At 59.7% G+C, this 56,844-nt stretch carries 54 protein-coding genes, 1 tRNA gene and 2 pseudogenes (1 of these 57 cut by a window edge); 24 read left to right on the top strand and 33 right to left on the bottom strand.

Features of this window, described 5'->3' with window-relative positions; genetic code table 11:
- The 3 genes in view from ACZ6YA_RS02065 to ACZ6YA_RS02055 are tightly spaced (each overlapping or abutting the next) and all read right to left on the bottom strand, a layout consistent with a single transcriptional unit that may run on beyond the window.
- On the bottom strand, window positions 1–1,150 hold the 5' portion of the coding sequence (locus ACZ6YA_RS02065; protein ID WP_465895096.1) for an efflux transporter outer membrane subunit. The gene continues 266 nt to the left of window position 1, outside the view; only the first 1,150 of its 1,416 coding nucleotides appear in the window; the start codon lies at window positions 1,148–1,150; the stop codon falls past the left edge of the window.
- The gene (locus tag ACZ6YA_RS02060; protein WP_465895095.1) at window positions 1,134–2,300 is read right to left on the bottom strand and encodes an efflux RND transporter periplasmic adaptor subunit; all 1,167 of its coding nucleotides are present in this window, start codon (window positions 2,298–2,300) and stop codon (window positions 1,134–1,136) included. Before ACZ6YA_RS02060 ends, ACZ6YA_RS02065 begins: the two co-directional genes overlap by 17 nt.
- Complete coding sequence (locus ACZ6YA_RS02055; RefSeq protein ID WP_465895094.1) at window positions 2,293–5,490, bottom strand: efflux RND transporter permease subunit; 3,198 nt, start codon at window positions 5,488–5,490, stop codon at window positions 2,293–2,295. The genes ACZ6YA_RS02060 and ACZ6YA_RS02055 overlap by 8 nt, the downstream gene beginning before the upstream one ends.
- A 182-nt stretch (window positions 5,491–5,672) precedes the next feature.
- Between ACZ6YA_RS02055 and ACZ6YA_RS02050 the strand changes: the two genes are divergently transcribed.
- On the top strand, window positions 5,673–6,083 hold the full coding sequence (locus ACZ6YA_RS02050; RefSeq protein WP_465895327.1) for a PA0061/PA0062 family lipoprotein: 411 nt from the start codon (window positions 5,673–5,675) through the stop codon (window positions 6,081–6,083).
- Window positions 6,084–6,160: 77 nt separating this feature from the next.
- Here the strand turns inward: ACZ6YA_RS02050 and fecE are convergent, their stop codons facing one another.
- The 7 genes from fecE to ACZ6YA_RS02015 all read right to left on the bottom strand — a co-directional run bounded on the left by fecE (window position 6,161) and on the right by ACZ6YA_RS02015 (window position 13,663).
- A complete protein-coding gene (gene fecE / locus ACZ6YA_RS02045) occupies window positions 6,161–6,946 on the bottom strand; it encodes a Fe(3+) dicitrate ABC transporter ATP-binding protein FecE (protein ID WP_465895093.1) in 786 nt (261 codons plus the stop codon).
- Window positions 6,947–6,950: 4 nt separating this feature from the next.
- Window positions 6,951–7,919, bottom strand: coding sequence for an iron chelate uptake ABC transporter family permease subunit (locus ACZ6YA_RS02040; RefSeq protein ID WP_465895092.1), 969 nt, complete (start codon window positions 7,917–7,919; stop codon window positions 6,951–6,953).
- Window positions 7,916–8,911, bottom strand: a complete 996-nt coding sequence (fecC, locus tag ACZ6YA_RS02035; protein WP_465895091.1) for an iron-dicitrate ABC transporter permease FecC — start codon at window positions 8,909–8,911, stop codon at window positions 7,916–7,918. Before fecC ends, ACZ6YA_RS02040 begins: the two co-directional genes overlap by 4 nt.
- Window positions 8,908–9,828, bottom strand: a complete 921-nt coding sequence (locus ACZ6YA_RS02030; protein WP_465895090.1) for a Fe(3+) dicitrate ABC transporter substrate-binding protein — start codon at window positions 9,826–9,828, stop codon at window positions 8,908–8,910. Before ACZ6YA_RS02030 ends, fecC begins: the two co-directional genes overlap by 4 nt.
- Before the next feature lie 125 nt (window positions 9,829–9,953).
- On the bottom strand, window positions 9,954–10,880 hold the full coding sequence (locus ACZ6YA_RS02025; protein ID WP_465895089.1) for a GntR family transcriptional regulator: 927 nt from the start codon (window positions 10,878–10,880) through the stop codon (window positions 9,954–9,956).
- Window positions 10,881–10,947: 67 nt separating this feature from the next.
- Window positions 10,948–12,255: an MFS transporter gene (locus ACZ6YA_RS02020; RefSeq protein WP_465895088.1), complete on the bottom strand. Its 1,308-nt coding sequence runs from the start codon at window positions 12,253–12,255 to the stop codon at window positions 10,948–10,950.
- Window positions 12,256–12,343: 88 nt separating this feature from the next.
- Complete coding sequence (locus tag ACZ6YA_RS02015; protein WP_027615666.1) at window positions 12,344–13,663, bottom strand: CitMHS family transporter; 1,320 nt, start codon at window positions 13,661–13,663, stop codon at window positions 12,344–12,346.
- Window positions 13,664–13,736: 73 nt separating this feature from the next.
- On the opposite strand from ACZ6YA_RS02015, the gene ACZ6YA_RS02010 reads away from it, so the two are divergent.
- The 8 genes from ACZ6YA_RS02010 (at window position 13,737) to ACZ6YA_RS01975 (ending at window position 24,190) form a co-directional block, all read left to right on the top strand.
- On the top strand, window positions 13,737–13,898 hold the full coding sequence (locus ACZ6YA_RS02010; RefSeq protein ID WP_465895087.1) for a hypothetical protein: 162 nt from the start codon (window positions 13,737–13,739) through the stop codon (window positions 13,896–13,898).
- Window positions 13,899–13,958: 60 nt separating this feature from the next.
- Window positions 13,959–16,586: an aconitate hydratase gene (locus tag ACZ6YA_RS02005; RefSeq protein WP_465895086.1), complete on the top strand. Its 2,628-nt coding sequence runs from the start codon at window positions 13,959–13,961 to the stop codon at window positions 16,584–16,586.
- On the top strand, window positions 16,586–17,734 hold the full coding sequence (prpF, locus tag ACZ6YA_RS02000) for a 2-methylaconitate cis-trans isomerase PrpF (protein WP_025755077.1): 1,149 nt from the start codon (window positions 16,586–16,588) through the stop codon (window positions 17,732–17,734). The genes ACZ6YA_RS02005 and prpF overlap by 1 nt, the downstream gene beginning before the upstream one ends.
- 71 nt (window positions 17,735–17,805) lie before the next feature.
- Window positions 17,806–19,026: a lactonase family protein gene (locus ACZ6YA_RS01995; protein WP_465895085.1), complete on the top strand. Its 1,221-nt coding sequence runs from the start codon at window positions 17,806–17,808 to the stop codon at window positions 19,024–19,026.
- 73 nt (window positions 19,027–19,099) lie between these two features.
- Entirely contained in the window at window positions 19,100–20,353 is a 1,254-nt protein-coding gene (locus ACZ6YA_RS01990) for an OprD family porin (RefSeq protein ID WP_465895084.1), read from the top strand.
- Between the two features lie 13 nt (window positions 20,354–20,366).
- Complete coding sequence (locus ACZ6YA_RS01985; protein WP_465895083.1) at window positions 20,367–21,092, top strand: transporter substrate-binding domain-containing protein; 726 nt, start codon at window positions 20,367–20,369, stop codon at window positions 21,090–21,092.
- A 63-nt stretch (window positions 21,093–21,155) separates the two neighbouring features.
- Window positions 21,156–22,799 (top strand): acetolactate synthase large subunit, encoded by a 1,644-nt coding sequence (locus ACZ6YA_RS01980; RefSeq protein WP_465895082.1) that lies wholly within the window; start codon window positions 21,156–21,158, stop codon window positions 22,797–22,799.
- A gap of 449 nt (window positions 22,800–23,248) precedes the next feature.
- On the top strand, window positions 23,249–24,190 hold the full coding sequence (locus ACZ6YA_RS01975) for a cupin (RefSeq protein ID WP_465895081.1): 942 nt from the start codon (window positions 23,249–23,251) through the stop codon (window positions 24,188–24,190).
- A gap of 9 nt (window positions 24,191–24,199) precedes the next feature.
- Here ACZ6YA_RS01975 and ACZ6YA_RS01970 read toward each other — a convergent pair whose 3' ends face one another.
- A complete protein-coding gene (locus ACZ6YA_RS01970) occupies window positions 24,200–25,102 on the bottom strand; it encodes a LysR family transcriptional regulator (protein WP_465895080.1) in 903 nt (300 codons plus the stop codon).
- 177 nt (window positions 25,103–25,279) lie between these two features.
- Window positions 25,280–27,373, bottom strand: a complete 2,094-nt coding sequence (locus ACZ6YA_RS01965; RefSeq protein ID WP_465895079.1) for a TonB-dependent receptor — start codon at window positions 27,371–27,373, stop codon at window positions 25,280–25,282.
- 533 nt (window positions 27,374–27,906) lie between these two features.
- On the opposite strand from ACZ6YA_RS01965, the gene ACZ6YA_RS01960 reads away from it, so the two are divergent.
- The 10 genes and pseudogenes from ACZ6YA_RS01960 to ACZ6YA_RS01915 all read left to right on the top strand — a co-directional run bounded on the left by ACZ6YA_RS01960 (window position 27,907) and on the right by ACZ6YA_RS01915 (window position 35,754).
- Window positions 27,907–28,539 (top strand): hypothetical protein, encoded by a 633-nt coding sequence (locus ACZ6YA_RS01960; RefSeq protein WP_465895078.1) that lies wholly within the window; start codon window positions 27,907–27,909, stop codon window positions 28,537–28,539.
- A 219-nt stretch (window positions 28,540–28,758) separates the two neighbouring features.
- Window positions 28,759–28,980, top strand: coding sequence for an AlpA family transcriptional regulator (locus tag ACZ6YA_RS01955; RefSeq protein ID WP_465895077.1), 222 nt, complete (start codon window positions 28,759–28,761; stop codon window positions 28,978–28,980).
- Window positions 28,977–29,855: a ParA family protein gene (locus ACZ6YA_RS01950; protein WP_465895076.1), complete on the top strand. Its 879-nt coding sequence runs from the start codon at window positions 28,977–28,979 to the stop codon at window positions 29,853–29,855. Before ACZ6YA_RS01955 ends, ACZ6YA_RS01950 begins: the two co-directional genes overlap by 4 nt.
- A 14-nt stretch (window positions 29,856–29,869) precedes the next feature.
- Window positions 29,870–31,405: a ParB family protein gene (locus ACZ6YA_RS01945; protein ID WP_465895075.1), complete on the top strand. Its 1,536-nt coding sequence runs from the start codon at window positions 29,870–29,872 to the stop codon at window positions 31,403–31,405.
- Between the two features lie 16 nt (window positions 31,406–31,421).
- On the top strand, window positions 31,422–31,973 hold the full coding sequence (locus tag ACZ6YA_RS01940; RefSeq protein WP_465895074.1) for a DUF2857 domain-containing protein: 552 nt from the start codon (window positions 31,422–31,424) through the stop codon (window positions 31,971–31,973).
- Window positions 31,967–33,187, top strand: coding sequence for an STY4528 family pathogenicity island replication protein (locus tag ACZ6YA_RS01935; protein ID WP_465895073.1), 1,221 nt, complete (start codon window positions 31,967–31,969; stop codon window positions 33,185–33,187). The genes ACZ6YA_RS01940 and ACZ6YA_RS01935 overlap by 7 nt, the downstream gene beginning before the upstream one ends.
- 151 nt (window positions 33,188–33,338) lie before the next feature.
- Window positions 33,339–34,094: a PFL_4669 family integrating conjugative element protein gene (locus ACZ6YA_RS01930; RefSeq protein WP_465895072.1), complete on the top strand. Its 756-nt coding sequence runs from the start codon at window positions 33,339–33,341 to the stop codon at window positions 34,092–34,094.
- On the top strand, window positions 34,091–34,600 hold the full coding sequence (locus ACZ6YA_RS01925; RefSeq protein WP_465895071.1) for a DUF3158 family protein: 510 nt from the start codon (window positions 34,091–34,093) through the stop codon (window positions 34,598–34,600). The genes ACZ6YA_RS01930 and ACZ6YA_RS01925 overlap by 4 nt, the downstream gene beginning before the upstream one ends.
- A 46-nt stretch (window positions 34,601–34,646) precedes the next feature.
- A pseudogene (locus tag ACZ6YA_RS01920) lies at window positions 34,647–35,480 on the top strand (DNA topoisomerase); the annotation flags it as partial.
- 70 nt (window positions 35,481–35,550) lie between these two features.
- Window positions 35,551–35,754, top strand: a complete 204-nt coding sequence (locus ACZ6YA_RS01915; RefSeq protein WP_465895335.1) for a hypothetical protein — start codon at window positions 35,551–35,553, stop codon at window positions 35,752–35,754.
- Window positions 35,755–35,787: 33 nt separating this feature from the next.
- On the opposite strand, the pseudogene ACZ6YA_RS01910 reads toward ACZ6YA_RS01915, so the two are convergent.
- The 11 genes and pseudogenes from ACZ6YA_RS01910 to thrS all read right to left on the bottom strand — a co-directional run.
- Window positions 35,788–36,180, bottom strand: a pseudogene (locus ACZ6YA_RS01910) (DEAD/DEAH box helicase family protein); the annotation flags it as partial.
- A gap of 817 nt (window positions 36,181–36,997) precedes the next feature.
- Window positions 36,998–37,225, bottom strand: a complete 228-nt coding sequence (locus ACZ6YA_RS01905; protein ID WP_465895070.1) for a hypothetical protein — start codon at window positions 37,223–37,225, stop codon at window positions 36,998–37,000.
- A gap of 270 nt (window positions 37,226–37,495) precedes the next feature.
- Window positions 37,496–37,572, bottom strand: a tRNA-Pro gene (locus ACZ6YA_RS01900).
- A gap of 97 nt (window positions 37,573–37,669) precedes the next feature.
- Window positions 37,670–38,026 carry a MerR family transcriptional regulator gene (locus ACZ6YA_RS01895; RefSeq protein WP_008100384.1) on the bottom strand — a complete coding sequence of 119 codons (357 nt, stop codon included), beginning with the start codon at window positions 38,024–38,026 and terminating at the stop codon, window positions 37,670–37,672.
- Window positions 38,007–38,309, bottom strand: a complete 303-nt coding sequence (gene ihfA / locus ACZ6YA_RS01890) for an integration host factor subunit alpha (RefSeq protein WP_003250679.1) — start codon at window positions 38,307–38,309, stop codon at window positions 38,007–38,009. The genes ACZ6YA_RS01895 and ihfA overlap by 20 nt, the downstream gene beginning before the upstream one ends.
- Before the next feature lie 4 nt (window positions 38,310–38,313).
- Window positions 38,314–40,695, bottom strand: coding sequence for a phenylalanine--tRNA ligase subunit beta (gene pheT, locus ACZ6YA_RS01885; protein ID WP_465895069.1), 2,382 nt, complete (start codon window positions 40,693–40,695; stop codon window positions 38,314–38,316).
- A 31-nt stretch (window positions 40,696–40,726) separates the two neighbouring features.
- Window positions 40,727–41,743: a phenylalanine--tRNA ligase subunit alpha gene (pheS, locus tag ACZ6YA_RS01880; RefSeq protein WP_401074693.1), complete on the bottom strand. Its 1,017-nt coding sequence runs from the start codon at window positions 41,741–41,743 to the stop codon at window positions 40,727–40,729.
- A 110-nt stretch (window positions 41,744–41,853) separates the two neighbouring features.
- Window positions 41,854–42,210: a 50S ribosomal protein L20 gene (gene rplT / locus ACZ6YA_RS01875; protein WP_003250671.1), complete on the bottom strand. Its 357-nt coding sequence runs from the start codon at window positions 42,208–42,210 to the stop codon at window positions 41,854–41,856.
- A 27-nt stretch (window positions 42,211–42,237) separates the two neighbouring features.
- Window positions 42,238–42,432, bottom strand: a complete 195-nt coding sequence (gene rpmI, locus ACZ6YA_RS01870; protein ID WP_012313865.1) for a 50S ribosomal protein L35 — start codon at window positions 42,430–42,432, stop codon at window positions 42,238–42,240.
- Between the two features lie 60 nt (window positions 42,433–42,492).
- A complete protein-coding gene (gene infC / locus ACZ6YA_RS01865; RefSeq protein WP_012052879.1) occupies window positions 42,493–43,044 on the bottom strand; it encodes a translation initiation factor IF-3 in 552 nt (183 codons plus the stop codon).
- Entirely contained in the window at window positions 43,044–44,966 is a 1,923-nt protein-coding gene (gene thrS, locus ACZ6YA_RS01860) for a threonine--tRNA ligase (protein ID WP_465895068.1), read from the bottom strand. Before thrS ends, infC begins: the two co-directional genes overlap by 1 nt.
- A 336-nt stretch (window positions 44,967–45,302) precedes the next feature.
- Here thrS and ACZ6YA_RS01855 point away from each other — a divergent pair, with 336 nt between their 5' ends.
- Window positions 45,303–45,605, top strand: a complete 303-nt coding sequence (locus ACZ6YA_RS01855; RefSeq protein ID WP_465895067.1) for a hypothetical protein — start codon at window positions 45,303–45,305, stop codon at window positions 45,603–45,605.
- Between the two features lie 162 nt (window positions 45,606–45,767).
- Entirely contained in the window at window positions 45,768–45,980 is a 213-nt protein-coding gene (locus ACZ6YA_RS01850; RefSeq protein ID WP_012273095.1) for a cold-shock protein, read from the top strand.
- Between the two features lie 117 nt (window positions 45,981–46,097).
- Here the strand turns inward: ACZ6YA_RS01850 and ACZ6YA_RS01845 are convergent, their stop codons facing one another.
- Window positions 46,098–46,409, bottom strand: coding sequence for an I78 family peptidase inhibitor (locus tag ACZ6YA_RS01845; RefSeq protein WP_465895066.1), 312 nt, complete (start codon window positions 46,407–46,409; stop codon window positions 46,098–46,100).
- A 284-nt stretch (window positions 46,410–46,693) separates the two neighbouring features.
- Here ACZ6YA_RS01845 and ACZ6YA_RS01840 point away from each other — a divergent pair, with 284 nt between their 5' ends.
- Window positions 46,694–46,903, top strand: coding sequence for a hypothetical protein (locus ACZ6YA_RS01840; RefSeq protein WP_465895065.1), 210 nt, complete (start codon window positions 46,694–46,696; stop codon window positions 46,901–46,903).
- On the opposite strand, the gene ACZ6YA_RS01835 is transcribed toward ACZ6YA_RS01840, so the two are convergent.
- The 7 genes from ACZ6YA_RS01835 to ACZ6YA_RS01805 are packed head-to-tail and all read right to left on the bottom strand — an operon-like array spanning window position 46,875 to window position 53,793.
- The gene (locus ACZ6YA_RS01835; protein WP_465895064.1) at window positions 46,875–47,882 is read right to left on the bottom strand and encodes a nucleoside hydrolase; all 1,008 of its coding nucleotides are present in this window, start codon (window positions 47,880–47,882) and stop codon (window positions 46,875–46,877) included. The two genes, ACZ6YA_RS01840 and ACZ6YA_RS01835, sit on opposite strands and share 29 nt — an antisense overlap.
- A 48-nt stretch (window positions 47,883–47,930) precedes the next feature.
- Window positions 47,931–48,329, bottom strand: coding sequence for a D-ribose pyranase (rbsD, locus tag ACZ6YA_RS01830; RefSeq protein WP_465895063.1), 399 nt, complete (start codon window positions 48,327–48,329; stop codon window positions 47,931–47,933).
- Window positions 48,326–49,234, bottom strand: coding sequence for a ribokinase (gene rbsK, locus ACZ6YA_RS01825; RefSeq protein WP_465895062.1), 909 nt, complete (start codon window positions 49,232–49,234; stop codon window positions 48,326–48,328). Before rbsK ends, rbsD begins: the two co-directional genes overlap by 4 nt.
- A 9-nt stretch (window positions 49,235–49,243) precedes the next feature.
- On the bottom strand, window positions 49,244–50,266 hold the full coding sequence (locus ACZ6YA_RS01820) for a LacI family DNA-binding transcriptional regulator (protein WP_465895061.1): 1,023 nt from the start codon (window positions 50,264–50,266) through the stop codon (window positions 49,244–49,246).
- 6 nt (window positions 50,267–50,272) lie between these two features.
- Window positions 50,273–51,268, bottom strand: a complete 996-nt coding sequence (locus ACZ6YA_RS01815; RefSeq protein ID WP_465895058.1) for an ABC transporter permease — start codon at window positions 51,266–51,268, stop codon at window positions 50,273–50,275.
- Window positions 51,265–52,818, bottom strand: a complete 1,554-nt coding sequence (locus tag ACZ6YA_RS01810; RefSeq protein ID WP_465895057.1) for a sugar ABC transporter ATP-binding protein — start codon at window positions 52,816–52,818, stop codon at window positions 51,265–51,267. The genes ACZ6YA_RS01815 and ACZ6YA_RS01810 overlap by 4 nt, the downstream gene beginning before the upstream one ends.
- An 18-nt stretch (window positions 52,819–52,836) precedes the next feature.
- Window positions 52,837–53,793 (bottom strand): substrate-binding domain-containing protein, encoded by a 957-nt coding sequence (locus tag ACZ6YA_RS01805; protein WP_465895055.1) that lies wholly within the window; start codon window positions 53,791–53,793, stop codon window positions 52,837–52,839.
- A 312-nt stretch (window positions 53,794–54,105) separates the two neighbouring features.
- Here ACZ6YA_RS01805 and ACZ6YA_RS01800 point away from each other — a divergent pair, with 312 nt between their 5' ends.
- The gene (locus ACZ6YA_RS01800; RefSeq protein WP_465895054.1) at window positions 54,106–55,197 is read left to right on the top strand and encodes an asparaginase; all 1,092 of its coding nucleotides are present in this window, start codon (window positions 54,106–54,108) and stop codon (window positions 55,195–55,197) included.
- Window positions 55,198–55,339: 142 nt separating this feature from the next.
- Window positions 55,340–55,582, top strand: a complete 243-nt coding sequence (locus ACZ6YA_RS01795; protein WP_465895052.1) for a DUF1654 domain-containing protein — start codon at window positions 55,340–55,342, stop codon at window positions 55,580–55,582.
- Between the two features lie 5 nt (window positions 55,583–55,587).
- Here ACZ6YA_RS01795 and ACZ6YA_RS01790 read toward each other — a convergent pair whose 3' ends face one another.
- The gene (locus ACZ6YA_RS01790; RefSeq protein ID WP_465895051.1) at window positions 55,588–56,013 is read right to left on the bottom strand and encodes a GTP pyrophosphokinase; all 426 of its coding nucleotides are present in this window, start codon (window positions 56,011–56,013) and stop codon (window positions 55,588–55,590) included.
- Window positions 56,014–56,121: 108 nt separating this feature from the next.
- The gene (locus ACZ6YA_RS01785; RefSeq protein WP_465895050.1) at window positions 56,122–56,694 is read right to left on the bottom strand and encodes an SPOR domain-containing protein; all 573 of its coding nucleotides are present in this window, start codon (window positions 56,692–56,694) and stop codon (window positions 56,122–56,124) included.
- Between the last annotated feature and the right edge of the window lie 150 nt (window positions 56,695–56,844).

Here is a 56,844-nt window from a genome sequence, read left to right as displayed (position 1 = left end):
CCCGCACAGCATGAAGCACCTTGCCATGGTAGGACGCTGCAGCCTCCTCGAACTCAGCCAAGGCTTTTTGCTCATCAGCGTATCGTTTTCCCCCATCAAAAATGGGCAACTGCAGTACAGGGCCTACCGCCCAGAAGCGGTTAGCCGAAGCCAACAAGCTTCCAGCCCCCTGGGTTTGTCCGCCGACAAGTCCCGTTAGACTGAAGTCTGGATACCACGCCGCTCGGGCAACACCGATGTTGGCGTTGGCCGCATATACACGTCGCTCGGCGGCTGCGATATCGGGTCGACTCTGCAGCAGCTTGCTCGGCAGATCGTGCGGTATCTGGGGTGGCTCCAAGAGCGCCTGATCATCAGCAAGCGAGAACTCGCTGGGCAATTTACCCACGAGCTCTGCTATCGCATGTTCCGCCAGGCGGCGCTGGGCTACGACCTCATCCACCTGCGCGTTCGCCTCTGCCAGCCGCGCCGTTGCTCGGTCGAGATCCAACTCGCTCGCTATATTTCCTTGGAACCTATCTTGGATGAGCGTGAGCAACTGAGTCCGATGTGCCAGCGCATCACCCAGTAGATGACGCTGTACATCCAAGCCACGCAATCGAACATACAGCACAGCCAGTTGCTTCTGCAGGCTCAATCGCGCCGCAGCCAAGTCATCCTCAGAAGCCTGGGCTTGAGCGTCACCTGCGGCTACCTGGTTCCGAAGCTTCCCCCAGAGATCGAGGTCGAAGTTCAAGCTCAGCCCAGCGGTATCACTGTTGTAGATTGATGGCTGGGTATCACCACGCAACGGCCGACGGTCCGACTGCCGCTGTCGTAGCGGGGCGATACTCGCGCTCGCTTGCGGCCAAAGGCCGCCATGCAAGCCTTGCGCGTAAGCTGCGGCCGCATCGTAGTGCGCCACTGCAGCGGCGAGGTCTGGATTCGACGCTTCAAGTTGCACCTGGAGCTCATTCAACCGCTTGTCTTCGAATAACGTCCACCACTGCGCGGGCAATTTCTGTTCTGTGCCCACCATCTGCCAGGCACCTACACGCTCGCCATAATGAGCTGGCAATTCAGCCTGAGGCACCTGGTAATGAGGGGCCAGCGAACAGCCCTGCAAGGCCAGGATCAGCAGAAAGCCGGAACACTTAAACAGAGGGCTCATGTGCACCTCCCGAGGTCACGCTGTGCACCGCATCATTGTCCCGAAGAGCATCTGGCGGATTATCTACCACCTCGTCTTTCAAGCTCAGCCCACGATCAACGATCAGCTTGCTTCCCAGGTCCTGAGCGATATGGATACTTCGAAGATGCGCCCTACTCTGGGCGTCAAGTACCGCTACCTGCGGCCCTTGGGCCCTGAAAATAAGGGCGCTGGCGGGAATACTCACGGCCTGGGCATCATTGCGCAAAGTGATGTTGGCATTGGCATAGTCACCCGGCAGCAAGGCGCCATTGGTGTTCTCAACCGCGTACTGCGCTAGCAGCGTGCCAGAGCTTTGATCGACCGCCGTAGAGGTCCCGAGCAACGCGGCTGAGTAGGTTTGACCGGGGCGCTCCGGTACCGAGAGATGCACCTGCATGCCTGGCAAGATTTGGCTGGCGTAGTTCTGCGGTACCGGTACGTACAAACGCAGGCGGCGGGTGTCGGCAATGTCGAACAGCGAAGTGGCGTTATCGCTGTCGGCCTTGATCAGCTGGCCGATCTGCGCGTTGCGGGCGGTGATGGTGCCGGTGAACGGGGCGCGGATGGTCTTGTAGGCGGCCAGGTCCTTGAGGCGCGCATATTCGGCGTGCGCTGCTTCCGCATCGGCATTTGCCACGGCGGCGGCAGCGACCTTCTCGTCTACCTCTTGGCGCGACACCGAATGACTGTCGAACAGGTGCTTCCAGCGTTCGGCAGTGCTCTGTGCCAGCGAGGCACTGGCCTGGTGCTGCGCCAGTTGCGCTTTTGCCTGAGCCAGTTGCTGGTCGAGTTCGGGGCTGTCGATTTCCGCTAGCGGCTGACCGGCCTTGACCGCGGTGCCGATGTCCACCTGCCAGCTTTTCAGGTAACCGCTGACTCGGGCATTGACCCGCGCCATGTTCCAGGCCTGCAAGTGCGCGGGCAGGCTCAGGGTTTCGCCGGCAGCATTCATGGATGGGGTGAAGGTCACCACGGCCGGTGTCGTCCGGCTTTCGGTCCAGGCCTGCACTGCAGCAGCCTGGTGCTGACGGGCATACACCCCCAGCACGACGACCAGGGCCGCCAAGCCCAGGCCGGCGCCTCCCATGAGCTTCAGGCGCCGACGATCAGCTAGGGAGCGACTAGGCATGCAGGTTTTCTCCAACGACAGCGTGAGGGGTTGAGCGGCGGTGGGCCAGGCTGAACACGACGGGGACGAACAACAAGGTGGCGCAGGTGGCGACGATCAGGCCGCCGATTACCGCGCGGCCCAGGGGTGCGTTCTGCTCCTGCGACAGGGCCAGCGGCAGCATGCCGATGATCATCGCCAGGGCCGTCATCAGCACCGGCCGGAAGCGGGTGAAACCGGCCTCCATGGCAGCCTTCATGGCATCGCCATGCTCGGCCAGGCGCTCGCGGCAGAAACTGACCACCAGCACCGAGTTGGCGGTGGCCACGCCCATGCAAAGGATCGCCCCGGTGAGCGCCGGCACCGACAGCGTGGTGCCGGTGATGAACAGCATCCAGACGATGCCGGCCAGCGCGGCGGGCAGCGCGGTGATGATCACGAACGGGTCGACCCAGGACTGGAAGTTGACCACGATCAGCAGGTAGATCAGCACCACCGCGCCCAGCAGGCCGAGGCCCAGGCCGTGAAAGGCTTCGTGCAACGCGGTGATCTGGCCGTGCAGGCTGACGGTCGCGCCTTTCGGGCGTAACTGCGCAGTGTCGTCGATGACGTGCTGGATGTCTGCCGCGATGCCGCCCAGGTCACGGCCCTGGACGTTGGCGTACAGGTCCAGGGTCGGGGTGATGTTGTAGTGGCTGACCACGTCGGCGGTGTCGGTGCGCGCCAGGCTGGCGATGCCGCCGAGGACGGCGGTGTGGCCGTTGCTGCCGGTGATAGGCAGCGCCTCCAGCTGGGCGATACTGCTCATGCGGTACTGCGGAGTCGAGCCGACCACCGAATAGGACACGCCGTTGGCAGGGTTCAGCCAGTAGGTCGGCGCGGTCTGCGAGGTGCCGGCCAGCGAGGCGCCGAGGCTGCTGGTGACGTCACGTTCGGTGATGCCCAGCTCGGCAGCGCGCTTGCGGTCGACGTTGACCTGCAACGACGGGTAGCTTTCCGACTGCTGCAGGCGAAGGTCGGCGATGCCGGGAATGTGCTGCAGGCGGCGCATGAGTTCCGCGGCGTAGGCACGGTTGGCTGTGTCGTTCGGCCCGGAGACCTTCACGTCCAGCGGTGCCGGCGAGCCGAAGTTGAGGATCTGGCTGCTGATGTCCGCGGGCAGGAAGGCGAAGGTGGTGCCGGGAAAGGTGTCCGGCAGTACCTCGCGCAGGCGCTTCACGTAATCGGCGGTCGGGCCGTGGCCGGGTTTGAGCGAGACCTGGATGTCGCCATCCTGCGGGCCGACCGTGCCGCTGGTGTTGTAGGCCATGTCGATGCCGCTGATGGGCAGGCCGATGTTGTCGATGATCGAGTTCACTTCACCGGCCGGCAGCACCTCGCGGATACGGCTTTCGATACGGTCGAAGGCCGCCGCGCTTTCCTCGATGCGCGTGCCCAGCGGGAGGCGCACATGCAGGGCCATGGCGCCGGCGTCGGTCTCGGGGAAGAAGTCCTCACCCAACGTAGGCAGCAGCGCGAAGCTGGCCAGCACGCAGGCGAGAAAGCCCAGCAGGAATCGCTTGCGGTTGGCCAGGGCCAGTTCCAGCAGGCCCTGGTAGCCATCACGCAGGCGCGAGAAGCCCGCCTCGAAACCGGCCTGCAGGCGCACCAGCGGGTTGGCCGACTTGTCGCCTTCATGGTGGTTGAGGTACGCGTCCTCCGGGTGCCGCCCCTCGCCCTGCTCCACCAGGTGCGGCTTGAGCAGGAACATGGCCAGGGTCGGCACCAAAGTGCGCGACAGAATAAAAGAGCTCCCCATGGCGAACATCACTGCCAATGCCATGGGCCGGAACAGGTATCCGGCGATGCCCTGGAGCATGAACATCGGAACAAATACAACGCAGATGCACAACAGTGCCACGAACGCAGGGCCGACGATCTGTTTGGCGCCATCGAGGATCGCCTGCCTGACCGTCTTGCCTTGTTCGAGGTGCCAGTTGATGTTTTCGATGGTCACCGTCGCGTCGTCGACCAGGATACCCACGGCCAGCGCCAGGCCGCCGAGGGTCATCACGTTGAGGGTCTGCCCGCTGACCGCCAGCAAGGCGATCGCCGACAGCACCGCCAACGGAATCGAGGCGGCGATGATCAGCGTCGAACGCCAGCTGCCGAGGAACAGCAGGATCATGGCGCTAGTGAGCAAGGCGGCTATGATGCCCTCGCGGGCCACGCTGCCGACCGACTCTCTGACCACAGTTGAAGCATCCCCGAGCAGAGAAGTCTTGAGTGCCGGAGGCAGGGTTTCGCTAATGCGTGGCAGCATGCCGCGAATGCCATCGACGATCGACAGGGTCGAGATGTTGCCGTTCTTCAATGCCGGCATCAGTACTGCGCGGTGCCCATCCACACGCACAATATTGGTTTGCGGTGGCGCTCCGTCACGCACATGGGCCACCTGGCCGATGGTGATCTGTGCGCCGTCGACGACCTTGACCGGCAGATCGTTGAGCTGGTCGATTGCGGTTGGACTGTTGTTCAACAGCACTGTGAATTCGTTGCGACCTATTTTCGCCGTGCCCACCGGAATAATCTGGTTCTGCGCGGCCAGCGCATTAGCCACATCCTGAGCGGACAAGCCCTTGGCCGCCAGGGCCTGCGGGTCGAGGTCGAGGGTGATTTGACGCTCCTTCCCCCCCATTGGGGTCGGCATCGACAGGCCAGGCACAGAGGTCAGCGGCAAGCGGATGCTGTTCTGCACCAAGTCGCGGATGCGCGCTTCGGAAAGCGTCGGGCTGGAGAACGCCATCTGCAGAATCGGAACGGTCGAAGCACTGTAGTTGAGGATCAGTGGCGGCGTGATGCCGGCCGGCATCTGCTTGAGCACCGTCTGCGAAACAGCGGTGACCTGTGCGTTGGCAGTGCGGATGTCGACGCTCGGCTGGAAGAAGATCTTGACGATGCCCATACCCGGCAGCGATTGCGATTCGATGTGTTCGATATCGTTGACAGTAGTACTAAGCGCGCGCTCATAGGTATAGACAACCCTGCCCGACATTGCGTCCGGAGCAAGACCTGCGTACTGCCAAACAACCGCAATAACGGGTATCCCAATATCTGGAAATACATCGCTAGGCGTGCGTACTGCCGCCAAAGGACCCACTATGCAAATCACTATCGCCAACACTAAGAAAGTGTAAGGCTTGTGAAGTGCAGTTTTCACTAGACCGAGCATGCCGAGTCTCCGAAACTTGAATCGGCGCAGTCTTCCACGAGATCTAAAAACTCTCGGTTAAACCTCCATTAAAGTAAATTTAGGAAATCTATGGCGAGTCTTCACTTGCCGCCATCGATTGCACCGATCATCATAGAAAAATCAATCACAGCAGCATCTGGGGAAATCGTATGGGGATCAAAATGTGCACAAAATGGCGACTAGTGGTACCACTACTCGGGGTCTTGAGCACCCTGGGCGGCTGTGCCGGCCAGATGCCAAAAGCCAGTGCGGACGAGGCCTGGATAGGCCTTAAGGAGGAGCCAACGACGACTGTAATGGCCGAGACCGTGGATGGCAAGCGGCTCGATGATGGTCGATTCTTTGAGGTATCGGCAGGCAAGCATACGCTGGGAGCTACGCTCTTTGTGGAGGGCGAAGGCGACAGCAACGGCGCCACCTGCAACGCCAGCGTCACCTACCAAGACTTTAAAGCAGGCAAGCACTATACATTGGTAGAAAGCAGCCTGGGCCAGGATTACAAGGTCACTTTATATAATGCCGCAGATAAGCCTTTGGCGCACTCGCCAGATGTTAACTGCATGGCTGGATGATTCAAGCTTTACGTCTGCATCCATGATCCTCAACAAGCAAAACAAGAGAGGAATCATGCAGACAAACCACTTTCTTACTACTCCCTCGAACTCCTCTCCACCACGCACATAGGCGTACCTGAAACAGGCTCATTGATAATTTGAACCTGCACTTCAAAAACCCCTCTTATCAAGTCGACACTCATAACTTCAGTGGGACTACCATTAGCCACAAGTATTCCGTTGCGCATTACCGCAATGTGATCTGCGTACCGACATGCTTGATTGATGTCGTGGAGCACCGTAATGACGGTCTTCCCTTCCCTAGCCAGATCTTGCATGAGGTCAAGCAGCTCAACCTGATGGCAGATATCGAGGTAGGTCGTAGGCTCGTCCAACAACACCACTTCAGTATCCTGAGCAAGCACCATAGCTAACCAGGCACGCTGACGCTGGCCGCCGGACAGATCGGAAAGTGGACGGAATGCGAGCGCCTCCAGCTCCATCCGCTTGATCGCTTGATCTACATGCCCCTTGTCCGCTCCACTCAGCCGCCCCCAAAAAGAATTGTGCGGACTTCTGCCGTAGGCAATGAGCTGACGGACACTCACCCCTTCAGGGATTGGCAACACCTGCGGCAGGAAAGACACTCGACGTGCGAGCTCTTGGTTTTTCAAGCGGGGCAACGGACTTCCATCGACCGACACCGACCCAGCCGAGGGCCGGATGATTCCTGCGAGGGCTTTGAGCAATGTCGACTTTCCACAGCCGTTTGGGCCGATCAACGCAGTGACCTTTCCAGCCGGCGGTGAGAAGGACAGCCCTTTGACAATCGGTGACGCGCCATACCCTACGTCGACGCTGTGTGCCTGAATAATGCTCATGTCTTTAGCTCTTGAACCGTGACAGCAGCCACAGGAAATAAGGCGCACCTATCACTGCGGTGAAGATGCCGGCGGGAATCTCGCTGGGTGCAATCAACGCTCGCCCGATCGTATCGGCCAAAACCAGCAGCACTGCACCGATCAACATCGCTGCAGGAATCAGATGTTGGTGATGACCACCAACGAGTCGCCGGGCCATGTGAGGCGCAACGAGCCCGATGAAACCAATGGGGCCGATGATCCCCACACCTACACTGGTCAGGAGCACGGCGCAGCCGATTGCCACCCCCCGATTAGGTCCCATCCGCACGCCCAGGCTATGCGCCGCCTCATCTCCCAAGGCGATGAGGTTCAAGGACTTCGCCAACAGCATTCCCGCCGGGATCAACACCAGCAGCGGCGTGGCTAGAGCCACATGGTGCCAGTTCCGCCCCCAGATGCTGCCAGTGAGCGCGAGTAAAGCGGTATTGATATCCAGAGGATGGGACAGAATCAAAAACTCGGTAATGCTTGCCAACGTGACCGCAATAGCCACCCCTGACAGCGCAAAGCGAACGCCTGAAAAGCTGATGCCCGCGTTATAGCCGATCAGCAGCAATGCTCCCGCAGCTCCGCCGGCGCATGCAATCAATGGGAACCAGATAGGCGAAATTTGCGCCCAGCCAATGATCGCCACCGTAAGCGCCAAGCCAGCCCCCTGCGTGACACCAAGGATCTCCGGCGAAGCGAGCGGATTACGGATCACACCTTGGACGATGGCGCCCGCCAAGCCGAACGCTGCACCGACCAGGACAGCAAGGATTGTCCGAGGCAGACGGTGATTCCACACCTCAAAGTCGGCGCCGTCGTGAGCGACCAGCCGCTCAATAACTGTCTCTGGCCTCAACCAGGTGGTTCCAATGCTCAAGCTGGCGAACGCCGCCAACGCCAGCAAGCCGACAAGAACTGCCAGGCGAATGCGACCCACGCTCATAAGCTGCGCCTTGCGAGAAACAGGAAGAACGGCGCACCAACAATCGCAGTGACAGCTCCGGCGGGTGTTTCGGCCGGGAAAGCAACCATGCGCCCAACCAGATCAGCTGCCAAGACGATCACAGCACCAAGGGCGGCACTCAGCGGTACCAGCCAACGATAATCGTTGCCCAGGAACTGGCGAAGAATGTTGGGAGCAATCAACCCCACAAACCCAACCGGCCCCACAGCGCAGACACTAGCCCCAACCAGTAGCAGACTGATCGCAAACACCTGCAATCGCAGCGCAGTGATGCTCACTCCAAGTGATCGAGCTGCATCTTCGCCCAGATTGATGAGGTTCAATCGAGGCGCGAGCATCAGTGCCCACAATGTACCCACCAATGCGCACGGCCAGAGTATGTTCAGCTGCGCATCAGTGACGTTTGCAAGCGAACCCGCTAGCCAGTTCAGTACGCTCTGCGCCTGGGCTTCGACCAGAATGACTGTGAGCCGGGTGAGCGCAGCGCACAGTGCCGCCACGGCCACTCCTGCCAATACCAGGCGCCCTTGCGACGTGCTTTGTGACCAAGCACCACCAAGGCTAAACACGGTAACCCAGGCCAATGCACCACCAATGCAGGTCATCAGCAAAGCACCACCCGGGAACATAGGCGCAATCAATCCGGTAGAGAACAAAGCCAGACCGGTAGCCGCACCCGCGGTCACCCCGAAAAGCGAGGGTGAGGCAAGACTGTTTCGCGTGATGCCCTGCATCAACGCCCCGGCAAGCCCGAGACTCCCTCCCACCAGTGCTGCGCAGAGAGTGCGAGGCACACGGATTTGTGAGACGACGTAGGCCATGTTTCCACCTACGGTCCCTTGATGCACCAAACCATTCCAGGCATCACCGGCTGTCAGCGTAAAGGGTGACCAGGTGAACAGCGAGAACCAAAACAACCCTGCCCCAACGAGGAGGGTCATCGCACTGGCAAGTAGACCACGGTAACTCATTGGCTACGGGCGACCCGGGGACCTTTCAGTGCAGCCAAGGCCTCGTCCGCGATCTGCTCAGATGCCATCACGCCGCGGTTCCGTGCCCACGTATCACCGTCAACATCGACCACATGCTGATCACGCACCGCAGAGAGAACGCTCCACAGCGGTTGCTTGCTCCAGGTATCAACAAGGCTTGGGTGACGGTAGTGCCCCACCAGAAGCCATGATGGATTCAGGGCCAGCAACTGCTCCAAACTTACAAATTCCGTAGGTGCAGCCCCCTGGCGGACAGCTGGAACGGTGAGGCCAATAGTGGACAGCACGCTGCCGGCATACGACGCCGGGCCATGCAGAGAGAAACTGCTTTCACGAGCGACACCAAACAGTACGGTAACCCCGGACGGGATTTGCTTTGCCACCTCAGCAAGGTGGGCACGGTTTTCAACGATTCGCTTTTCCATCTCAGGCCCTTTGCCCAGCGCTACACCAATCAGCTGAGCTGACTTCAGGCTTCCTTCGTAATCCTCTCCACGAGATGGTAACAACAGAGTCGGAGCGATATGGGACAGGTCGTCATAGAGCGCTTCGTGTCGATTCAGGTCAGCCACAATCAAATCAGGCTTGAGCGCTGCAATCTGCTCGATGCTTGGCTGCGAGCGCAGCCCAACCGACGTCCACGTTCCAATGACGTCGCGAACCTTGGGCAGCACCCGTTGCGCATCGCCGTCATCAGCGGCACCGACGGGAGTAACACCTACGGCAGCCAAGCTATCCAAAAACGAAAATTCAAGGACCACCACGCGCTTCGGCGCATCCGCCAGTTTGACTGTGTGCTGACCATCATTCACTTCGATGGGGGCTGCATGACTGATGCAGGAGAAAGCAATCAACGCGCAGGAAAAAAGAATCCTGACTGGTGCGGGGGTTCGCATAGTGGTCCCTTGGTGACGTCACTCTGCCGGATATCGACAGGTGCGCAGCGGATGGGCGCACGCTGACGCATAGGGTCAGCGATGCGCGATTTAATGCGGAAAGACAACTTCACAAAACAAGCGGCTCAGGCCGACTCAACAGCAGCCTCAACAGGCAGCTCAACTGCCTCAAACAACTCAGCTGCGACTTTATGCCGGCGAGCTTGCTCCAGATGCTTACGCATATGGTCAGCTGCTGCCAGCCGATCACCTTTCTCAAGGCAAGCAAGGATCGCGAGGTGCTCGACCGCCTGCTCTCGGCGAGGAGCGCGCTTGCTAGCCTGACGGTACTCCACCAAACGGCGAAGCTGGTCGAGACGACGAACCGTCTGGACGTGAAATCTATTGCCGGAAAAACTGGCAAGCGTCTCGTGAAACTGAGCATTCGATTCGAATAGCTCCTGAGGCGTCATGGTCAGGTATCCGCCATCTGCAATGAACTGCTGCTGTTTCTTACAGCGAGCCAAGGCTTCTGTGTCGACCATGAACGTTGGGGCAAGGAGTCCTGCCGGCTCAATGATCGCTCGGAAGGAATAGCTTTCTTCATAGGCTTCGACGGAGTCGATCATCGGAAGGAATTGCCAGCCTTGGCCGGTACGCTGCTCAATCCAGCCTTCTTGCTGAATGCGGCTCAACACCCCACGCAGCATATAGCGTGAAATGTTGAATAAACGCATCAGGTCCGTTTCAGCAAACTGCTCAGGAATCTGTCCGTTCAGTCGCATCACCGCGATCTGCTGATAGATCGGGTCGTCGATGGAGACCGACAGATCTTGGGCAATTTCAGCCAGATCATCATAGGGCTTGGCCAGGAAAAAACCGCGATTGCGATCCTGACTCAGCATTCCTCGCTCAGCCAGGTAGTTCAGAGCAATCTTGATAGGAGTCCGAGACGTCTTCAGAGCCTTGGCCAGTCCTAGCTCCGAGACATGATGCCCCGCAGCCAGTTGTTCTTGGCGAACATAGGCAACGATATCGCGAGCTACGCGGGCTTGAAGAGGCGTCAGATTCATATCTTTTCCGAGTTGGGGCATGGGATTGTGGGGCTCTTACCAAGAGACGAGCCCCACAGCACCTACATTATGCCTTTTGCGGGCTCATTTCCAAATGGGGTTCGGTCTCAACTGTTGGCGGAACCATTGGCTTGCGAGTCATAGTCAGTGCAATAAATGCACCAGCCACTAGAAGGATGCCTGCGATCATGAAGGCCCAGTTGTACGAGCCTGTGGCCTGGACAACGTAGCCGGTGACGATCGGAGCCGCCACACCGAAGAGGTTGCCGCCGACAACAATGAACGCGACCGCACGACCCACATCCCCGGCACTTGGCAGCAGATCATTGAGCAGGGAGAAATTCAGCGAAGTGGTCGAGGCAATACCTGCCAAGGTCAGCGACGAAATCAAAACCAGCGATCCAGTAGAGTCAGCGAATGGCACCAAAAGGATGCAGCTCGCAATCAGCATCGAGATTGCAATTACGTTGCGGCGCTTACCCGAGCTCACACCCCCGCCACGAGTCAGGTACCAGTCACTGAGTTTGCCCAGACCGATGCAGAGCACAACAGCCGCAGCATAAGGGATGGCAGTCACCAGACCGCTTTTTTCCAGCGTCAAATGACGTTCTTGCTGAAGGTAGCTCGGCAACCAGGTTAGGAATAGGTATTGGGTGTAAACGTTGCAGCCCTGGGTCAGAGCAAGCCCCCAGAGAGTCGGAGTCTTCAGCAGGCGCTTGAGACCATACGGAGCGACTGCATCACCACCCGCTTTGCCACCACCGGAGCGCGAGTCAAGGATGGTTTTACGCTCTTGGCTGCTCAGCCACTTCACATCTTCAGGCTTGCCGTAGAAAAGGTACCAAGCCAACAGCCAAACGAAACCGATGCCACCGGCAATTACGAAGGACCAGCGCCACCCAACACTGGCGACCAGCATTGCAAGAACGATCGAGCAAATCGCTGGCCCAGCGTACGAGCCGCTGTTGAAAACAGCGGTGATCGTGCCGCGTTCCTGGCTCGGGATCCACTCACGAATCACCTTAGCCCCGACTGGGTTGCTGACCGATTCACCAGCGCCCATTACAAGCCGCGCAGCCAGCAGCGAAGCGAAGTTCATCGCTGCCCCGGTCAGCGCCGTAGCAGCCGACCACACGAGAATGCCAAAACCACCGATGCGCTTGGCGCCGTAACGGTCGATCAGCAGACCAACAGGAATCAGGAAGAGCGCATAACTCCAGATAAATGAGGAAAAGAGGTATCCCATGCCGACTGCACTGAGATTGAATTCCTCGGCGATTGGTTTGGCAGCGATGGACAGGGCAATTCGGTCCATGTAATTGATCATCGCCAGAGAGAACAGAAATACAGCAATCCAGGCTCTACGGTACGGCATGGTTACACCTTTATTTTTCTAGGCGCGGTTGCGCCGGCTACAAGCACCGGCAGCCGACCGCCGGCAGAGCCGACGGCCAGCCACCGACTCACGAAGCTGAGTGATAGAGCGGGAATGCTCCGAACATCACGCCACCTACCAGCATGGCCATGCTCACCAGGAGCGCCCACTTCAACGCAAAGCGCTGGTGGTCACCCAGATCGACTTTTGCCAAAGCCACCAGCAGGTAGAGCGAAGGAACCAGCGGGCTGAGCAAGTGAACAGGCTGACCAACCACCGATGCCCGGGCGATCTCCAGATGCGAGATTCCATAGGTAGCGGCGGTCTGGGCGATCACTGGCAAGATGCCGAAGTAGAAGGCATCGTTGGACATGAAGAAGGTGAACGGAATGCTGACCAGGGCAGTGAACACCGCCAGGTATGGGCCAAACGCATCAGGAATGACTGCCAACAGCCCCTTCGCCATTGCATCGACCATGCCGGTGCCCGAAAGGATGCCGGTGAAGATGCCTGCGGCGAAAATGACCGAAGTCACCGCGAGAACGTTGCCCGCGTGAGCGGAGATACGCTCTTTCTGCTGCTCCAGGTGTGGGTAGTTGATCATTACCGCGATGGCGAAGCAGACCATGAACAGCACCTGAATCGGCACGATACCCGCCATCAATACGCCAATCATCGTTGCAGTGAGCAACAGGTTGGGCCAGAACATATGCGGGCGGCGATTGCGATCGCACTCCTCATGCGAACCATTACCCAGCGCGATAGAGCCGTTGTGGAAATCATCCACGGCAATCACGCCCAGGCGAGCACGCTCACGTCGACCCAGCAGAATTGCGATGAAGAGCAAGCAGGCGCAGCCCAGCAGCATCGACGGCACCATCGGCAGGAAGATGTCCATAGCATCGACATGCAGCGCAGCCGCAGCGCGGGCAGTAGGGCCGCCCCACGGGGAGATGTTCATGATGCCGTTTGCGATGTTGACCACGCAGGTCAGGCCCAGAACGCTCATTCCCAGGCGCTGATAAAGTGGCAAAAATGCGGCGACCACGATCATGTAGGTAGTGGAACTGTCGCCATCCAAGGACACAAGCATGGTCAGAATCGTAGTTCCGACCAATACCTTCAGCGGGTCACCCTTCACGATCTTCAGGATGCAGCGCACCAATGAATCGAACAGCCCCGCGTCGATCATGATGCCGAAGTAAAGAATCGAGAAGGTCAGCATGACGCCAGTCGGCGCCAGAGTCTTGATGCCGTCGAGCATCATCGTGCCCAGGCCAGCATAGAAGCCACCAATCAGGGCAAACACGATCGGCACCACAATCAGGGCGACCAGAGCGGTCAGCCGCTTGGTCATGATCAGGTACATGAAACAGGTGACCATCGAAAAACCGAGCACGGTCAGCAGCATGGCTCTCTCCTTATTTTTTTAGTGCCGCGAAGCCAGGCTTTTAGCGGTACGAAGCGGAAGGAGCGGACTGATGCCGGACGGATTTACGGTAGGTCTGATTGCATTTCATCTTGAATTTCCTCGTTTTTGTCTTTGTGCGGGAAAGGCTGGCAGGCAGATCAATGGCCGGTCTTCAGGCTTCAAGGTGACCATTCGGCGCTCGGCCGAAGTTTTTCTGCTGGAGATAAATTGACTCAAGTTTAGACAAAGTGCAATATCACCTCACAAAAAACACGCCTGTGAGGTCCCCGGCATGAGCAAGCACATTGGCCAAACCCTGGCCGTAAACGGTCGCGACTACCGCGTCTGCAACGTATCTGAAGCTGTAATAGCGATAGGCGGCGACTTCGCCCGCCTGCCAATGAGCCTCCGGATCCTCGCTGAGAACGTCCTGCGTACCGAGGCAGAGCCGAACGAGGCGCTGAAAGTAATTTGCACTCGCTCTAAAAACAGCGACATCCCCTTCCGCCCCGCTCGCGTAGTACTTCAGGACCTGCTCGGCACCCCTGCCTTGGTCGACCTGGCCGGCCTGCGTGACGCAGTAGCAAAAGCAGGCGGTGATCCACGCCAGGTAAACCCGGTCACCCCTACTCACCTCGTCGTGGACCACTCGCTGAACGTAGAGCGTTGGGGTGATGCCAGCGCATTGGCCGATAACGAAGCTATCGAGCGCGAGCGCAATGCCGAGCGCTTTGCATTCCTCGACTGGTGCAACAAGGCCTTCAACAACCTGTCGATCGTGCCTTCCGGTAACGGCATCCTTCACCAGATCAACCTGGAGCGCCTGACCACCGTCATCGGTACACGCGAATCCGAAGGTGATCTGTGGGCCTTCCCAGATACGCTAGTCGGCACTGACAGCCACACCACCATGATCAATGGCATCGGCGTGCTGGGCTGGGGTGTTGGTGGTATCGAGGCAGAAGCCGCAATGCTGGGCAAAGCCCTGATGATGCGGGTTCCAGAAATCGTCGGCGTCCGACTGGAAGGCGTCCCGCCATCTGGCTACGTTGCTACCGACATCGCGCTTGCCTTGACCGAAAGCCTGCGCAAAGCCGGCGTAATCGGCAGCGTGTTGGAATTCCATGGCCCAGGCGTTGCCGCCCTGTCCTTGGCGGACCGTGGCACCCTGTCCAACATGGCTCCTGAGTTCGGCGCTACCGCAGCAATGTTCGCGATCGACGATCGCACCCTGCACTACCTGCGACTCAGCGGTCGCGGCGGTGAGATTGCCGAGCTGACCGAGGCTTATGCCAAGCATCAAGGCCTGTGGCACGACAGCCTGGAATCGGTCGAATACGACCGTGTGGTCACCCTCGACCTGAGCACCGTTGGTCGTGCGATTGCCGGTCCGAAACAACCTCACCAGCGCATCCTGCTGGGTAAAGGCGAAGCAGCAAAAGACATCCCTACCGGCCTGGATAACGGCTCGGTCGTGATTGCCGCCATCACCAGCTGCACCAACACTTCGAACCCTCGTGGCGTGATCGCTGCGGCCCTCGTCGCCCGCAACGCACTCAAGCGCGGTCTGCGTCGTGCTCCGTGGGTCAAGACTTCCTTCGCACCCGGCTCCAAGGTGGTCGCCGACTACCTGGACCGTGCAGGCCTGAACGTGGACCTCGACAACATGGGCTTCAACGTTGTTGGCTACGGCTGCACCACCTGCAACGGCATGTCCGGCCCCCTGCTGAGCAAAGAGATCGAGGACGAAATCCGCACTCGTAAGCTGGAGACCGTTGCCGCTACCTCCGGTAACCGCAACTTCGAAGGTCGCGTACACCCGCTGGCTCGTGAAGTGTTCATCATGTCCCCTCCCCTGATCGTGGCGTACGCGATCGCTGGCACCTACCGCATCGACCCGCAAGTGGATGCGCTCGGCACCGACGCCGAAGGCAAGCCGGTTTACCTCAGCGAGCTGTGGCCTTCGGATCAAGAGCTGGACGAAATCGAGAAGAAAGCACTGTCGGCCGACCTGTTCGACAAGGCCTACAGCTCGGTACCTCGCGAAGCGGGCGTCATCGCCTCTGACCTGCGCGCCGGCGTTACCGATCAGTACGCCTGGGACCAGACCAGCACTTACATCCGCAAGCCGCCGTACTGGAGCGATGAGCTGACTGCTACCGACCCTCAACGCGACCTGAAGGACATGCGCGTTCTGGTGATGCTGTCGGACAACATTACCACTGACCACATCTCGCCATCGGGCGCCATCCTGCCGGACAGCGACGCAGGTTCGTACCTCAAAGGCCATGGCATTGGTGTTGATGACTTCAACTCCTACGGCACTCGTCGCGGCAACCACGAAGCCGCACAGCGCGCCACCTTCGCAAGCCCCCGCCTGAAGAACGAGCTGATGACTGACGGCCGCGAAGGCCCTTGGACGCTGCTGCTGCCGGAAAACCGCGTGAGCACCGTGTTCGAAGCCGCCCAAGCCTACGCCGATCGCAAGCAGCCTCTGATCGTAGTGGCAGGCAAGGAGTACGGCAGCGGTTCGTCGCGTGACTGGGCAGCCAAAGGCCCTCGCCTGCTGGGCGTGCGCGTTGTCGTGGCCGAGAGCTTCGAGCGCATCCACCGCACCAACCTGGCTGGCCTGGGCATCCTCCCGCTGCAGTTCCCAGAAGGTGTAACTCGCAAGACGCTGGGCCTGACCGGTCACGAGAAGTTCTCGGTAGAAGGCATCAACGACACCTTCGCGCCTGGCGACAAGCTGCAACTCGTCATTGACCGTGCAGATGGCACCACTGAAAACGTAACCGTCACCAGCCGCCTGGATACGCATGAAGACGTGCGCTACTTCCGCCGCGGCGGCCTGCTGCCACAGCTGCTGGTAGAGAGCATGGACAAGGCTGGAAAAGCAAAGCAACTGGAAGGAGCAGTGTAATGACTCAAGTTCGAATCCCTGCCGTATTCATGCGCGGTGGCACCAGTAAGGGCGTCTTTTTCCTGGAGCAAGATGTTCCGGCTGCAGGCCCCGAGCGTGACGCACTGATGCTTCGCGTCATCGGCAGCCCGGATCCTTATGGCAAGCAGATCGACGGCATGGGTGCTGCCACCTCCAGCTCCAGCAAGGTCGTCATCATCGGTAAATCGGGTCGTACCGATTGCGATGTTGATTACCTGTTCGGTGCCCCGGCAATCGAAAACCCGGTGGTCGACTGGTCCGGCAACTGCGGCAACCTGAGCGCAGCCGTTGGCCCATTCGCAATTCGCCAAGGGCTCGTCGATGCTCCTCGTGACGGCATCGCTACCATCCGAATTTGGCAGGCCAATATTCAGAAACGCATCATCGCCCATGTCCCGATGAAGGATGGCGAGGTCGTTGAAGAAGGTGATTTCGTGCTGGATGGCGTCGCCTTCCCTGCTGCCGAAATCGTCGTGGAATTCCTTCAGCCTGGCGGTTCGGGCGGCAGCATTCTGCCAACCGGCAATGTCGTGGATGAACTGGATATCCCTGGCTTCCCAGGCTTGCCGGCAACATTGCTCAACGCAGGCAACCCGACGATCTTCGTCGATGCCCAGCGCGTTGGCCTGACCGGGACCGAGACCCAAGACCAGGTCAACGGCAACGCCGAACTGCTGCAGTCGCTGGAAACCATCCGCGCACACTGCACCGTGGCCATGGGTCTGGCGGCTACCGCTGAAGAAGCAACGCGCCTTCGCCCTCACACGCCGAAGCTCTGCCTGGTAGCTCCGCCGCAAACCTACGGCGCTGCCGGTGGCAAGACAGTCGAAGCCGGCGAGATCGATGTGATCGCCCGCATCCTTTCCATGGGCAAATTGCACCACGCAATCACCGGCACTGGCGCTGTAGCCGTTGCCGTGGCGGCCGCTCTGGAAGGCACGCTGGTCAACCGTATCGTCGGCGATATCGGTGAACGCCAAGTCAACATGGGCCACACCGCCGGCACCGTTGCCGTAGGCGCGCAGACCACCCAAGTCGATGGCAACTGGATTGTGGACAAGGCCGTCATGAGCCGAAGCGCCCGTCGCCTGATGGAAGGCTGGGTGCTCGTACCGTCGAAGTACTGATTGCTCAGCTACCGCCGACCTTTGAAGGTCGGCGGTACTCATCACAACAAAAACAACGATGAGATTTTGCTATGTGCCCATCACCGTTCTCACCCGCCATTACTCGACGCACGCTGCTCTCTTCTACTTCCATCGTCGCTGCGGCAACCATTCTGGGCCTGGGCGCGGGAGCGGCAGATGCCAAATCAGGACCTGAGAAGAACTCTATGCAGCCTGCCAACTCGAACAAAACCCAAATTGTCTATGTGGGCTCCAGGACCACTCGCGAGCGTAACGCCCGCGGTGCAGGCATCACGGTTTATCGACATGACCCGCAGACAGGTCGCTCCGAACTGGTTCAAACCGTCGGCGATCTGACCAACCCATCCTTCCTGTGCCTCGACCAAACCCAGAGCCTGCTGTTCTGCGTGCATGGCGACCAGTCTACTGTCAGCTCATTTCAAATTGAGTCAGGCAGCGGAACACTCACCAAGGTGAGCTCTGTTAGTTGCGAAGGGAACAACCCCGTCCACCTTACCGTGGACAAGAGCAACAAATTCCTCGCTGTGGCCAACTATGCCACCGGCAGCATTGTCATTCTGCCATTCGATAAGACCGGCCACCTGCAACCCGTCATCAGCAAATACGACCTTCCGGGCAACCCTGGCCCGCACAAGATCGAGCAGGCGAGCTCCCACCCGCACATGATCCCACGCGATCCATCGGGCCGCTTCCTGGTGGTCCCGGACAAAGGACTGGATAAAGTCTTTGTGTTCGATTTGAAGCAGAACGGGACCGCACTGAAGCCTGAATTGGCGCATGAAATCAAGACACGCGAGGGGGCCGGACCTCGACATGTGGTGTTCTCTCCGACCGGGTCATTTGCTTACGTTGTGAACGAACTGGACAGCACGATCACCAGCTACCGCTACAACCAGAATGACGGCTCCCTGGTTCCATTCCAGATGGTCCCAGCCCTCCCTCAGGACTTTGTAGGGGACAGCCGTGCAGCGGCGCTGGTCATGGCACCGGATGGAGTACATTTGTTCTCTTCCAATCGCGGGCATGACAGCGTGACCATCTATTCGGTGGATCAGCCTACCGGGAAGATCAACCCGATCGGCAACGTAGCTAGCCAGGGCAAGAAGCCTCGGTTCATGACTGCGTCCCCTAACGGTCGCTTCTTGTTCGTCGCTAATCAAGACAGCGACAACATCAAGACCTTCTCCATTAGCCCGAAAGGCGAACTGGCTTTGCTGGAGCATCAGATCCAGACCGGCAGTCCGGTCTGCATGATTTTCCGCACCGCCTGAACCTCTTTTTTTCCTGATCCTGGCGTGCCGGGAGGCACGCCTACACCTCACGTTCCAATTGATGGAGCAGCACATGCATAACAAAAACAAGATTGGTTGCAAGCTTCTTGCCGTTACTCCTTGCCTGGCCGCAGCGACGGCCTATGGGGATGGCTTTATCGACGACAGCAAGGTCACCTTGCAAACGACGAACTTCTACATCAACCGTGATTTCCGTGACGGTGCTGGCCAGTCAAAGCGCGAAGAATGGGCCCATGGTTTCATTCTCGATGCGAAGTCCGGATACACACCAGGGCCAGTCGGTTTTGGGGTAGATGCTCTGGGCATGCTCGGCCTGAAGCTGGACTCAAGTCCCGATCGAACCGGTACCGGCCTGCTGCCGACTCATGATGATGGTCGCGCAGCCGACGAGTTCAGCCGCCTGGGCCTGACTGGCAAGATGCGCCTATCCGCGACAGAGCTTAAATACGGCACTCTGATCCCCAAGCTGCCCACTGTTCAGGCCAACACTGGCCGCCTCCTCCCCCAGACCTTTGAGGGCGGCCTGCTCACCAGCAAAGAATTCGATTCGCTGTCCTTCATCGGTGCCCGCTTCGAGCGCCAAACCGATCGCGACTCGACAGACCGCGTACCGATCACACTCAACAACAAAAACCGTCGTTTCACAGGCAATGCCGAAGGTGACGCCTTCTGGCTGGGCGGTTTGGATTACCAGCTCACAAAAGACCTGTTGCTGACCTACCAGTACGCAGAGCTGGAGCAGGTCTACCACCAGCACTTCGTGGGCGCGAACTATTCGATTCCAGTGGGCCCCGGGAAGATCAAAGCTGATCTTCGCTACATGGATAGCGACAATGACGGTCGAGCTTTGGGCGGACGTATCGATAGCAGAGCAATTTCCGGCATGTTCACCTACAGCTTGGGCGGACATGCGCTTGGTCTGGGACTGCAAAAGATGAACGGCTCCACCTCCATGCCCTATCTCGATGGAACCGATCCTTACCTGGTCAACTTCGTCCAGCTCAACGACTTCGCCGAGCCCGGTGAACGTTCTTGGCAGCTGCGCTACGACTACAACTTCGCGGCTCTCGGCATTCCTGGCTTGACCTTCATGACCCGCTACCTGCGAGGCGATCAGGCCGACGCAGCGACCATCACCGGTGAGGGCCATGAATGGGAGCGCAACACCGAACTGCAGTACGTGGTGCAATCCGGTGCCCTGAAGAACGTATCGGTCCGGTGGCGTAACGCGAGCTATCGATCGAGCTTTGCACGTGGCGCGGATGAAAACCGCCTGATCGTGTCCTACACATTCCCAATTTTCTAACCCTGGAGAAGGTATGAGCCCTATTGCCCAGCAGGTTCTCAAGGACCTGGCGCCAAACGGCATTCTGCGTGCGGCGATCAACTTCGGTAACCCAGTGCTGGCTCAGCCAAGCGCTGACGGAGAACCGCATGGTGTTTCTGTTGCACTTGCTAAATCGCTGGCCGAAGAGCTGGGCGTAGGTCTCGAATTGCGCACATACGACGCGGCCGGGAAGGTATTCGCTGCACTTGAAGAAAACGCGTGGACGTTGGCCTTCCTGGCTATCGAGCCTGTCCGCGCCGCCCAGATCAGCTTCAGTGAACCCTACGTACTTATCGAAGGGACCTATCTGGTAAAGGCCGAGTCGCCCTATTCCAAAATCGAGGACCTGGATCAACCTGGACTTCGGCTTGCGGTAGGCAACGGCGCTGCTTACGACCTGTACCTGTCACGTACGTTGCAGCATGCAGAGCTACACCGAACTGACACGTCTGCAGGTGCAGTAGACCTATTCATTGACAAAGGCCTGGATGCTGCCGCCGGGGTCAGACAACCGCTGGAACAAATCACAGCCAAGAATCCGAATTATCGGGTGATGCAGGGAGCCTTCACCGCTATCCGCCAAGCAGTCGCAGTGCCACGCGGCCGTGATGCGGGAGCAGCCTATGTGCGGGATTTCGTCGAGCGACGACTTGCCGAGGGTTTCGTCCGAGGCGCGTTACTGGCCAGTGGACAAACAGACGTCAGCGCACCTCGCTGAGGTCGATAGCCTGCAGGTGCGTCTCGCCTGCTTCAAACCGTGATAACTGAGGTAATAAGCAAGATGGCTAAGGCCGCCGATGTCGTTGTGCAATGCCTGGAAAACGAAGGTGTCGAGTATGTATTCGGCATTCCTGGTGAAGAGAACCTCGACCTGCTGGAATCCCTGCGCAAGTCGAAGATCAAGCTGGTACTGACCCGTCACGAGCAATCCGCAGGCTTCATGGCCGCCACCTACGGTCGCCTGACCGGCAAGACCGGCGTCAGCCTGTCGACCCTGGGCCCTGGTGCGACCAACCTGGTGACTGCCAGTGCATACGCCTACCTTGGCGGCATGCCGATGATGATGATCACCGGCCAGAAACCGATCAAGAAGTCAAAGCAGGGCCGGTTCCAGATCATCGACGTGTGCGGCATGATGGACCCCATCACCAAGTACACCCACCAGTTCGCCTCGGCCGACAACATCCCGGCGCGCATGCGTGAAGCCTTCCGCCTGGCGGAAGAAGAAAAGCCGGGCGCCGTGCACCTGGAACTGCCTGAAGACATCGCTGCCGAGCAGACTGATGCCCTGCCGGTCCCACGCAGCCTGCACCGCCGCCCACTGGCCGAACATAAGTCGATTGAAGCCGCCGTTGAAAAGCTGCAGAACGCACGCAGCCCGATCCTGGTGATCGGTGCCGGTGCCAACCGCAAGATGACCGCCAAGGTCCTTCAGCAGCTGATCGACAAGACCGGCATCCCGTTCATCACTACCCAGATGGGTAAAGGTGTGGTCGATGAGCGTCACCCGCGCTTCCTCGGTAACGCTGCGCTGTCGTCCGGTGACTTCGTTCACCGCGCTGTAGAAGCCGCCGACCTGATCATCAACATCGGCCACGATGTGATCGAGAAGCCACCGTTCTTCATGGTCCGTGGCGGTACCGAAGTGATTCACGTGAGCTTCCGTTCGGCCGAGGTGGATGCGGTGTACTTCCCGCAGGTCGAAGTGATCGGCGACATCGCCAACGCCGTCTGGCAGATCAGCGAAGCGCTGACCGACACCAGCCACTGGGACTTCACCCGCCTGCTGGCCATCCGTGAAGCGAACGAAGCGCAGATCGCCGAAGGTGCCGACGACAACCGCTTCCCGGTCTACCCGCAGCGCCTGGTCGCCGACATCCGCCGCGTATTACCGTCCGAAGGCATCGTGGCTTTGGACAACGGTATCTACAAGATCTGGTTCGCCCGCAATTACAAGGCGCACAAGCCGAACACCGTACTGCTCGACAACGCCCTGGCGACCATGGGCGCTGGCCTGCCATCGGCGATGGCTTCGCATCTGGTCTATCCGGATCGCCCAGTCATCTCGGTATGCGGCGACGGCGGTTTCATGATGAACAGCCAGGAGCTGGAAACCGCAGTTCGTCTGGGCATGCACATCACTGTGGTGATCCTGCGTGACGACGGCTACGGCATGATCCGCTGGAAGCAGGCCAACATGGGCTTCACCGATTTCGGTCTGGACTACGGCAACCCGGACTTCGTCAAGTACGCCGAAGCCTACGGTGCCAACGGCCACCGCGTGGAAAGCGCCGAAGGCCTGCTGCCGCTGCTGGAACACTGCATCAAGACCCCGGGCGTGCACGTGATCGACTGCCCAGTCGACTACAGCGAGAACGACCGGATCTTGAACATGGATCTTCGCGAACGCTCGATGGCCATTTAAGGCGACTAGATGGCCTGTAGGTTGTCAAGATTGCTACAGGTTTCTCAAACGTTGACTGGCAAAAGCCCCATCCTGGGATGCATAGGTCAACACAAAGCCCGCATTCGCGGGCTTTTTGCTCTTTAGATAACGAGCGTAGGCAGGCGCCCATTTATTTCTACGGAACTGCAGGCTCGCTCAACAAGCCGAGGCGCTGGTTTCCTAGCTCTACGGTCCTGAAGGCCAGAACGCCTTCTCGCGACATTGTTGTACCAAGGCTCTGTGTGATACCAACCGATATCGCCGGCCGAAAACCATTCCGCTTCCGCCAAATTTTCTCTGCGTTGCTCAGAATGCCCCTTACATCCCCCACTGACACAACACCTATGCGGGCAGGGGTCTTAATCCAAGTACATTCAGTTCTTACATTGGTCCTCGCAATACGACATTTTCAGAAGAGAGGTCCTACCGTGAACAGTCCCATCCATGAGCAAATCGAATCAGCCATCCCTTCTTACCAAGCGGATGCAGAGTTCTTTGAGTACAGCAAAGCTGCCAACCCAATCGGGTCAAAGCTCATCTCTAGAATCCCTTACCGGACATTTCCTGCCTCTCTTCATCAGGACGGTGAATCGAGAATCGTGCCTCTCGATTTGAGCGAAGACCTGGGTTGCATTGGTCCAGCCACAGGCCCAGGACTTTGCGCGAACTTCATCCGTTTGGTTGCTGGAGATACGCTGCACCTTTCACCGAATGCGACTTCTCAGGTTCTGTTTGTGATCACGGGCGAAGGGCATCTCACCTATGACCAGACCACGTTTAACTGGAGCAAAGGCTGTTTCATAGCGCTGCCGGCCACCCACACGACCAAGCTGAAAGCAGCTTCCGATTGCCAATTCTACTACGTGCACGACGAGCCGCTACTGCGTTATCTCGGCGTTGAGCAACGTGTTGACCGCTTTGTGCCGACGCTGTACACAGGAGAAGAGGCAAATGCCTACCTGCGTGAAGCTGCCGCAGATCCGCGGGCAAGCGATCGCAGCCGAATAAGCATCCTTCTCGGTAACCGAAACTTTCCGCAGACGCGCACGGTTACACATGTGCTGTGGGCAATGTACGGCTTGGTTCCGGCAGGTGCAGTACAAAAACCACACAGGCACCAGTCGATTGCATTGGACTTTATTGTGGACTGCCCGCCCGGGTGCTACAGCCTCGTAGGGACCCAACTCGACGACGCGGGGAACATCGTCAACCCTACCCGCATCGACTGGAATCCAGGTTTAGCGTTCGTAACCCCTCCAGGTTATTGGCATGCGCACTTCAACGAATCGAGTCAAGAAGCCTTCCTCATCCCTATCCAAGATGCGGGCCTGCAGACTTGGCTGAGAGCGCTGGATATCCGCTTTAGCTGATCTCGAGGATCAGATCCGCCAATAGGGAGAATGACCAATACGCCCGACCATGAAATCAATGAACGAGCGCACCTTCGAGGAAACTATTCGCTTTGGCGGGTAGATGAACCACAACGAGCTCCTGCCCCCATCAGGTTGGCACTCCCATTCCGGAAGGCAACGCACCAGTTCACCCCGGCATAAAGGTGCATGTGCCAGCCAGGTGGGCAGCAGAGCGACCCCTAGCCCTTCTACAACGGCTATCAGCTGCGCCTCTAGGTCATTGATTCTGAGCGACACAACCTGACTTTGGGTCAACGCATCATCGCCCAGGCGCCAATTCAGATTGAGCTGCGCCTTGCCACAGATAAAACCCACATTTTTCAGATCTCTGGGGTGCAGCGGCACATTCCCACTATCGCAGGAGGCTGCAGCACATAGCACCCACTGCTCGTCCGCGATTTTTCTAGCTTTTAGTGAAGAGTCCGGTAGAGATCCAATCCTGATGGCAAGATCTGCTCCGGCATCGATGAGATTGACCTGACTATCGTCGCACGTCAAATCCACCTGAATTTGCGGAAATTGCTCTCGGAACTGTCCTAGGGCCGGCACAATATGGTGTCGTGCGAAAGCAGGTGGGACGTTGAGCTGGAGCACTCCGCGAGGCGCGTCGTTCAGTGAGGATGCAGCCGCTCGCGCAGTCTCCAATTCTTCCAGCACCCGCCGAGCATGCGTAAGAAAGGTACGACCGCCCTCTGTCAGCTTCAGCGAGCGGGTTGAGCGGTTGAAGAGCGCAATGCCAAGGTCGGCTTCAAGGTCACTGATATAGCGAGACACGGTTGAAGCCTTGACTTCCAACTCCTCGGCCGCACGAGAGAAATTATTGAAACGTGCAGCCTCTACGAAAGCGTTCAACGCATTGAAGTAGTCCAACAGTGTACCTCCGCCCTCGCCTTGTCACGCCTCCATGGCCCATCGCATGGTCATATTACGTAGTGTTACGGTAAAACCGCTAGGCCTGACTGAGAGATGATTTGCCGACCAGGCCACACGGGCGACTGCTGATTGCCCGGTCACTAGAGCCCAGGTCAACCAATTACATCATTCGACTTAGAAACGATAATCCACTCGGAGGCTCGCGCTGCGGGGGGCCCCTGGGTAGTTCGAATTATCGCTGCCAGCCTTGGCAGAGACGAAATACTCGCGGTTGAATAGATTATCAACATTGAGAGTCACGTCGTAATGCTCGCTACGATATCCGCCTGCCAGTTCAGCCGTGGTGTACGAGCCAAGCGACACCTTATTGTTTGGAGAGGTGAATCGCTCTCCTTCGTATCGCCCGCCCCCAGCGACATAGAAACCGGCCCCCAGCTCTTTCTTCAACCAGACACTCGCGCTGCTTTTTGGGGTAAGGGGGCTCGTATTACCGACAATGGCTTCGACCGGTGAATCAATCATTTCACCCTTCAACCATGCGTAACCTGCATAAGTCGACCAGCCATTTCCAAGATCGCCATTGATGGAGAATTCAACACCGCGGGTGCGCTGTGTACCGGCGTCCAGGGAGAAACGAGTGTCTGTTGGATCGTCCATCAAGATGCCAGTTCGGGTCATGTCGAACACCGATACCGTCGCCGAGAACTTTTCGTTGATGTCGAACTTAGCGCCGACCTCCTTGTTGACGGTCTCCTCTGGGTCCAATTCATCGCTGTTTCGGCGCAATTCTCCGTTATCAGCCATTGGCTGGAAGGACCGGCTGTAGGTGGCATAAAGCGACACCCAGTCCGTCGGCTCATAAACAAGGCCAATGCGTGGACTGAACGTGTTGTCCGTGCGTTCCAAGTCCATATCAGCGGTGCCATCATCACTACGCTTCGTCGCCAGGCGATCGAAGCGTCCGCCCATCATCAGCTTCCACTGAGGGGTGATTGTGATGAGGTCCTGAAGATATAAGCCGGCAATCGAGATATGGGTATCAGCGTCCGGGTTGGCCGCCGTGGAGCCAGGAATCTCCGGGAAGTCGATCAACTGCGGATTGAACACATCGTAGGTGGCGACGTTGCGAAGCGTCAGGCCTTTATCCTTCCGATCTTGGTAGCCGACCTCGATACCGTAGAGCGCCTCATGACTGAACGGGCCGGTCTCGAACTTATGCTTCAGTTCATTCTGCCAAAATACCCCATGTTCTTCCTTGTAACGCGCAGCGCGGTTGATACTGACCTTGTTTGTCGTCGTGTTGACAGTACCGAATGTCACGTACTTCCGGGTCACGTCAGAATCGTATGCCCGCAAAGCACTATGCAGGCTGAGAGAATCACTCAATGTACGATCAAGGGTGATCGTCGAGCCCTTCACCGTCGTCTCCACGTAGTTCTGGCCTTTCGCATCACGCGACCCGTAATACGTGTCGATATCAGCATCCACCGGATGATCGCCATAAGCGGGAAGACCTGTGTCTGCCAAGCGTTTGTCGTGGAGATAATCAGCTTGCAATGTCAAGGTTGTATCTGGATCGATGTTGAACTGGATAGAAGGCGCGAAGGCCTGCCGCTCAAGAAAATACCGATCACGGAAACCATCAGAATCCTCCAGGGCGCCTGTGAGCCTGACACGAATGGAATCGTCTTCGTTGGCCCCCCCCAGATCCATTTCAGTTCGGCGCTGCCCTTCAGTTGAGCCCATTATGCTGAGCTGCTGGACAGGGTTAGCCTCAGGTTTTTTCGTCACTCGGTTGATCAGCCCTCCTGACGATCCGCGCCCATAAAGCACAGAAGAAGGCCCCTTGAGGACCTCGACCCTATCGATATTGGACAGGTCCCGGAAGTAATAGGCGTCATCACGCATGCCATCTAGGTACATGTCATTCAGCGCCGAAAAACCGCGAATCACAAACTGATCCCGCTGGCCATCACCTGCGTCCTGAGAAACACCAGGGACATTCTTGAGGGCGCCCTGCAATGTCGTAAAGTTGCGGTCTTTGATCAGCTCCGCCGGCACAACATCGACGGTTTGTGGCACATCCTTGAGCGGAATGTCCGTTTTGGTAGCCGTGACGGCGGTGGTTGAGCGGTATGGCTGGCTAGCTTGTTCTGCGGAAATTTCTGTGGAAGGCAAGGTCAGCTGCCCCTGCTCACTCGCCTGCGCGCCGCCCATTATCGAGCTACCGCACATGCTGATCACTGCAACAAAGGCCGTTCTGTTCATTCTCTTTTCTCGGGCTGCCTACCGTCCGCACCGAAGGACCAGGCAGCAACGCCCCTCCGACGGGGCGAGAATTTAATGAGAATTGATCTTAGTTTCAAGAAAAATCAGTCTGAGAGGTTTGTATTTATTATTCAAGTGACCAACCCGACCGAACACAAAAACGCAAGACACCATAAAAATTCATTTGTTTCAGTCACTTACGGAACGAAAAATCAACAAAAGCTGACTAATTCGTCAAGCAAGGTATACCAACTTACTTCTCCATGCAGAACATGAATTGTGCTAAATGTAAACATAAACACAAAAATAATGCCTTTGTTGTGTGGCTGGAGCAGTGGAGCATTCACACGACCAAAGCAACCGCTTCGCACAATCACGTCGAAACCTGTCGCGGATGAGCTTACGTCCTAGGAACGATGCTCCGATGGTGCTGTCACCATCTTTGGATCCAAAAAATAAGGGATCTGGTTCGCTGAAGAGGTGCCACGTGGGCAACGCAGCGAAATGGAAGTGTTCAGCAGGAGGCTGTCACCATGGTCTCATTTAGAAGCTCCTACCATCCCATTGATGCGGCAATTCTCTGGTGTGATCTCGCCGACCACGAAGCCGAGATCTTGCAAGTAGAGCTGTCTGATCCTGGCGGCTTGCTCAAGCACTTTCCCCAATGGCCTACGCTCCACCTTTACGCCGAGCGCATCTGCGACGCGATCATCTATGGGGAATTACCGGCAACCTATTTGGGAGGCCCCATTGGGCTGGATGATCCTGTGCGGCGCGCCTACTGGTCTATTCGCCATCCAGATCTGTACGGTTGGTTTGCCCGCACCTATCCGCACGAAAAGCCGGCATTTCTGTTTTCCCGGGAGAGTGATCATTCTCTTTGCGTGAGCCTGGGCGTGCATCTCGCACTCCAAGCGGATCGAGATGTCTTGCTGCGAGAGCTCGAAAGCCTCCGTCGAACGCATTCGGCACTCTGCAACCAGGAGTCACCTGAGCTCGACGATCCAACCAAGGCCCAAAAATACACGTCAAAATCCGGGGTTCTGTCTGAAAATGCCGCACTTCTGCTTTACGTGATCGTAGGTGCCCTGCTCGCTCTCATGTTGGGCAAGTCGGAGAAGGGTCTGCCCCGATCCATCTTCGATGATCAGGCAGCGGATCGTTGACGCCATAACGACGCTTTTCCCGGGTGTCCGCGGTTTGAAGAAACGCACCCTTGATCGGAAATTTGCGGAAGCCCGACGTCGTTTCGCTCAAGCCGAGCGGGCATGAGCCGCAATTGCCAGGCAATCCGAACGATTGCCTGGCAATGACTTCTATCGATTCCAGTTGTTGACTGAATGTCACATCCCACCACGCGCCATCCGGTGCTAAGGAGTGACATCATGCAACCGACCGCCCCTACCTCCGCTTCCGCCGACCGCCACATCATGCGGCGAGATGAAGTTGAACAGAAAACCGGCTTCAAACGTTCACACATCTACAACTTGATGAAAGCCGGCCAGTTTCCCCAATGCCGGCGCATCGGCACTCGCGCTGTGGGCTGGGATTCGCTCGAGATCGAGCAGTGGGTGCAAGACCGTCTCTCTACCGGGGAGAGATCATGAAAGTCTTCTCGTTGATCTCGACCAAGGGCGGCGCTGGCAAGACCACGGTCGCCGCCAACCTCAGCGGCCTGCTCGCCGATGCGGGGCTCCGGGTATTGATGTTGGACCTGGACAGTCAGCCGACGCTGTCCAGCTACTACGCCCTGAGTGGACCGTGTGAGGTCGGCTGCTACGAGCTGATCACCGAAGGGCTCTTGGGTGCAGATCAAGTAATCACGGCCACAGTCATCCCCCGCCTGTCGCTGATCGTTTCAAACGACCGGGCGGGTCACTTGAACACTGTGCTGCTGCATGCCGCCGATGGCCGCCTGCGCCTGCGCAATCTGCTGCCGGCGTTCTCCGATCATTTCGATGTGATGATCGTGGATACCCAGGGTGCCCGCAGCGTAGTGGTGGAGATGGCCGTGCTGGCTTCGGATTGCGCCTTGTGTCCTCTCCCCCCGGAGATGCTCGCCGCGCGCGAACTCCGACGGGGGACGCTGGGGCTGTTCGAAGAACTGGAGCCCTATCGATATCTGGGCGTGGCACTGCCGTCTGTGAAGCTGCTGCTCAACCAGGTCAATGCCAACCGCCGCGACACCCGTTTGATCATGCAGAGCTTGCAGACCACCTTTGAAGGTGATCCGCATGCCAGCGTCTGCGACACGGTCATTCCGGACCGGGTCGCGTACCTCAATGCGGCGTCGCTGGGGCTGCCGGTGCACCGTGTCGAAGCCACGCCTCCAGCCGGTAGCCGAAGCCGCTGCGCAGCGGCTGTCATGACCAGCTTGGCGCTCGAGCTGTTTCCCGAGTGGGCGGACAAGCTCTGCCTGGCGACCGTGAACGGCCGCCGGCAAGCACCTGCCAACTGCAGTCGACTGGCTGGGCATCGTTGATTGGAGGATGCGAGATGAAACCGCCAACCTCCGAAGACGTTACCCGGCAATTGCAACAGACGCATTTCCCGCAGAAGCCCCGAGAACAGCCGGCCAACCCGATGGCTGAAACGGCAATGGTCGTGACGCTGGAGCAATTGCGACCCTACGAACTGAATCCTCGCGTGGTGCGCAACCCGCTGTACGACGAACTCAAAGCCTCCATTCGCGAACGCGGCCTGGACCATCCTCCTTCTATCACTCGCAGGCCCAACGAGCAGCACTTTATCATTCGTAATGGCGGCAATACTCGCCTAAGCATCCTCGGCGAGCTGTGGCAGGAAACCCATGAGGAGCGTTTCTTCCGCCTCAACTGCCTGTTCCGACCCTGGCAATCCGAATCGCATGCCTTGCTCGGGCACTTGGCCGAAAGTGATCTGCATGGACAACTGACGTTCATCGAGCGGGCGCTGGCGGTCGCGAAGCTTTTGGACATGCTTCAGGAACCAGGAGAGGCCCTCAGCCAGCGTGAGCTGGCCGCACGCCTGAGCAAGGGTGGGTATCCCGTCTCCCAATCGCATATCAGCCGCATGTTCGATGCGCTGGAGTTTCTCCTGCCCTCCATTCCCCAAGTGCTCTATGCAGGCCTCGGCAAACCCAACATCGAACGCGCTATTACCCTGCGACGCCGAGCGGAGTCGACCTGGAATCAGTATCTCGGTGATCCCCAGCAATTCGCGCTGCTCTGGACGGAGGTGCTGTCCGCCTTCGATGACGAGAAACCCGAGCTGGATGCCAGCGATCTGCAGGATGAGCTGATCGCGAAAATGGCCGTGTACCTGAACCAATCGCCGCGCGTCCTGGCGCTGGATATCCACCAAGACAGCCGTGCGCTGCCGAACTCGACACCGCCAATGCCGAGCCTATCGCAACAAGGCGCAAACCCTAGCCCAGCACCTCCAGCGGACCAGGTTACTGAGTCAGCGCAAGTTCCTGAGGCGCAGAGCGTTGATCCGGGCGCGGCCAGTGTTAAAGACACACCCAACCCGGAATTTCGGCTGCCGTATATCTTGCAAGCGCTTGGAGGCGAATCGTCAGCGGCCGGACATTCTGAGCTCGGTGATTCAAACCGAGTCACCCCGAGTACGCTGAACAACCGTTCTGGGGCCGTTGATGACATCAGCAACCTGCGTGAACACTGCGCCAAGCTCGCGCAAGACCTGGCGATTTACGCCGATGCCGACGACTTGGTGCTGCGGCAATCAGAGGGTCTCGGTTTCAACCTTTCTCTGGACCAAGGCACGCCCCTCACCCCTCGACACAAGGGCATCCAACTGCTGCTCTCGGCGCTGCTGCGCCTGCAGGATGACGTGGCCTGGGCGCAACGCCAACAGCTCCCTGCCGCCCTGTTTGGGCAATTGCTGGTTGGCGTTTACGACCTGCCGTTTGCCGAGCGCCCGGCCCTGACCATTGGCCTCGAACGCTTGCCAGACGAACAGCTTGAGCAGCTGTTTGCCCTGATCCGCCATGCTCGGCAGCTGATCGATACCACGCTGTCGACCCTTCGTTAACGTGAGGAGCCACCTCATGACCACGACTTTCAACCTGTTGAACCATGCCATGTTGAATCAGGTGCTGCATGAGCTGCGCCACGGGCGGTTGCAACGCTGCAAAGCGCTCGGCCTGACGGATGAGGACATTGAGGTGTTGCAGTCGCTACCGCCGACCACGCTGTCACAGGTGGCGCATTCAACGATCAGCTGGGTGGAGATCAAGGTCGACACCACCGTACTGCGACGGCTCATCGCTCAGGCCGAGCGGGATGAGCTGAACGAGCGGTTGATCAACCGGGCACTGAAGCTGGGCGCCAGCTCCAACATCATGTACCGCTGCTTCGGCTTGGACCATTCGGAAACCGCCCTGCGCCGCCGGGTACTGAAGATCGAAACCCACCGCGGTCGACCAGTGCAACTCACCGAGGCGCAGGAGCATGCGGTGTGGAACCGCTGGAGCCAGTTGCGGAAGGAAGACCCTGACAATGATCCACTCGACGCGATGATGATGCTCGCCGAAGAGCAGCACATTAGCCTGACGCTGATCTGGCAACAAATCGAACTGTACGGAGGTGCCCCATGCTGAGCTTCTACGAGGTCGATTGGCAGGACGTCGTCCGTCAGTGCTACGACGCACTCCGACGGCGCTTGGAATGGCAGGCCGCCCAGGCCAAACTGGTAGAGTCCGCTGCTGCGGAGGCTCCGGTACGCACAATCTACTATGGCGACAATGATCCGCTGCCGATGAAGCTGTTGCTTGACCGCCGCCTCACGCCGCTGGAGCGCAACACCTGGCAGGTCCTGCGCTGGCTGATCACCGAGCGTAAGATACAAACACCCCGCTATCAGGACCTTCAGCCCTACCTGGCTACCAGCCCCTGCGGTACCCAGGCCTCCCGAGAAACGATCGCCCGAGCGCTCAATGTACTACGCACGACCCGCTGGCTCAGTCTGGTCGAGCGTTCGCGGGATGCCCAAGGCTGTCTGCGCGGCTGCGTCTATGTGCTGCACGGAGATCCATTGACCGCCGCCGAGCAATTGGAGCTCGACAGCGGCTACCGGTCACTGCTGCTGCAGAATCTGACCCATGCCACAAAGGGCGTCAGGGATGTCGCCGAACATGTGATCGCGGACATTCAGGCTGACCCCAGGGTCGCCGCTGCCGACAAGGCCATGCTTGCGACACCCCCGGCCGCGGCGGAGCAACACTCGCTGCCGCTGACCAACGCCGAGGCGGCGGATTCCGAACGTGGCGAAGGTCACCCGGTTCGGAATTTCACGGCGCCAGCAACCGATTCCGAATCCTGCGGCAGAACCCCTAGTTCCGCTGCCGTTCGGAATGCCGACGACGGCCGTACAGTACAGAAAGACAAAAGCAAAAAAAGTACAGTACTGGCGCACGTGGAGTTCGGACGAGCGCGCTGGCCAGAGAATCTCAAACTGAGCCCTGCCGAGCGGCGCATGGCCTCCCAGGCGATGCGCCCGCTCGGGCCAGAACAGCAACAAGCGGTAATCAACGAGGCGGCGGTGCGCTGCGCCCGCGGCGAGATCCGAAAACCAGTCGCCTATCTCATGGGGTTAATCAAGCGGGCGTGCTGCGGCGAATTCAACCTGTGGGCCGCCCGTAGCGATACGACTGCCCCAGAGCACGCACCTCGGCACCCGCCGGCCGCTGTGTCGGAACCTGAACCACCTCGCGAGCGCCGGCAGCCCGGCGAGCAGCGCACCGCCTCGCCACTTGCCCTCGCCTGCCTGGAAGAACTCAAACTGCGTTGCCGCGTCCCCGCTGCATCGACCTAGCGCCGGAACACAGTGGATTTGATGCCTAGTGCGATCAAATCCAGGGACGTCCACTGTTTGAAAATGCGAGCCCAGCACCTTCGCGTTGATCCACGCCGAGGGCGATGACTCAGCTCATCGTCTGCCTCACTTCAACGGCGAGGATCCGGCGATGGTCGACCACTACCAGCTCAACCTGGGCTCATTGCGCAGCAGCATCACGCTCACCCTGCACACCCACCATGCCGCGCGACTGTGGCAAGGACGAGCCGCCCGCGAGGGCGTACATGGCATCCTCGGCATGGCCGGCTACATCAGCGTGACCAACCTGCTCAAGCAGGCCAGCAGCCAGGACGACCCCTTCGCCGACTGGTTCATGCTGCAACTCGAAGACAAGCTGCTGCAGGCGAAGGCTGATCTGCAGACGTTGAACGAGCAAGTCAGCCTGGTGGAACGCGACCTGCCCACTCAGGTCGATGTCGGCGACAACCTCAATATCCATCCGGTGACCCTGCCGCTGTTCATCGGCAGCCAGCTTGGCTTTCTTGCGGTGTACCTGCTGACCGATTACGACACGCTGGTACGGCGGGTGCTGCTGGCGCATCACACCGCGCTGATTGGCCGGGGCGACATGGAGATCTGGATCGACCGCGGCGCGCATCTGCTGCGCAGCGTGTTCGGCCTGGCCCAGCGCTACCGACTGGCCGGCGTCAGCCGGGACGACGTGGCGGCCAACAACGCCCGCGCGCGTGAGGCCGTCGACAAGTTCGGCTTACCCCCGCAAGACGTCCTTGAGGGCACGCGCCGCTCCCGCTTCGCCCCGCCCATTCTGCGCCAAACGATGGACGCAAGTCTGGCCACAGCGCCGGCTGAGATCGCCGACGAGCACCTGATCCCGCCGCCCGCGTCGGAAGGCGGTGACGCATGACCCTGGCCGAAGCCATCGCACGGCGCCTTTCAACGGATGCTTATCGTCAGCTCGAACAGGGAGCCTCCCTAAAAGGCCTTTTAAAGCCTTTTAAGGGTAAGGGGGAGCTGCAGCAGTTCGCCGAATCAATCCTGCGCCTGCGTACCCAGGTCGCCGGGCTGATGGCGGGCATGCTGGCCATCGTGGCGCAGCCGCCCTTCTCACTGCTGGACCTGCGATTGGTGGTGCAGCACAGCGCAGCCGGGACGGACTTTCTACGCTGGCGCAGCCGTGACTTCAGCCGCATGGGCGCCGAGGTGTGGAAGCAGGCGATGGAGCAGCCGCACCTGGCACCTGCCGTGCGCGAGGCACTGCACCAGCTGGAGGTCAACCGCGTGGTGCTGAACCTGCAAATGAGCAGCCTGCACTCACTGCACCGCCAGGCCTCGGCGTCCGCCCACCAGTTACTCGACGCCGAGGTCGCCCTCGGCAGTTCTGTTTCACCCCACCCGGAGTCAATCCCATGAGTACGTTATTTGTTGGCGAAGGCAACATCGGCAGCGTCCCCGAGTTTTGGAGGATCTGCCCATCATCCCCGGGCGGTGGCAAGTCGTCGTCAAACCGAAGGTGGCCAAGCAGCTGAAGGTTATCCAGGGCCTGCTGCAGTCATGCTCCGAGGTGGTAATCGCCACCGACGCCGATCGCGAGGGCGAGATGATCGCTCGCGAAATCATTGAGCGTTGCCATTACCGCGGACCGGTCCTGCGCTTGTGGCTGTCTGCCCTGGATGAGGCATCGATCCGCCGGGCCTTGGCCGCGCTTCGTCCGGGTGAGCAGACCTTGCCGCTGTATCACTGTGCGCTGGCGAGATCCCGCGCCGACTGGCTGATCGGCATTAACCTCAGTCGTCTGTTCACCCTGCTGGGCCGGCGTGCCGGTTTTGACGGGATACTGCCAGTGGGCCGGGTGCAGACACCGACGTTGCGCTTGGTGGTCGAGCGCGATCGCGCCATCGCCAGCTTTGTCGCCCAACCATTCTGGACCATTGACGCCACGTTGGAGGCCGACGGCACGCGCTTTCGCGCACGTTGGCAGCCCCCGCCGCAAGCCTGCGATGACAGCGGTCGTTGCTTCACTGAGAGCGTCGTGCAGGAGGCCGCCGCACGACTGGGGCACCGAGCCTCGGCGCAGGTCTGCAGCGTCGAGATTGAGGCCGTCCGCGAAGGCCCGCCCCTCCCCTTTGACTTGGGCACCCTGCAGGAAGTCTGTTCCGCCAAGCTGGGCCTAGGCGTTCAAGAGACCCTGGCCGCAGCGCAGGCGTTGTACGAGAACCATAAGGCCACGACCTACCCACGAACCGACTGCGGCTTCCTGCCCGAAAACATGCTGGATGACGTGCCCAAGGTTTGTACAATTCAAACAGTGCGGCGGCACGTTTCTGTGACCGTGCACGCACCATCAGCAGGTGGTTGAATCCTTGGGCGCGGTCATTTCGCAACAGCTCGACTGCCTTGTCAGCCACTACCTGGTCAGCCAGTTCCAAGTTGTATTCGCGCACCGGATGGAACTCGATCGCCTTGAAGTAGCCATCGATCTGGGCATCCTTCAGCGGATAGTTGTAGATGATCTTGCCATCCAGCGGCTGGTTGTCCTCACGGAACGGCGTGGCAGTGAACTGTAGACAGGGCTTATCCTTGAAGGCGTTTTTGACCCGGTCCCAGGTCAGGGCGGCCACATGGTGCGCCTCATCGATGATCAGGTGACTGCACAACGCCGCCAAAACCTCCAAGGCCGGTTGGTCGAAACGCTGTAGCGCTTGCGGCGTGGCAACGATCACATTGGCATCAGCTAGCTGTTGGACCCCGTCAGCGGCCAGACCTGAGCCAATCGCCCGTACCACTGGGTTGAGTGCGATGGCCGAAACGGCACCAATCTCCCGCAACTTCTTCAGTTCATGGCATTTGTCGACCAGCTGGGAACGCAATGCGTCGGAAGGCACCAGCACAAGCGTCCTGGCTAATCGCCCAGCGACCAGGAGGCCGAGCATGGTGTCGGTTTTCCCGGTACCGGTCGGCATCACAATCGTGGCGGTCGTGGTGGGTGCCATCACCAGGTGCCCCAGGGCGGCGTACAGCGCGGCCAGTTGCGGCTTGCGCAACCCCGGCGTCTGGGTATCCCGGACGGCTAGATTGAAATTGAACAGATGCTGCTGCCAGCTGCGATAGACGTCTGCGTACTTCCCTGCTTCAACGGCCATTACGGGTACCAGGTGGAGGATGAGGATTAGCCTTGCCTAGCTAATGGCCACATGCTACCAGTGAAGCGCTGGCGCGGTGTAGTCCTCCAGGAGCCACCCCCAGCCCTAGGCAACTAACCATTTAGACGTACTATGCCGAGATAAGCCTCAGTTCGCTTCCGCTTCAGAAGCTCGATTTCCGCAGAGTGCTAAGGAGAGCCAGCATAGAAGTGGGGGACCAGATGGGGGACCAAAACCCTTCAGAAACGAAAAAGCCCGTCTAGGACGGGCTTTTTCTGGAAAAGTATGGCGGAAGCGTAGTGATTCGAACTCAGAATCATAGATGAACCGCATGCCCAACCTCGTGCTTGTAATTCAATGGCCGAGTGGCTTGGCACCAAACCTAGCCGGCATCACTGGCCGGATACTGACGATCCGGTCCACATGGAGCCGACCTGATGGTGATCGGTCCGCACGGTAAACTGGCGGAGTTACTTTCTGCTGTGGAATAGACGCTGAAGCTGAGTAGGCAGAATGAACCTGGCTAATTTAGAGCACATTGCGAGCACTTTTCTTTCACTCAATTTCCACAGCTCCATAGGGACAATCATGCCATCCCTACGTGATAGACCTTGCCCACCTAGCAGCGGGCTTTCTTTTGCCGCGCAGAATGTGAAAGGACGGGACCTCATCCGTACCCTATCAGACGATTCCCTTCAGCACCTTCCTGGCTATTCCGACATGCACAGGCGTACTCCGCCTCAGACCGGGTGGGATAGTTCAAAACCAGCCGTGTTTTGCCATGGGTATCATAGAGATCATACCCAGCACCAAGGACGGTTGGGACGCCGATACGGCGAGGAAATTGCTCTTTCTCGTGCGGCATGGCGGGGATTACAACAAAGCGTGTCTGCATGACCGTCCCTCTTCGTAGCAGTCCTTTAGTATTAGTCCCATTACATGAAAGCATCAAGGCAACTCATAGCGGACTGGCGTTGAGATGTCCGCGTGAAGAAGGGCTCACGGACAGAGCACTGCTAGAGGTTCATGCACGGCTGCCACGCCGAGGATTGAGCGCTTTCTCCGAGTAGGGGTATAAGTAGGGGTATTTCTGCGTGACCTGGATTTATCACCGCCCATAAAAAAATCCAGTCACCGCTAAGTGACTGGATTCTTTGGAGTTATTTGGTCGGGACGGAGTGATTCGAACACTCGACCCCTTGCACCCCATGCAAGTGCGCTACCGGGCTGCGCTACGCCCCGACTACATTCTCAACACTGCTAAGAACGATGAAGAATCTACTCTAACCATCTGATAAATGGAAGCTTTTTTTCAAAAAAATCCAATTATCGGCCAATCTCACTTCTTCAACACCACCAACACATCCTCTAACTCAACAATCATCTGCCGAATCAGCTGCTTGTACTGGCTTGACTCGTCCTTCACCTCATCACTGGAAAGCCGCAACCGCGCCCCGCCAATGGTGAACCCCTGATCATAAAGCAGCGCCCGAATCTGTCGGATCATCAGCACATCCTGCCGCTGATAATACCGCCGATTCCCCCGCCGCTTCACAGGGTTCAGCTGAGGAAACTCCTGCTCCCAATACCGCAACACATGCGGCTTCACCGCACAAAGCTCGCTCACTTCACCAATGGTGAAGTAGCGTTTGCCCGGTATGGGGGGCAGTTCGTCGTTATGGCTTGGTTCCAGCATAGGCCTCAACCCGGGCCTTCAACTTCTGCCCTGGACGAAAGGTGACGACGCGCCGTGCAGTGATCGGGATCTCTTCCCCAGTCTTGGGGTTGCGGCCCGGCCGCTGGCGTTTGTCGCGAAGGTCGAAGTTGCCGAAACCGGACAACTTGACCTGCTCGTTCTCTTCAAGTGCGTGCCGAATTTCTTCAAAAAACAGCTCGACCAGCTCCTTGGCCTCACGCTTGTTAAGCCCCAGCTCCTCGTACAGCCTTTCGGCCATCTCAGCTTTCGTCAGAGCACCCATGCCGTTATTTCCTTAACGTGGTGTTCAACCTTTGTTCGAGCGAGGTGAGGATATTTTGCAGGGTTGTGTTCACCTCATCGTCGTTAAGAGTGCGCGATGGATGCTGCCAGGTCAAGCCGACGGCGAGGCTTTTTCTATCAGGATCAATGCCTTTACCTTGGTAGACGTCAAACAGCCTGAGGTCTGTAAGCCATTCGCCTGCATTGTCACGAATTACTTCAAGCACGTCGTGAGACGCCACATCACGCCCTGCGATCAAAGCCAGGTCGCGGCGGGTTTCCGGGAACTTGGAGAGTTCGCTGAACTTCGGCAGGCGCCCTTCGACCACATCACCCAATACCAACTCGAAGACGAATACCGGGCGGTCCAGGTCCAGGGCTTTGGCCAGCTCTGGGTGGAGGGCGCCGAGGTAGCCGATGTCCTTGCCGTCGCGCTGGATCACAGCGGTCTGGCCTGGGTGCAGGGCCGGGTGTTTGCCGGCGGCGAATGTGAAGTCGCTCAGGGCGCCGGAATAGCCCAGCAGGGCTTCAACGTCGGCTTTCACATCGAAGAAGTCGATGCTGTCGCGGCCGTTGGCCCAGCCTTCTGGCAGGCGGCTGCCGGTGACGACGCCGGCGATCATTGGCTGTTGCTGCAGATCGCCGAGTTGGCCTACGAAGCGCAGGCCGCTTTCGAACAGGCGCACGCGGTCTTGCTGGCGGTTGAGGTTGTGCTGAAGGGCTTTGACCAGGCCCGGCCACAGCGAGGCGCGCATGGCGGCCATGTCGCTGGAGATCGGGTTGGCCAGCAGCAGCGGCTCTACGCCTGGGCTGAACAGCTCGAACAGTTTCGGGTCGATGAAGCTGTAGGTGATTGCTTCCTGGTAGCCGCGAGCGACCAGCAGGCGGCGCAGGTTCGGCAGCTCACCGCGGGTTTCCGGCTTGGCGGTTGGCGCCAGGCGGGCTTGCGGGTAGCGGACCGGCAGGCTGTTGTAGCCGTACAGGCGGGCCAGCTCTTCGATCAGGTCGACTTCCAGGCTGATGTCGAAGCGGTGGCTTGGGACGGTGACGGTCCACTGCCCTGCCCCTGCTGCTTCGGTTTTCAGCTCCAGGGCGTTGAGCATCTGCTCGACCTGGGCGGCGTCCATCTCCATGCCGAGCATCTGGGTGATGCGTTCGGCGCGCAGGGTTACCGGGGCGACGTTCGGCAGGTGCTGCTGGCTGACGGCTTCGACGATCGGGCCGGCTTCGCCGCCGACGATTTCCAGCAGCAGCGCAGTGGCGCGCTCCATGGCTTCGCGGGCGAGCTGCGAGTCGACGCCGCGCTCGTAGCGGTGCGAGGCATCGGTGTGCAGGCCGTAGGAACGGGCTTTGCCGGCGACGGCGATCTGGTCGAAGAAGGCGCTTTCGAGGAACAGGTCGCGGGTCTTCTCGGTGTTGACGCCGCTGTGCTCGCCACCCATGACGCCGGCGATGGCCAGGGCGCGGGTGTGGTCGGCGATCACCAGGGTGTCGGCACGCAGGGAAACTTCCTGACCGTCGAGCAGGACGAGTTTTTCGCCCTCTTCGGCCATGCGCACGCGGATGCCGCCGTTGATTTCGGCGAGGTCGAAGGCGTGCATCGGCTGGCCGAGTTCGAGCATCACGTAGTTGGTAATGTCGACGGCAGCGTCGATGCTGCGCACGTCACTGCGGCGCAGGCGTTCGACCATCCACAGCGGGGTTGGCTTGCTGAGGTCGACGTTGCGGATGACGCGGCCGAGGTAGCGTGGGCATACGGCTGGGGCGGAGACTTCGACCGGGCGCACTTCGTCGTGGGCAGGCGCGATGGGCGGGACCACAGGGCGGGTGACCGGGACGTTGTACAGGGCGCTGACGTCGCGGGCCAGGCCGGCCAGGGACAGGCAGTCACCGCGGTTCGGGGTCAGGCCGATCTCGATGCTGGCGTCGTCCAGGCTCAGGTACTGGCGAATGTCTTCGCCAACCGGGGCGTCGGCGGCCAGTTCGAGCAGGCCGTCGTTTTCTTCGCTGATCTGCAACTCAGCCGCCGAGCACAGCATGCCGAACGACTCGACGCCGCGCAGCTTGGCCTTCTTGATCTTGAAGTCGCCTGGCAGTTCGGCGCCGATCATGGCGAACGGGATCTTGATGCCTGGGCGCGCGTTAGGGGCGCCGCAAACGACCTGGAAGGTTTCCTGGCCGCTGCTGACCTGGCAGACGCGGAGTTTGTCGGCGTCCGGGTGTTGTTCGGTGGCGAGGATTTCGCCCACGACGATGCCGCTGAACTGGCCGGCAGCGGGGGTTACGCTGTCGACTTCGAGGCCGGCCATGGACAGGCGGGCGACCAGTTCGTCACGGGAGACTTGCGGGTTTACCCAACCGCGCAGCCACTGTTCACTGAATTTCATGCTGTTCTCCTGAAAGTTGCGTCGATTGGGCCTAGCGGAATTGGGCTAAGAACCGCAGGTCGTTGTCGAAGAACAGACGCAAATCGTTGACGCCATAGCGCAGCATGGCCAGGCGCTCGGCGCCCATGCCGAAGGCGAAGCCCTGGAACTCTTCCGGGTCGATGCCGGACATGCGCAGTACATCCGGGTGCACCATGCCGCAGCCCAGCACTTCCAGCCAGCCGGTCTGCTTGCAAACGCGGCAGCCTTTGCCGGAACACATCACGCACTGGATATCGACTTCGGCGGACGGCTCGGTGAAGGGGAAGAACGACGGGCGGAAGCGCACGGCCAGTTCTTTTTCGAAGAAGACGCGCAGGAATTCTTCGATGGTGCCCTTGAGGTCGGCAAAGTTGATATCGCGATCAATCAGCAGGCCTTCGACCTGGTGGAACATCGGCGAGTGGGTGATATCCGAATCGCAGCGGTAGACGCGGCCTGGGCAGACAATGCGAATGGGCGGCTGGGTGGACTCCATGGTCCGCACCTGCACCGGCGAAGTGTGGGTGCGCAGCAGCATGTTGGCATTGAAATAGAAGGTGTCGTGCATCGCCCGGGCCGGGTGGTGGCCAGGGATGTTGAGCGCTTCGAAGTTATGGTAGTCGTCTTCGACCTCTGGGCCTTCGGCGATGCCGTAGCCGATGTGGGTGAAGAATTGCTCGATGCGCTCGAGGGTACGGGTGATCGGGTGCAGGCCACCGGTGGTCTGACCACGGCCTGGCAGGGTCACATCAATGCATTCGGCGGCGAGGCGAGCGCTGAGCTCGGCTTCTTCGAAGGCTGCCTTGCGTGCATTGAGCACTTCGGTGACGCGCTCTTTGGCGTCGTTGATCAGCGCGCCGACTTTCGGCCGCTCTTCGGCTGGCAGGTTGCCCAGGGTCTTCATCACCTGGGTCAGCTCGCCTTTCTTGCCGAGATATTGAACCCGGATCTGTTCCAGGGCATTGATGTCTTCAGCGCGCTCCACGGCCTCAAGGGCTTGGGAGACCAGCGCGTCCAGGTTTTCCATGTACAGACTCCAGATACGAAAATAGGGGAAGAGCTTTGAAGGCTCTTCCCCTATCGATGACGTTTTACACCCGGCAGCACACTGCGCCGCCGGATGATTGTCGTGGGTACTTAAGCCAGAACGGCTTTAGCTTTCTCGACAATTGCAGCAAACGCCGCTTTTTCGTTCACTGCCAGGTCAGCCAGAACCTTACGGTCGATTTCGATCGACGCCTTTTTCAGGCCAGCAATCAGACGGCTGTACGACAGACCGTTGGTGCGGGCACCGGCGTTGATACGAGCGATCCACAGGGCGCGGAACTGACGCTTCTTCTGGCGACGGTCGCGGTAGGCGTATTGGCCTGCCTTGATGACTGCCTGCTTGGCTACGCGGAATACGCGCGAGCGTGCACCGTAGTAACCTTTAGCCAGTTTCAGAATTTTTTTGTGACGCTTACGAGCGATAACGCCGCGCTTAACACGAGCCATGAGTAACTTCCTCTATCTTAACCAGAATTAACGAACGCGCAGCATGCGCGCGACTTTCGCCACGTCGGACGGGTGCAGCAAGCTGCTACCACGCAGTTGACGCTTACGCTTGGTCGACATTTTGGTCAGGATGTGGCTCTTGAAAGCGTGCTTGTGCTTGAAGCCGGTAGCGGTCTTCAGGAAGCGCTTTGCAGCACCGCTCTTGGTTTTCATTTTTGGCATGTTGGAACTCCGCATTCGTTAAAATTACACATAATCATCAGGCCTGCCGTGCCCGGGAGATTACTTCTTTTTCTTGGGGGCGATGACCATCATAAGCTGGCGTCCTTCCATCTTCGGATGCTGCTCAACGGTGCCGTATTCGGCGAGGTCAGCTTCAACCCGCTTCAACAGCTCCATGCCCAGCTCCTGGTGGGCCATCTCACGACCACGGAATCTCAGAGAGATCTTGGCCTTGTCCCCATCGGTAAGGAAACGTACCAGGTTGCGTAGTTTTACCTGGTAATCCCCATCCTCCGTCCCTGGACGAAACTTGATTTCTTTGATCTGGATCTGCTTCTGGTTTTTCTTGGCTTCGTTAGCCTGCTTCTTCTTTTCGAAGAGGTGCTTGCCGTAGTCCATGACCTTGCAGACCGGGGGTACCGCGTCTGCAGAGATTTCTACCAGATCCAGCTTCGCTTCATCAGCGATACGCAGCGCTTCATCAATCGAGACGATGCCAACCTGCTCGCCGTCTGCGCCAATTAACCGAACCTCGCGGGCCGAGATATTCTCGTTGATCGGGGCCTTCGGTACAGCACGCTTATCGTTTCTCATTTCACGCTTAATAGTCATTACTCCGATTCTTGGCGACCACGCCGGGAAACCGCTTGTGTCAGGAGCTCGGCGAATTGGGCGACGGGCATGGAGCCCAGGTCAGCGCCTTCGCGAGTACGCACAGCGACGGTTTGCGTTTCGACTTCGCGGTCCCCTATAACCAAAAGGTACGGGACCTTGAGCAAAGTATGCTCGCGGATTTTAAAGCCGATCTTCTCATTTCTCAAGTCCGACTTGGCACGGAAACCGCTACCGTTCAGAGATTTCTCAACCTCGAGGGCGAAATCGGCCTGTTTGTCGGTGATGTTCATGATCACCGCCTGGGTCGGTGCCAGCCACGCCGGGAACACACCAGCGTAGTGCTCGATGAGCATGCCGATGAAGCGTTCGAACGAGCCGAGGATGGCGCGGTGCAACATTACCGGGCGCTTGCGCGCGTTGTCTTCGGCGATGTAGCTGGCGTCCAGGCGCTCCGGCAAGTTCGGGTCGTACTGCAGGGTACCGCACTGCCAGTTACGGCCGAGGCAGTCGCGCAGGGTGAACTCGATCTTCGGGCCGTAGAAGGCGCCCTCGCCTGGCTGGTATTCCCATTCCAGTCCGGATTCGTTCAGGGCGTCGGCCAGCGCACCTTCGGCACGGTCCCACAGCTCTTCGGAACCTACACGCTTGGCCGGACGGGTCGACAGCTTCATGGCGACGTCGGTGAAACCGAAGTCGTTGTACACGTCGAGGGTCAGCTTGATGAAGTCGGCAGCTTCTTTCTTCACCTGATCTTCGGTACAGAAGATGTGCGCGTCGTCCTGTACGAAGCCACGCACACGCATGATGCCGTGCAGCGCGCCGGACGGCTCGTTACGGTGACAAGCACCGAATTCGGCCAGGCGCAGCGGCAGATCGCGGTACGACTTCAGGCCCTGGTTGAACACCTGCACGTGGCACGGGCAGTTCATCGGTTTTACCGCGAAGTCGCGGCTTTCCGACGACGTGGTGAACATGTTTTCGGCGTAGTTGGACCAATGGCCGGAACGCTCCCAGAGGATGCGGTCGACGACTTGCGGTGTCTTGATTTCCTGGTAGCCGTTTTCACGCTGGATTTTACGCATGTACTGCTCGAGTACCTGGTAAACGGTCCAGCCGTTGGCGTGCCAGAACACCATGCCCGGCGCTTCTTCCTGCAGGTGGAACAGGTCGAGCTGCTTGCCGATTTTGCGGTGGTCGCGTTTTTCGGCTTCTTCGATGCGCTGGATGTACGCCGCCAGCTGCTTCTTGTCAGCCCAGGCAGTGCCGTACACGCGCTGCAGCTGCTCGTTCTTGGCATCGCCACGCCAGTAGGCGCCGGACAGCTTGGTCAGCTTGAATGCCTTGAGGAAACGGGTATTCGGCACGTGCGGACCGCGGCACATGTCGACGTATTCTTCGTGATAGTACAAGCCCATGGCCTGCTCGTCGGGCATGTCTTCGACCAGGCGCAGCTTGTAGTCTTCGCCACGGGTCTTGAACACGTCGATGACTTCGGCGCGCGGGGTCATCTTCTTGACCACGTCGTAGTCTTTTTCGATCAGCTGCTGCATACGCTTTTCGATGGCGGCCAGGTCTTCAGGGGTGAAGGGGCGCTCGTAGGCGATGTCGTAGTAGAAGCCTTCGTCGATGACCGGGCCGATGACCATACGGGCAGTCGGGTACAGCTGCTTCACCGCGTGGCCGATCAGGTGGGCGCACGAGTGACGAATGATCTCCAGTCCCTCTTCATCTTTAGGGGTGATGATCTGCAGCTTGGCGTCGTGGGTGATCAGGTCGCAGGCGTCGACCAACTTGCCATCGACCTTGCCGGCCAGGGTGGCTTTGGCCAGGCCGGCACCGATCGAAGCGGCGACATCGGCTACGGATACCGCGTGATCAAACGCGCGTTGACTGCCATCGGGAAGAGTAATAACGGGCATGGCGCCTCCTCTCCTAGTGGTGACCCCTACCAAAGGTCACGTGGGTTGGGATGAGCCAGTACAAGATCCGACCTGCCTTCTATATAGAGAGAAGCCTGCCTCACAGTGGCAGAAGCCTTTCGGCTTGCCAGGGGGACCTGAGTGACTGGAAAGTAAAAGATAGCTACACGCCGCAAGTCTGCAGGTGCAAGCCGGGCATGCTAGCACGCGGGTTGGTCGCCAGCGCAGAAATATTTGGAAATTACGCGGCAGGGCTGAACTAACGCGGAAAAATGCCTATCAGACCCATGGAAGCAACCTACTCTTGATGAGACCTAAACCAAGGAGTGTGTGGTTATGAGATTTCAGTCCTTTCTGGCCGCGTGTGCCGTAAGTGCCCTTCTGCCGATGGTGGCCACCGCGGGTGATTTCCCGCCAGGGAAGGAGCAAGGCTACATGGCCCAGTGCCAGCAGGTAGCGACAGGCCAGGGTGTGAGCGCCGACATGGCGACTAAGCACTGCTCGTGCGGCGCACAGGCCATCAAAAAGAACTTTACCGACGCAGAGATTGCCGACCTCGACAGCAAGGATGGGGTAGACGCGAAGCTGATGGCCAAGGCCCAGACCGTTGTGAAACAGGCGTGCACACCGAAGAACTGAAACCTTCACGCCAGGGATGGCGGGCCTTTCTTTGCGCTGGATCAGCATTCTGCGAAGGTAATCGCGCGACATGCGCAGAATTAGACTATGATGTCACCCGTGCCAGGCAGCTCAGGCGTCTAGGTACTTCGAAAAAATACTAAGTTTCTGGAGATTCATCCCATGTCCAATCGCCAAACCGGTACCGTCAAATGGTTCAATGATGAAAAAGGCTTCGGCTTCATCACCCCACAAGGCGGCGGCGACGACCTGTTCGTACACTTCAAAGCCATCGAATCCGACGGCTTCAAGAGCCTGAAAGAAGGCCAAACTGTTTCCTTCGTCGCCGAGCGCGGCCAGAAGGGCATGCAGGCTGCACAGGTTCGTCCGGAGTAATTCGGAAGCCGTGAAAAAACCCGCCCTTGTGGCGGGTTTTTTTATGCCTGGAGCAGATGGTACCGACCTCTTCGCGGCTAAAGCCGCTCCCACAGAGGCCTGCACCTACTGATCACATCAACCGCAGTTGACGCGGGTTACCACACCCTGCTCATCCACATTCAGGTTCAAACGCTCGGAGCGATACTCCAGGGTCACCACATCGCGCGGCTTGAGGATGCGCGCCATCTGCGAACCGCTGGCCTTGCGCGCCTGCTCAAGCAGCTCGGCACTGCTTTGCTTGCCGAGGGCGAAATCGGCGCCACTGGCCTCACAACGGCCATCATTGCCTGCAGCCGGGGCACCACCGCCAGCGTTACCACCAGTGCTGCAACCAGCCAGCACAGCAGCGACCAGCAAGGTTGCCAGGGAAGCACGGGTACGGAACATGAATCCTCCTAAAATCGATCTGGGAACTGCCTGATCGGACACTTCCACGCGGAATTTGTTGCAAAACCGTCCAAGTCTGCCTGATCTCGCCGCCTCGGGCGAAAGGCAATCGTGACCGAATTTTGCCAAGCGCCTGGTTAGCTTAAGCACGTTTTTTATGCTTAAGTCGCAGACCCATTGACGCAAAGTCATGATTTACTTTAAGAAGTGAAGGCATAATGCCTGCTTCGAACACCAGGGTCAGGTGTTCGCCCTTCCGCCCCGGGCCCACACGAGAGCCTTTCATGAACCACCACATCGATGCCGATATCAAGGTCAAATGGGACGAGGGCCAGAGCGCCTACAGCCCCAGCACACCCGAAGAGCTGCTGTTGATCGCCCTGGACCTGCTGGTGCGCGACCGCGGTAGCGAGGCGGCGCGCAGCTTCATCGACCAGGTGTTCGAGCGCTACGCGCCGCACACCGCTATTGCAATCGAGCCAGGCGCGCGCTGAGCAGGTCGAAAAAGCCTTGGGCGTCACCCTCGCCTATCCACATCACATTGGCTGGCTGCTTGAGCACGCCGTACCAGTCGGCGACGGTCTGGCCGAAGGTCGGGCCTTCGCGGCTGTCGACGGCCATGTGGATGTGCCGGCCGGTGAACAACTCGGGCTTGAGCAGGTAGGCGATCACACTGGCGTCATGCACCGGGCCGCCGGGCATGCCGTACAGGTCCATGTCGTGCTTGATGTAGGCATTCAGGATCGCCACCACCCGTTTGCTGGACGGGTTGTTCACTGCCGCCAACTGCTTGAGGCGGGCGTCGCTGGTGAGCAGTTTGTGGGTGACATCCAGCGACAGGTAGGTCAGCGGCACACCGCTGGCCAGCACCACCTCAGCGGCGTGCGGGTCGGCGTAAAGGTTGAATTCGGCCGCCGGGGTGATGTTGCCACCGTTGAAATGGGCGCCGCCCATCACCACCACTTCCTTTATACCTTTGGCGATTTCAGGGCGCTGGATGAGCGCCAGGGCCAGGTTGGTCTGCGGGCCGAGCATGGCGATGGTGATGCTATCGGGCCTGGCGGCGCCGAGGGTGTCGACCAGGTACTGCACGGCATTACCTTGGGCCAGGGTTTTTTTCGGCTCATGCACCGGGACGCCGGTCAGCCCCTCTTCGCCGTGCACCTCGGCAGCGTAGATAGGCGCGCGCACCAATGGGCGCCCCGCCCCTGCGTACACCGGGATGTCTTCGCGGCCGGCCCATTCCCGCGCCAGGCGGGCATTGCGTGACGTCTTGTCGAGGCGCACGTTGCCGGCGACGGTGGTGATGGCACGGATGTTGAGTTCGTCTGGCGAGGCCATGGCCAGGAACAGCGCAACCACATCGTCGGCGCCGGGGTCGGTGTCGATGATCAGGTCACGCGGGGCGGCCTGGAGGGTAGTGGTGGCGGCTGCAGCCATGAGGGTGAGTCCTTGTATCAGGGGCTTGAGCATGGGGCACTCCTGTTGCCTTGGCGGTGGATCAATTGCGGCTGATCGCCACTAGAAAGTCACCCCGGATACGAGGGCGATATTGCTGTAAGGCTGGCACTCGCCAGTACGCACCACAGCCTTGGCACTGCGCGACAAATGCTTGAACGCTTCATGGCTCATCCACTCACGCTTGCCCAGCTTGCCGCGCAGCCGCTCGATCTCGACCAGCCCGGGCGGTACGACCTTCTGCATCTCTTCGGCCAGCACATGCCGCTCAACCTGCATCTCGCTGAGCACCGCACGCAGCACGCTGGAGAAGTCCGGAATGCCCTGCGTCAGGGCCAGGTCGATCAGTTCGACGCCCGGCGGCACCGGCAACCCGGCATCGCCAATGACCAGAATGTCGCCATGGCCAAGACTGGCAATGGCCCGCGACAGGGCGATGTTCAGCAGCGCGGTCTTTTTCATGGGATCAGCTCCGCCAGGGTGGGGATCGATGGCTGGGCACCGGCGCGGGTGACGGACACCGCTGCGGCGCGCTGGCCGAAAGTGATCGCCTCGCCCTCCTCCAGGCCGCGCACCAACGCCGCCGCGAAACCACCAACGAAGGTGTCGCCTGCCGCCGTGGTGTCCAGCGGCTTTACCTGCGGCGCTGGGAAGTGCTGACTGCCATTGGGACTGACAACCAGGGCCCCCTGCGCACCGAGGGTGACGATGACTTTGCCCGCCCCCAATTGCAGCAGGCACTCGGCAGCACGGCGGGCGCTGTCCAGGTCGTTGACCGGAACACTGGTCAGCGCTTCGGCCTCGCTTTCGTTGGGGATGAGGTAATCGATGTGGGCAAACCACTCGGGCGGCAGCGGGCCGGTGGCCGGTGCCGGGTTGAGAATCACCGTCTTGCCCAGCTCGCGACCCCTGGCGAGGGTCCAAGCCACCGTTTCAGCGGGCACCTCCAACTGGCAGATGATCACTTGCGCCGCCTGAAGCAGTGCGTCGAATCGTTGCACGGATGCCGGCGTCAGTTGGCTGTTCCCTCCTGCAATGATGACGATGCAGTTCTGGCTGGCGGCATCCACGGTAATCAGCGCCACGCCACTGGAAACGCCCTGGCACACACTGACCGCCTGGCAATCGATGCCCTCCACTTCGAGCGCCTCGCGAAGCTGCTGGCCATAGGCATCATCACCCACATTGCCGACCATCGCCACGTCAGCACCCAGACGCGCCACAGCCACAGCCTGGTTGGCGCCCTTGCCACCGGGCACGGTGAAAAAGCTTTCGCCGGCCAGTGTTTCACCCGCACGCGGCAATCGCTCGGCGCGGGCCACCAGGTCCATGTTGAGGCTACCGACCACCACTACCTTGGCACTCATGAGGATTCCTTAGCGGTAATCATTAAACAGGTCCGGGCGCGGCCCGGTGGATTCGCGCAGCACGATGCGCGGGGCGACGATGCGCTGTTGCGCGGCATCGCGACGGGGGGTAGCGATGCGTGACAGCAGCAGCGCCGCGGCGCTTTCGCCCAGCTCGCGGATCGACTGACCGACAGTGGTCAGCGGCGGGTATACGTAGCGGCTCAACTCGATGTCGTCGAAACCGATCACCGACAGCTCCCCCGGCACGCTGATGTTGCGCTCGGCAGCCGCACGCAGCACGCCGAAGCCGATCATGTCGTTGCCGGCGAAGATCGCCGTGGGGCGCTTGCCGTCGAGCAGTTGCGCGGCCGCTGCATGGCCGCCGGGGCTGGTGAAGTCGCAATGCAGGATGTGCTCAGCCTCCACGGCAACCTGCGCCTCGGCCATGGCGCGATGAAAACCTGCCAAACGCAGCTGGCTGACACCCGTTTCGGCCGGGCCGCCGATGTAGGCAATGTCAGCATGCCCCAGCTGCAACAGGTGCTGGGTCGCCAGGTAGGCCCCCTGCTCGTGGTCGATGCGCACCAGGTCGGCGTCGATGCCTTCCAACTCACGGTCGACGATGACCATCGGTGTGCGCACACAGGCCAGGCTCTGCAGCAGGTCGCTGTCCTCGCCCACCGAGGCGACCACCAGGCCGTCGATGCGCTTTTCCAGCAGCACGCGCAGGTAGCTGCGCTGCTTCTGCGGGTTGTCGTCGGAGTTGCACAAAATCACGCAATAGCCGTTGCGCTCGCAGGCATCCTCGATACCCCGCGCCAGCTCCGCGAAGTACGGGTTGACGCTGTTGGGCACCAGCAGACCGATGGTGGCCGTGGTGCGTGCCTTGAGCGAACGGGCCACGGCGCTGGGCACGTAGTCGAGCTCAACGATGGCCGCCTCGACCTTTAGCCGCACCTGCTCACTGACCGGGCGAGTCTTGTTCAGTACATGGGACACCGTGGTGTAGGAAATGCCCGCGAGTGCCGCGACGTCTTTGATGGTTGCCATGTTTTTTCAGTTCCGCCGGCCTGCACGCCGGCTACGGTAGGTGTCGAGCACCACGGCGATGACGATGACCGCCCCGGTGATGATGCGTTTGGTCGGTTCCGAAGCGCCGATCTGCGCCAGGCCAGCGGCCAAAACCGAAATGATCAGCACGCCGATGAAAGTGCTGATGACCGAGCCACGCCCGCCCATCAGGCTGGTGCCGCCGATCACCACGGCGGCGATCACTTGTAGCTCCAGGCCGGAGCCGGCGTTGGGGTCGGCCGCTTCCAGGCGCGATATCTGGAACAGCGCGGCCAGACCCGCCAGCAGCCCCATCAGGGTAAACACCAGCACCTTGTAAGGGCGCGGGTCGATACCGGCCAGGCGCACGGCCTCTTCGTTGGTGCCGATGCCGATCAGGTAGCGGCCGAACACGGTGCGGGTCAGCACCAGCTGGGCGAGAATGATCACCAGCAAGGCGATGATGAACGCGGGCGAAATGCCGTAGGTGATCGGGTTGGAAAACCAGGCGTAGGCATCGCCGATGTAGGCGGTGCGCGAGTCGGTGAACTGGTAGGCCAGGCCGCGGGCCATCTCCAGCACACCCAGTGAGACGATGAACGATGGGATGCGCCAGGCCACGGTGACCGCGCCGGTGATACTGCCCGCCATGGCGGCGACGGCCATGCCGAGCAAGGCGGCAGGCAGCACACCCCAACCCCAGCCGAGGATGGCCACGCTGACTGCCGAGGCCGCCAGCGCCAGCACCGAGCCGACCGACAGGTCGATGCCGCCGATGATCAGCACGAAGGTCATGCCCACGGCTAGCACCATCAGGTCTGGGATCTGGTTGGCGATGGTGCTGAACGTGGCGTACGACCAGAAGTGGCTGCTGAGCAACGAAAACAGCACGATCATGGCCAGTAAGGCACCCGCCAGCCCCAGGTAGGTGCCGAGGCCGAAATAGGTGCCGCTGCGGCGCGCAGGTGCGCCTGCCGGGGTGTCGAGGGGTGTGGTTTTCATGCATCCATCCTGGGGGCTGCGTCGTGCAGCAAGGCTTCACGGTTCTGGTAGCCGGCGAAGGCGGCGGCAAGGAGTTGGTCCTGACTCCAGTGATCACGTTCGAAGGTGTCGATCAAGCGGCCGGCCGAGAGCACGGCGATGCGATCGCAGATCAGCATCAGCTCGCGCAAGTCGCTGGACACCACCACCAAGGCCTTGCCCTGGCGCGCCAACTCGGCCAGCAGGCCATAGATGTCGAACTTGGCGCCGACGTCGATGCCTCGAGTGGGCTCATCGAACAGGATCACCTGGCAGTCGCGCTCCAACCAGCGGCCGATCACCACCTTTTGCTGGTTGCCGCCTGACAACTCGCCGACCGCTTGCGCGGCATTGGCGCTGCGGATGCGCATGGCATTGATCTGGCGTTCGGCCAGGGCATTTTCGGCCTCGCGGTCGACCACGCCGGCACGGGACAAGGCCGCGAGGTTGCCCAGGGCGATGTTGGCGCTGATCGACTGCGACAGCAGCAGGCCTTCACCCTTGCGGTCCTCGGTAATCAGGGCAATGCCGGCTTTGACCGCGGCCTTGGGCGAGTCGATGGTCACCGGCCTGAGCGGCTGGCCGATTTCGATGCTGCCGCTGTCGGCGCGGTCGGCGCCGAACATCAGCCGCAGCAGTTCGGTACGCCCGGCACCGATCAGCCCGGAGATACCAAAGATCTCCCCTGCTCTGACTTCGAGCGACACGTCGCGCACCTTGTCGCCGCGGCACAGCCGGTCGACCTTGAGCAGCGGCTCGCCGATCTGCCGGCGCCCCAGGTCGATGTGCTCGCCCAGCTCGCGGCCGACCATCAGGTTGACCAGCTCGTTACTGCTGTAGCGCTGGATCGGCTCGTCACACACCAGCTTGCCGTCGCGCAGCACGACAATACGCTGAGCCACGCGCTGCAGCTCTTCGAGGCGATGGGAGATGTAGACGATGGCCACGCCGCGTTGGCGCAGGCGCTCGATCTGGGTGAACAGCAGCTCGACCTCGCGGGCGGTGAGCATGGCCGTGGGCTCATCGAAGATCAGCACATGGCAGTCGCCGATCAGGTTGCGGGCGATCTCGACCATCTGCTGGTGGCCGATACCCAGCTCGCCGACCGGGGTGTCCGGGTCGATGGCGTCGAGGCCGACCTGGGCCATGGCAGCCGTGGCCAGTTGGCGCAGGCGCTTGTGGCTGATCCAGCCGAAGCGGCTGGGGAGGTTGTCGAGGAACAGGTTCTCGGCGACGCTCAGGGTCGGCAGCAGATTAAGCTCCTGCATGACCATGCGCACACCGAGACGTTCGGCCTCACTGCGGCTGCCAGGCGCGTAGGCCTGGCCACGGAAGGTCATCTGCCCGATTGTAGGTATTTCCAGCCCGCTGATGAGCTTGGACAACGTGCTCTTGCCCGCGCCGTTCTCGCCGGTCAGGGCCAGCACCTCGCCGGCGCGCAGGGCCAGGCTGACATCACTCAGCACCGGCTGCGCGTAGCTCTTACCCAGTCCGCTGGCGGTCAGCAGTACCTCATTGGCCTTTACAGACATGGCCACCTCTCCTGAACGTCAAGGCTGGGTGATGAGTTCGACGGGGGTCTGGATCACGTTGTCGGCGTCCACATCTGGCTTCTCGCCCTTGATCATCTTCAGCGCTGCCTGAATGCCGTACACCGCCTGCTGGCTGGCGGCCTGGTCGAGGGTGGCAAGCACGCGGCCATCCTTGAGCATCGGCTTGATGGCGTTGATGTTGTCATAGCCCACTACTTGCACCTGCCCGGTCTTGCCGGCGGCGCGCACGGCCGACACGGCGCCCAGGGCCATGCTGTCATTGCCCGCCAGCAGCGCCTTGATGTCGGGGTATTCGTTGAGCATAGAGGCGGCGACGGCGTTGCCTTTGTCGATTTCCCAGTTGCCGGACTGCACCGAGACGATCTTCATCTGCGCCGCTTCCATGGCGTCCTTGAAACCGGCAGTGCGCTGCTGAGCATTGGTGGTGGTCGGCACGCCTTCGATGATGCCGACCTGGTCGCCGGCCTTGAGCTTCTGGCTGGCCAGATAGTCGCCAACCAGGCGCGCGCCCTTGCGGTTGTCGGGGCCTACGAAGGGTACGCTGAGGTTCTTGCTCTTGAGCACGTCGGGGTCGAGGCGGTTGTCGATATTGACCACGGTGATGCCAGCGTCCATCGCCTTCTTGATCACCGGCACCAGGGCCTTGGAGTCGGCCGGAGCGATGATCAGCGCCTTGGCGCCGGTGGCGATCATCTGCTCGACGATACGGATCTGGTTACCGGTGTCGGTCTCGTCCTTGATGCCGTTGGCAATCAGATCGAACTCGTTGGCGTGATCTTTCTGGTAGGCCTTGGCACCATCCTCCATGGTGCGGAAAAATTCGTTGGCCAGCGACTTCATGACCAGGGCAACCTTGGGCTTATCTTCGGCATGGGCAGCAGACAGCGGCAGCGCGAGAGATAGCGAGGAAATAATGGCGAGCGCCAACAGACGACCGGGGAACGGCAGTTTCATGGGAGATGACTCCGAATCTTGTGATTTTTATCGGATCGCAAACGTTTGCGTTGGCTAACTATGGGAACAGGACGTGGTTTTGTCAAATCCGTTTCGCTGCCGGTGATGTCACGGCGCCTGTTGCAGATTACCCGAGATTAATCCGAAAAACCGAACAGGTTTTCCTATGCTTGTTCGGGGCGCCGAACGGATGGGGCCTCGCGCATGCACCTGCGGCAGCCGCGTTCAAGGCATCTCGCTTACGTGGTACGAAATCTGCCTGGGGTATTGCGCAACTCAACAAAAATATCTCACTTGGAAGAGAGCACAATAATGATCAATGTTGCACTGAAGTCCTTCACCCCCAGCGCCCTGGCGCTGCTGCTGATCCTGCCAACCGCCGTTTCGGCCAAAGAAGCCGAAACCCAGCAAAAACTGGCCAACGTGGTCATCCTTGCTACCGGCGGCACCATCGCTGGCGCGGGCGCCAGCGCCGCCAACAGCGCCACCTACCAGGCCGCCAAGGTCGGTGTCGACAAGCTGATCGCCGGCGTGCCGGAGCTGGCCGGCATCGCCAATGTGCGCGGCGAACAGGTAATGCAGATCGCCTCTGAAAGCATCAGCAACGACGACCTGCTCAAGTTAGGCAAACGCGTAGCCGAATTGGCCGAAAGCAGCGATGTCGACGGGATTGTCATCACCCACGGCACCGACACCCTGGAAGAAACCGCTTACTTCCTCAACCTGGTGGAAAAGACCGACAAGCCAATCGTGGTGGTCGGCTCCATGCGCCCAGGCACCGCCATGTCCGCCGACGGCATGCTCAATCTGTACAACGCCGTGGCGGTGGCCGGTGACAAGCAGTCCCGTGGCAAAGGCGTGTTGGTGACCATGAACGACGAGATCCAGTCCGGCCGCGACGTCAGCAAGTCGGTCAACATCAAGACCGAGGCCTTCAAGAGCGCCTGGGGCCCGATGGGCATGGTCGTGGAAGGCAAATCGTACTGGTTCCGCCTGCCCGCCAAGCGCCATACCGTTAACTCGGAATTCGACATCAAGCAAATCAGCAGCCTGCCCCAGGTGGACATCGCCTACGGCTATGGCAACGTGACCGACACTGCCTACCAGGCACTGGCGCAGAACGGTGCGAAAGCACTGATCCATGCGGGAACCGGCAATGGCTCGGTATCTTCGCGGGTGGTGCCGGCGCTGCAGGAGTTGCGCAAGAATGGCGTACAGATCATTCGTTCGTCGCACGTCAACCAGGGCGGTTTCGTACTGCGCAACGCTGAACAGCCTGACGACAAGAACGACTGGGTCGTAGCGCATGACCTAAACCCCCAGAAAGCGCGAATCCTGGCGATGGTCGCCATGACCAAGACCCAGGACAGCAAAGAGCTGCAGCGGATTTTCTGGGAATATTGATCGCGGCGTGACCGAGGGCTGGTGTGTTATCTGCACCGGCCCTTTCGCGGGCTGACCCGTGAAGACCCAACGCCGAACCAGTTGCGAAATACCTTGCGGTGAAATACTGTACACACATACAGCACAACAAGGAATCGCCTCCGTGGCCAGTACCGCCGAAGCAACCCCGAGCAGCTACCAACAACTGGGCCTGCGCATCCAGAAGATCATCAACAATCCCCTCGCCCAGCGCAGCCGCGCCGCGCTGATCTTCCGCCTGGAAAACGAATCGCCTGATGATTGGGAAACCCTGCTCGAGGAAATCGCCGAGAACGACAACGTCACCCTCGCCCACCGCGACGATGGCGGCGTGCAGATTTTCTGGACCGTGCCGAAGGAAGATTGACGCACCTAAGGCAATGCCTGCAGATAAGCGCTAGCCTCGCGATAGCGGGCTAGCCTCGCCAGGTCTACCGGCCCGGGGCATGGGATGCGGGAAAGGTCACTGTTGTCGGCCAGGTCGGCCAACTTGACCGTGCGCGCCAGCGGGTCGACGCCCAGGCGCACGACAAAGTCTTCATAGCTCTCGCCCTGGTTGCGACTAAGCGCCAGCAATGCGGCGAGAATCTTCAGGTTGAAGCCCTCGCGGGCAAGATCGGAAAGTGTCAGCGGCGTGTCTTCGATCACATCATGCAGTACAGCGACGATTCGCTGCTCAGACGTGGAAACCCTCATCATCACCCGCAACGGGTGCAGGATATACGCCGCGCCACCCTTGTCGTATTGCCCTTCATGCGCTCTGGCGGCCACCACAATGGCCCGTTCCAGTGTAGACATGAGGCCCTCCCCGTTCGGCCATCTCACTGAGCAAGCATAGCCGGGTCGGGTTACAGATGACAGGCCGTCTGCACCGGGCTTTTTACCTGCTGGAAATCTGCTGCCTGACTAGCGCTCGACACCATGCTGAATGACCACCGAATCGGTCCCCAGCTTGCCCATGACCTCCGCCTTGCGCGCCTCGGCCTCTTCCCTGGTAGGGAACGGCCCCATCAGCACCACCGGCTTGCCGTCGCGATACTCAACCGAAGACGGGATACCCTTTTCGATCAGACGCGCGGTCATGTCGCTCAGTGCACCCATGTTGGCACCCTGAATTACTTCGACATCCCAGCCTTGTGGTGCCGGCTGATCGGCCAGGGCCTCGGCACGACGCTGCAGGTCGGCGCCGCCACACAGTTCACGGATCCGGAGGTTGTTACCACTGTCGTCGACAATAATGTCGTACTGACCATCGTCACGCTTGACGGCCACGTAGCTGCGGTAGGCTTCATACTGCCCGGCATCGTCCTTGCCACGCACCTGGCCGCAGATTTTGCCCTGAGTGTCGATTCGTACGTTGCCGAACTTGGCGGTTTTAGGGTGGTGCAGGTGTTCGGCCACCTGTTTGTGCACACCCTCGACCTCGTTCTCACAGCCCGCCAGGGCCAGCACTGCCATTACCACTGCCAGTTTACGCACGCGTGTACCTCCCGTTTCGAAGCGGCGGATTCTAGCATGGCGCCTCACGGCCCGGACCGCGACCATACGTTACACCTTGCTACAACCGGCTAGGCTATAAAACGCGCAGATGCAAAAAAGGCGACCCTTTCGGATCGCCCTTTCTGATGT

The organism is Pseudomonas sp. NPDC090752 (assembly GCF_055584805.1).
The sequence above is the reverse complement of the archived record's forward strand: the minus strand, read 5'-3'. Positions and strand labels throughout refer to the sequence as shown.

Coding starts and splice junctions, on each gene's coding strand:
- ACZ6YA_RS02030 (WP_465895090.1), bottom strand. CDS start 9,828: ATGCGAACCCCCGCACCAGTCAGGATTCTTTTTTCCTGCGCGTTGATT.
- pheT (WP_465895069.1), bottom strand. CDS start 40,695: ATGAAATTCAGTGAACAGTGGCTGCGCGGTTGGGTAAACCCGCAAGTC.
- ACZ6YA_RS02060 (WP_465895095.1), bottom strand. CDS start 2,300: ATGCCTAGTCGCTCCCTAGCTGATCGTCGGCGCCTGAAGCTCATGGGA.
- ACZ6YA_RS02010 (WP_465895087.1), top strand. CDS start 13,737: ATGCCGGACGGATTTACGGTAGGTCTGATTGCATTTCATCTTGAATTT.
- ACZ6YA_RS01950 (WP_465895076.1), top strand. CDS start 28,977: ATGAAAGTCTTCTCGTTGATCTCGACCAAGGGCGGCGCTGGCAAGACC.
- ACZ6YA_RS01905 (WP_465895070.1), bottom strand. CDS start 37,225: ATGCAGACACGCTTTGTTGTAATCCCCGCCATGCCGCACGAGAAAGAG.
- ACZ6YA_RS01810 (WP_465895057.1), bottom strand. CDS start 52,818: ATGTCTGTAAAGGCCAATGAGGTACTGCTGACCGCCAGCGGACTGGGT.
- ACZ6YA_RS01800 (WP_465895054.1), top strand. CDS start 54,106: ATGATCAATGTTGCACTGAAGTCCTTCACCCCCAGCGCCCTGGCGCTG.
- ACZ6YA_RS01940 (WP_465895074.1), top strand. CDS start 31,422: ATGACCACGACTTTCAACCTGTTGAACCATGCCATGTTGAATCAGGTG.
- thrS (WP_465895068.1), bottom strand. CDS start 44,966: ATGCCCGTTATTACTCTTCCCGATGGCAGTCAACGCGCGTTTGATCAC.
- ACZ6YA_RS01945 (WP_465895075.1), top strand. CDS start 29,870: ATGAAACCGCCAACCTCCGAAGACGTTACCCGGCAATTGCAACAGACG.
- fecC (WP_465895091.1), bottom strand. CDS start 8,911: ATGAGTTACCGTGGTCTACTTGCCAGTGCGATGACCCTCCTCGTTGGG.
- ACZ6YA_RS02055 (WP_465895094.1), bottom strand. CDS start 5,490: ATGCTCGGTCTAGTGAAAACTGCACTTCACAAGCCTTACACTTTCTTA.
- ACZ6YA_RS01990 (WP_465895084.1), top strand. CDS start 19,100: ATGCATAACAAAAACAAGATTGGTTGCAAGCTTCTTGCCGTTACTCCT.
- ACZ6YA_RS02020 (WP_465895088.1), bottom strand. CDS start 12,255: ATGCCGTACCGTAGAGCCTGGATTGCTGTATTTCTGTTCTCTCTGGCG.
- ACZ6YA_RS01995 (WP_465895085.1), top strand. CDS start 17,806: ATGTGCCCATCACCGTTCTCACCCGCCATTACTCGACGCACGCTGCTC.
- ACZ6YA_RS01965 (WP_465895079.1), bottom strand. CDS start 27,373: ATGAACAGAACGGCCTTTGTTGCAGTGATCAGCATGTGCGGTAGCTCG.
- ACZ6YA_RS01840 (WP_465895065.1), top strand. CDS start 46,694: ATGAACCACCACATCGATGCCGATATCAAGGTCAAATGGGACGAGGGC.
- infC (WP_012052879.1), bottom strand. CDS start 43,044: ATGACTATTAAGCGTGAAATGAGAAACGATAAGCGTGCTGTACCGAAG.
- ACZ6YA_RS01790 (WP_465895051.1), bottom strand. CDS start 56,013: ATGTCTACACTGGAACGGGCCATTGTGGTGGCCGCCAGAGCGCATGAA.
- prpF (WP_025755077.1), top strand. CDS start 16,586: ATGACTCAAGTTCGAATCCCTGCCGTATTCATGCGCGGTGGCACCAGT.
- ACZ6YA_RS01930 (WP_465895072.1), top strand. CDS start 33,339: ATGGTCGACCACTACCAGCTCAACCTGGGCTCATTGCGCAGCAGCATC.
- ACZ6YA_RS01935 (WP_465895073.1), top strand. CDS start 31,967: ATGCTGAGCTTCTACGAGGTCGATTGGCAGGACGTCGTCCGTCAGTGC.
- rbsD (WP_465895063.1), bottom strand. CDS start 48,329: ATGAAAAAGACCGCGCTGCTGAACATCGCCCTGTCGCGGGCCATTGCC.
- pheS (WP_401074693.1), bottom strand. CDS start 41,743: ATGGAAAACCTGGACGCGCTGGTCTCCCAAGCCCTTGAGGCCGTGGAG.
- ACZ6YA_RS01980 (WP_465895082.1), top strand. CDS start 21,156: ATGGCTAAGGCCGCCGATGTCGTTGTGCAATGCCTGGAAAACGAAGGT.
- rpmI (WP_012313865.1), bottom strand. CDS start 42,432: ATGCCAAAAATGAAAACCAAGAGCGGTGCTGCAAAGCGCTTCCTGAAG.
- ACZ6YA_RS01955 (WP_465895077.1), top strand. CDS start 28,759: ATGCAACCGACCGCCCCTACCTCCGCTTCCGCCGACCGCCACATCATG.
- ACZ6YA_RS01985 (WP_465895083.1), top strand. CDS start 20,367: ATGAGCCCTATTGCCCAGCAGGTTCTCAAGGACCTGGCGCCAAACGGC.
- ACZ6YA_RS01805 (WP_465895055.1), bottom strand. CDS start 53,793: ATGAAACTGCCGTTCCCCGGTCGTCTGTTGGCGCTCGCCATTATTTCC.
- ACZ6YA_RS01820 (WP_465895061.1), bottom strand. CDS start 50,266: ATGGCAACCATCAAAGACGTCGCGGCACTCGCGGGCATTTCCTACACC.
- fecE (WP_465895093.1), bottom strand. CDS start 6,946: ATGAGCATTATTCAGGCACACAGCGTCGACGTAGGGTATGGCGCGTCA.
- rbsK (WP_465895062.1), bottom strand. CDS start 49,234: ATGAGTGCCAAGGTAGTGGTGGTCGGTAGCCTCAACATGGACCTGGTG.
- ihfA (WP_003250679.1), bottom strand. CDS start 38,309: ATGGGTGCTCTGACGAAAGCTGAGATGGCCGAAAGGCTGTACGAGGAG.
- ACZ6YA_RS01960 (WP_465895078.1), top strand. CDS start 27,907: ATGGTCTCATTTAGAAGCTCCTACCATCCCATTGATGCGGCAATTCTC.
- ACZ6YA_RS02025 (WP_465895089.1), bottom strand. CDS start 10,880: ATGAATCTGACGCCTCTTCAAGCCCGCGTAGCTCGCGATATCGTTGCC.
- rplT (WP_003250671.1), bottom strand. CDS start 42,210: ATGGCTCGTGTTAAGCGCGGCGTTATCGCTCGTAAGCGTCACAAAAAA.
- ACZ6YA_RS01925 (WP_465895071.1), top strand. CDS start 34,091: ATGACCCTGGCCGAAGCCATCGCACGGCGCCTTTCAACGGATGCTTAT.
- ACZ6YA_RS02040 (WP_465895092.1), bottom strand. CDS start 7,919: ATGAGCGTGGGTCGCATTCGCCTGGCAGTTCTTGTCGGCTTGCTGGCG.
- ACZ6YA_RS01835 (WP_465895064.1), bottom strand. CDS start 47,882: ATGCTCAAGCCCCTGATACAAGGACTCACCCTCATGGCTGCAGCCGCC.
- ACZ6YA_RS01845 (WP_465895066.1), bottom strand. CDS start 46,409: ATGTTCCGTACCCGTGCTTCCCTGGCAACCTTGCTGGTCGCTGCTGTG.
- ACZ6YA_RS01895 (WP_008100384.1), bottom strand. CDS start 38,026: ATGCTGGAACCAAGCCATAACGACGAACTGCCCCCCATACCGGGCAAA.
- ACZ6YA_RS01855 (WP_465895067.1), top strand. CDS start 45,303: ATGAGATTTCAGTCCTTTCTGGCCGCGTGTGCCGTAAGTGCCCTTCTG.
- ACZ6YA_RS02005 (WP_465895086.1), top strand. CDS start 13,959: ATGAGCAAGCACATTGGCCAAACCCTGGCCGTAAACGGTCGCGACTAC.
- ACZ6YA_RS01815 (WP_465895058.1), bottom strand. CDS start 51,268: ATGAAAACCACACCCCTCGACACCCCGGCAGGCGCACCTGCGCGCCGC.
- ACZ6YA_RS02050 (WP_465895327.1), top strand. CDS start 5,673: ATGTGCACAAAATGGCGACTAGTGGTACCACTACTCGGGGTCTTGAGC.
- ACZ6YA_RS01850 (WP_012273095.1), top strand. CDS start 45,768: ATGTCCAATCGCCAAACCGGTACCGTCAAATGGTTCAATGATGAAAAA.